General features: G+C 44.3%; 54 protein-coding genes and 1 riboswitch (1 of these 55 running past the window's edge). Of the genes, 22 read left to right on the top strand and 32 right to left on the bottom strand.

Annotation, left to right across the window (positions count from 1 at the left end):
* The 4 genes from phnW to AB4329_RS17720 form a co-directional block, all read left to right on the top strand.
* A protein-coding gene (gene phnW, locus AB4329_RS17735; RefSeq protein ID WP_372138929.1) for a 2-aminoethylphosphonate--pyruvate transaminase crosses the window boundary here: on the top strand, nucleotides 1-265 show its final stretch. Its footprint begins 839 nt before the window's first position; the window shows 265 of its 1104 coding nt (coding positions 840-1104); its start codon lies beyond the left edge, outside the window; the stop codon is at nucleotides 263-265.
* Nucleotides 265-1704: an aspartate aminotransferase family protein gene (locus AB4329_RS17730; protein WP_372138927.1), complete on the top strand. Its 1440-nt coding sequence runs from the start codon at nucleotides 265-267 to the stop codon at nucleotides 1702-1704. The genes phnW and AB4329_RS17730 overlap by 1 nt, the downstream gene beginning before the upstream one ends.
* Before the next feature lie 92 nt (nucleotides 1705-1796).
* Nucleotides 1797-2615 (top strand): phosphonoacetaldehyde hydrolase, encoded by an 819-nt coding sequence (phnX, locus tag AB4329_RS17725; RefSeq protein ID WP_372138925.1) that lies wholly within the window; start codon nucleotides 1797-1799, stop codon nucleotides 2613-2615.
* 447 nt (nucleotides 2616-3062) lie between these two features.
* Complete coding sequence (locus tag AB4329_RS17720; RefSeq protein ID WP_065584561.1) at nucleotides 3063-4133, top strand: OmpA family protein; 1071 nt, start codon at nucleotides 3063-3065, stop codon at nucleotides 4131-4133.
* Between the two features lie 131 nt (nucleotides 4134-4264).
* Here AB4329_RS17720 and AB4329_RS17715 read toward each other — a convergent pair whose 3' ends face one another.
* Nucleotides 4265-4663, bottom strand: a complete 399-nt coding sequence (locus tag AB4329_RS17715; RefSeq protein WP_102321397.1) for an OsmC family protein — start codon at nucleotides 4661-4663, stop codon at nucleotides 4265-4267.
* Between the two features lie 200 nt (nucleotides 4664-4863).
* Here AB4329_RS17715 and msrB point away from each other — a divergent pair, with 200 nt between their 5' ends.
* Entirely contained in the window at nucleotides 4864-6006 is a 1143-nt protein-coding gene (gene msrB / locus AB4329_RS17710; RefSeq protein WP_372138923.1) for a peptide-methionine (R)-S-oxide reductase MsrB, read from the top strand.
* Nucleotides 6007-6104: 98 nt separating this feature from the next.
* On the opposite strand, the gene AB4329_RS17705 is transcribed toward msrB, so the two are convergent.
* Both AB4329_RS17705 and AB4329_RS17700 read right to left on the bottom strand, forming a co-directional pair.
* Nucleotides 6105-7472: a TrkH family potassium uptake protein gene (locus tag AB4329_RS17705; RefSeq protein ID WP_017065604.1), complete on the bottom strand. Its 1368-nt coding sequence runs from the start codon at nucleotides 7470-7472 to the stop codon at nucleotides 6105-6107.
* A gap of 19 nt (nucleotides 7473-7491) precedes the next feature.
* Entirely contained in the window at nucleotides 7492-8148 is a 657-nt protein-coding gene (locus tag AB4329_RS17700; protein WP_102321400.1) for a TrkA family potassium uptake protein, read from the bottom strand.
* A gap of 186 nt (nucleotides 8149-8334) precedes the next feature.
* On the opposite strand from AB4329_RS17700, the gene AB4329_RS17695 reads away from it, so the two are divergent.
* The 3 genes from AB4329_RS17695 to AB4329_RS17685 all read left to right on the top strand — a co-directional run bounded on the left by AB4329_RS17695 (nucleotide 8335) and on the right by AB4329_RS17685 (nucleotide 12566).
* Complete coding sequence (locus AB4329_RS17695; RefSeq protein ID WP_017061743.1) at nucleotides 8335-9504, top strand: mechanosensitive ion channel family protein; 1170 nt, start codon at nucleotides 8335-8337, stop codon at nucleotides 9502-9504.
* An 86-nt stretch (nucleotides 9505-9590) separates the two neighbouring features.
* Nucleotides 9591-11126, top strand: coding sequence for a mannose-1-phosphate guanylyltransferase/mannose-6-phosphate isomerase (locus AB4329_RS17690; protein WP_372138921.1), 1536 nt, complete (start codon nucleotides 9591-9593; stop codon nucleotides 11124-11126).
* Between the two features lie 15 nt (nucleotides 11127-11141).
* Nucleotides 11142-12566: a phosphomannomutase CpsG gene (locus AB4329_RS17685; RefSeq protein WP_372138919.1), complete on the top strand. Its 1425-nt coding sequence runs from the start codon at nucleotides 11142-11144 to the stop codon at nucleotides 12564-12566.
* Nucleotides 12567-12676: 110 nt separating this feature from the next.
* Here the strand turns inward: AB4329_RS17685 and aroG are convergent, their stop codons facing one another.
* From aroG to AB4329_RS17665, 4 genes are all read right to left on the bottom strand, one after another.
* Nucleotides 12677-13729 (bottom strand): 3-deoxy-7-phosphoheptulonate synthase AroG, encoded by a 1053-nt coding sequence (gene aroG, locus AB4329_RS17680; RefSeq protein ID WP_017061746.1) that lies wholly within the window; start codon nucleotides 13727-13729, stop codon nucleotides 12677-12679.
* Between the two features lie 313 nt (nucleotides 13730-14042).
* The gene (locus AB4329_RS17675; RefSeq protein WP_004730103.1) at nucleotides 14043-14258 is read right to left on the bottom strand and encodes a DUF3820 family protein; all 216 of its coding nucleotides are present in this window, start codon (nucleotides 14256-14258) and stop codon (nucleotides 14043-14045) included.
* 13 nt (nucleotides 14259-14271) lie between these two features.
* Nucleotides 14272-14943, bottom strand: a complete 672-nt coding sequence (locus tag AB4329_RS17670) for a DUF3313 domain-containing protein (protein WP_102332021.1) — start codon at nucleotides 14941-14943, stop codon at nucleotides 14272-14274.
* Nucleotides 14944-15043: 100 nt separating this feature from the next.
* Nucleotides 15044-15397: a hypothetical protein gene (locus AB4329_RS17665; protein ID WP_017061749.1), complete on the bottom strand. Its 354-nt coding sequence runs from the start codon at nucleotides 15395-15397 to the stop codon at nucleotides 15044-15046.
* Nucleotides 15398-15720: 323 nt separating this feature from the next.
* Nucleotides 15721-15810, top strand: a riboswitch (cyclic di-GMP riboswitch).
* A gap of 72 nt (nucleotides 15811-15882) precedes the next feature.
* On the opposite strand from AB4329_RS17665, the gene gbpA reads away from it, so the two are divergent.
* Nucleotides 15883-17349: an N-acetylglucosamine-binding protein GbpA gene (gene gbpA, locus AB4329_RS17660; RefSeq protein WP_372138917.1), complete on the top strand. Its 1467-nt coding sequence runs from the start codon at nucleotides 15883-15885 to the stop codon at nucleotides 17347-17349.
* 110 nt (nucleotides 17350-17459) lie between these two features.
* Here gbpA and cyoE read toward each other — a convergent pair whose 3' ends face one another.
* From cyoE to AB4329_RS17640, 4 genes are read right to left on the bottom strand one after another with little or no spacing between them, the layout of a single operon-like run.
* The gene (gene cyoE / locus AB4329_RS17655; protein ID WP_017066082.1) at nucleotides 17460-18434 is read right to left on the bottom strand and encodes a heme o synthase; all 975 of its coding nucleotides are present in this window, start codon (nucleotides 18432-18434) and stop codon (nucleotides 17460-17462) included.
* Entirely contained in the window at nucleotides 18424-19479 is a 1056-nt protein-coding gene (locus tag AB4329_RS17650) for a heme A synthase (RefSeq protein ID WP_136973807.1), read from the bottom strand. Before AB4329_RS17650 ends, cyoE begins: the two co-directional genes overlap by 11 nt.
* Nucleotides 19480-19539: 60 nt before the next feature.
* Nucleotides 19540-20148, bottom strand: a complete 609-nt coding sequence (locus tag AB4329_RS17645) for a hypothetical protein (protein WP_017061753.1) — start codon at nucleotides 20146-20148, stop codon at nucleotides 19540-19542.
* Entirely contained in the window at nucleotides 20141-21088 is a 948-nt protein-coding gene (locus AB4329_RS17640) for an SURF1 family protein (RefSeq protein WP_083190249.1), read from the bottom strand. The genes AB4329_RS17645 and AB4329_RS17640 overlap by 8 nt, the downstream gene beginning before the upstream one ends.
* Here AB4329_RS17640 and AB4329_RS17635 point away from each other — a divergent pair.
* Nucleotides 20976-21206, top strand: coding sequence for a DUF2909 family protein (locus AB4329_RS17635; RefSeq protein WP_017066085.1), 231 nt, complete (start codon nucleotides 20976-20978; stop codon nucleotides 21204-21206). The genes AB4329_RS17640 and AB4329_RS17635 overlap by 113 nt on opposite strands.
* A gap of 19 nt (nucleotides 21207-21225) precedes the next feature.
* On the opposite strand, the gene AB4329_RS17630 is transcribed toward AB4329_RS17635, so the two are convergent.
* Genes AB4329_RS17630 through coxB form a run of 4 tightly spaced genes read right to left on the bottom strand, consistent with a single transcriptional unit; the run spans nucleotide 21226 to nucleotide 25650 of the window.
* Nucleotides 21226-22110, bottom strand: coding sequence for a cytochrome c oxidase subunit 3 (locus AB4329_RS17630; RefSeq protein WP_372138915.1), 885 nt, complete (start codon nucleotides 22108-22110; stop codon nucleotides 21226-21228).
* 38 nt (nucleotides 22111-22148) lie between these two features.
* Entirely contained in the window at nucleotides 22149-22778 is a 630-nt protein-coding gene (locus AB4329_RS17625; protein WP_017064839.1) for a cytochrome c oxidase assembly protein, read from the bottom strand.
* 11 nt (nucleotides 22779-22789) lie between these two features.
* The gene (gene ctaD / locus AB4329_RS17620) at nucleotides 22790-24451 is read right to left on the bottom strand and encodes a cytochrome c oxidase subunit I (RefSeq protein WP_048612910.1); all 1662 of its coding nucleotides are present in this window, start codon (nucleotides 24449-24451) and stop codon (nucleotides 22790-22792) included.
* Nucleotides 24448-25650, bottom strand: coding sequence for a cytochrome c oxidase subunit II (gene coxB / locus AB4329_RS17615; RefSeq protein WP_372138913.1), 1203 nt, complete (start codon nucleotides 25648-25650; stop codon nucleotides 24448-24450). Before coxB ends, ctaD begins: the two co-directional genes overlap by 4 nt.
* A gap of 454 nt (nucleotides 25651-26104) precedes the next feature.
* On the opposite strand from coxB, the gene AB4329_RS17610 reads away from it, so the two are divergent.
* Entirely contained in the window at nucleotides 26105-27811 is a 1707-nt protein-coding gene (locus AB4329_RS17610; RefSeq protein WP_136982406.1) for a phospho-sugar mutase, read from the top strand.
* Nucleotides 27812-27917: 106 nt separating this feature from the next.
* Here AB4329_RS17610 and AB4329_RS17605 read toward each other — a convergent pair whose 3' ends face one another.
* The 4 genes from AB4329_RS17605 to yegD all read right to left on the bottom strand — a co-directional run bounded on the left by AB4329_RS17605 (nucleotide 27918) and on the right by yegD (nucleotide 32505).
* Nucleotides 27918-28550 (bottom strand): LysE family translocator, encoded by a 633-nt coding sequence (locus tag AB4329_RS17605; RefSeq protein WP_017064843.1) that lies wholly within the window; start codon nucleotides 28548-28550, stop codon nucleotides 27918-27920.
* Between the two features lie 150 nt (nucleotides 28551-28700).
* Nucleotides 28701-29333, bottom strand: a complete 633-nt coding sequence (locus tag AB4329_RS17600) for a fumarylacetoacetate hydrolase family protein (protein WP_017061760.1) — start codon at nucleotides 29331-29333, stop codon at nucleotides 28701-28703.
* 290 nt (nucleotides 29334-29623) lie between these two features.
* Complete coding sequence (locus AB4329_RS17595; RefSeq protein ID WP_017061761.1) at nucleotides 29624-30661, bottom strand: porin; 1038 nt, start codon at nucleotides 30659-30661, stop codon at nucleotides 29624-29626.
* A 491-nt stretch (nucleotides 30662-31152) separates the two neighbouring features.
* Nucleotides 31153-32505: a molecular chaperone gene (gene yegD, locus AB4329_RS17590; protein ID WP_017064846.1), complete on the bottom strand. Its 1353-nt coding sequence runs from the start codon at nucleotides 32503-32505 to the stop codon at nucleotides 31153-31155.
* 160 nt (nucleotides 32506-32665) lie between these two features.
* Here yegD and AB4329_RS17585 point away from each other — a divergent pair, with 160 nt between their 5' ends.
* Nucleotides 32666-32974, top strand: a complete 309-nt coding sequence (locus AB4329_RS17585) for a DUF1289 domain-containing protein (RefSeq protein ID WP_080582242.1) — start codon at nucleotides 32666-32668, stop codon at nucleotides 32972-32974.
* A 134-nt stretch (nucleotides 32975-33108) separates the two neighbouring features.
* Here the strand turns inward: AB4329_RS17585 and AB4329_RS17580 are convergent, their stop codons facing one another.
* On the bottom strand, nucleotides 33109-33459 hold the full coding sequence (locus AB4329_RS17580) for a HopJ type III effector protein (RefSeq protein WP_017061764.1): 351 nt from the start codon (nucleotides 33457-33459) through the stop codon (nucleotides 33109-33111).
* Nucleotides 33460-33653: 194 nt separating this feature from the next.
* Here AB4329_RS17580 and AB4329_RS17575 point away from each other — a divergent pair, with 194 nt between their 5' ends.
* Complete coding sequence (locus tag AB4329_RS17575; protein ID WP_017066093.1) at nucleotides 33654-34313, top strand: PilZ domain-containing protein; 660 nt, start codon at nucleotides 33654-33656, stop codon at nucleotides 34311-34313.
* A gap of 59 nt (nucleotides 34314-34372) precedes the next feature.
* Here AB4329_RS17575 and luxQ read toward each other — a convergent pair whose 3' ends face one another.
* The 5 genes from luxQ to AB4329_RS17550 form a co-directional block, all read right to left on the bottom strand.
* Nucleotides 34373-36946: a quorum-sensing autoinducer 2 sensor kinase/phosphatase LuxQ gene (gene luxQ / locus AB4329_RS17570; RefSeq protein ID WP_137001353.1), complete on the bottom strand. Its 2574-nt coding sequence runs from the start codon at nucleotides 36944-36946 to the stop codon at nucleotides 34373-34375.
* The gene (locus AB4329_RS17565) at nucleotides 36946-38040 is read right to left on the bottom strand and encodes an autoinducer 2-binding periplasmic protein LuxP (RefSeq protein WP_029235787.1); all 1095 of its coding nucleotides are present in this window, start codon (nucleotides 38038-38040) and stop codon (nucleotides 36946-36948) included. The genes luxQ and AB4329_RS17565 overlap by 1 nt, the downstream gene beginning before the upstream one ends.
* A gap of 308 nt (nucleotides 38041-38348) precedes the next feature.
* The gene (locus tag AB4329_RS17560; RefSeq protein ID WP_017061768.1) at nucleotides 38349-38663 is read right to left on the bottom strand and encodes a GIY-YIG nuclease family protein; all 315 of its coding nucleotides are present in this window, start codon (nucleotides 38661-38663) and stop codon (nucleotides 38349-38351) included.
* On the bottom strand, nucleotides 38664-39320 hold the full coding sequence (locus tag AB4329_RS17555; protein ID WP_017061769.1) for a YceH family protein: 657 nt from the start codon (nucleotides 39318-39320) through the stop codon (nucleotides 38664-38666).
* A 56-nt stretch (nucleotides 39321-39376) separates the two neighbouring features.
* Entirely contained in the window at nucleotides 39377-39577 is a 201-nt protein-coding gene (locus AB4329_RS17550; RefSeq protein ID WP_017068647.1) for a hypothetical protein, read from the bottom strand.
* A gap of 195 nt (nucleotides 39578-39772) precedes the next feature.
* Here AB4329_RS17550 and AB4329_RS17545 point away from each other — a divergent pair, with 195 nt between their 5' ends.
* From AB4329_RS17545 to AB4329_RS17535, 3 genes are all read left to right on the top strand, one after another.
* A complete protein-coding gene (locus AB4329_RS17545; protein ID WP_004742367.1) occupies nucleotides 39773-40087 on the top strand; it encodes a DUF496 family protein in 315 nt (104 codons plus the stop codon).
* A 196-nt stretch (nucleotides 40088-40283) separates the two neighbouring features.
* The gene (locus AB4329_RS17540; RefSeq protein ID WP_017064850.1) at nucleotides 40284-40910 is read left to right on the top strand and encodes a D-Ala-D-Ala carboxypeptidase family metallohydrolase; all 627 of its coding nucleotides are present in this window, start codon (nucleotides 40284-40286) and stop codon (nucleotides 40908-40910) included.
* A 166-nt stretch (nucleotides 40911-41076) separates the two neighbouring features.
* Nucleotides 41077-41313 (top strand): hypothetical protein, encoded by a 237-nt coding sequence (locus AB4329_RS17535; protein ID WP_017061772.1) that lies wholly within the window; start codon nucleotides 41077-41079, stop codon nucleotides 41311-41313.
* Nucleotides 41314-41344: 31 nt separating this feature from the next.
* On the opposite strand, the gene AB4329_RS17530 is transcribed toward AB4329_RS17535, so the two are convergent.
* Nucleotides 41345-43909: an ATP-binding protein gene (locus AB4329_RS17530; protein ID WP_372138947.1), complete on the bottom strand. Its 2565-nt coding sequence runs from the start codon at nucleotides 43907-43909 to the stop codon at nucleotides 41345-41347.
* 967 nt (nucleotides 43910-44876) lie between these two features.
* Between AB4329_RS17530 and AB4329_RS17525 the strand changes: the two genes are divergently transcribed.
* Entirely contained in the window at nucleotides 44877-46313 is a 1437-nt protein-coding gene (locus AB4329_RS17525; protein ID WP_372138910.1) for a glyceraldehyde-3-phosphate dehydrogenase, read from the top strand.
* 239 nt (nucleotides 46314-46552) lie between these two features.
* Here AB4329_RS17525 and AB4329_RS17520 read toward each other — a convergent pair whose 3' ends face one another.
* Nucleotides 46553-47608, bottom strand: a complete 1056-nt coding sequence (locus AB4329_RS17520; protein ID WP_371720947.1) for a 2Fe-2S iron-sulfur cluster-binding protein — start codon at nucleotides 47606-47608, stop codon at nucleotides 46553-46555.
* Between the two features lie 101 nt (nucleotides 47609-47709).
* Nucleotides 47710-49371, bottom strand: a complete 1662-nt coding sequence (gene hcp, locus AB4329_RS17515) for a hydroxylamine reductase (protein ID WP_017068651.1) — start codon at nucleotides 49369-49371, stop codon at nucleotides 47710-47712.
* Nucleotides 49372-49644: 273 nt separating this feature from the next.
* Between hcp and AB4329_RS17510 the strand changes: the two genes are divergently transcribed.
* Complete coding sequence (locus AB4329_RS17510; RefSeq protein WP_017061777.1) at nucleotides 49645-49875, top strand: hypothetical protein; 231 nt, start codon at nucleotides 49645-49647, stop codon at nucleotides 49873-49875.
* 53 nt (nucleotides 49876-49928) lie between these two features.
* A complete protein-coding gene (locus AB4329_RS17505; protein WP_372138909.1) occupies nucleotides 49929-51092 on the top strand; it encodes an alpha/beta hydrolase in 1164 nt (387 codons plus the stop codon).
* 393 nt (nucleotides 51093-51485) lie between these two features.
* Here the strand turns inward: AB4329_RS17505 and AB4329_RS17500 are convergent, their stop codons facing one another.
* The 3 genes from AB4329_RS17500 to AB4329_RS17490 form a co-directional block, all read right to left on the bottom strand.
* On the bottom strand, nucleotides 51486-52100 hold the full coding sequence (locus AB4329_RS17500; RefSeq protein WP_017061779.1) for a LysE family translocator: 615 nt from the start codon (nucleotides 52098-52100) through the stop codon (nucleotides 51486-51488).
* A gap of 127 nt (nucleotides 52101-52227) precedes the next feature.
* Nucleotides 52228-53148, bottom strand: coding sequence for a LysR family transcriptional regulator (locus AB4329_RS17495; protein WP_017070979.1), 921 nt, complete (start codon nucleotides 53146-53148; stop codon nucleotides 52228-52230).
* Nucleotides 53142-53603 carry an Lrp/AsnC family transcriptional regulator gene (locus AB4329_RS17490; RefSeq protein WP_372138908.1) on the bottom strand — a complete coding sequence of 154 codons (462 nt, stop codon included), beginning with the start codon at nucleotides 53601-53603 and terminating at the stop codon, nucleotides 53142-53144. The genes AB4329_RS17495 and AB4329_RS17490 overlap by 7 nt, the downstream gene beginning before the upstream one ends.
* 254 nt (nucleotides 53604-53857) lie before the next feature.
* Between AB4329_RS17490 and yjeH the strand changes: the two genes are divergently transcribed.
* Nucleotides 53858-55126 carry an L-methionine/branched-chain amino acid transporter gene (gene yjeH, locus AB4329_RS17485; protein ID WP_372138906.1) on the top strand — a complete coding sequence of 423 codons (1269 nt, stop codon included), beginning with the start codon at nucleotides 53858-53860 and terminating at the stop codon, nucleotides 55124-55126.
* Nucleotides 55127-55172: 46 nt separating this feature from the next.
* Here the strand turns inward: yjeH and AB4329_RS17480 are convergent, their stop codons facing one another.
* On the bottom strand, nucleotides 55173-56630 hold the full coding sequence (locus AB4329_RS17480) for a PLP-dependent aminotransferase family protein (protein WP_372138904.1): 1458 nt from the start codon (nucleotides 56628-56630) through the stop codon (nucleotides 55173-55175).
* A gap of 90 nt (nucleotides 56631-56720) precedes the next feature.
* Here AB4329_RS17480 and AB4329_RS17475 point away from each other — a divergent pair, with 90 nt between their 5' ends.
* Nucleotides 56721-57380, top strand: coding sequence for a pyridoxamine 5'-phosphate oxidase family protein (locus AB4329_RS17475; protein WP_102394154.1), 660 nt, complete (start codon nucleotides 56721-56723; stop codon nucleotides 57378-57380).
* An 82-nt stretch (nucleotides 57381-57462) separates the two neighbouring features.
* A partial coding sequence (locus tag AB4329_RS17470; RefSeq protein ID WP_372138902.1) for an urea transporter occupies nucleotides 57463-57671 on the top strand: 209 nt, incomplete at its 3' end.

Raw genomic sequence — 57671 nt, 5'->3', positions numbered from 1 at the left:
TGGCATGCGTTCTCTAGGTTTTGAACCACTGCTTAATGATGACCTTCATTCACCTATCATCACCTCTTTCTACTCTCCAACTCATAGCGATTACCAATTCAAGGAATTCTATGACCGATTGAAAGAGCAAGGGTTTGTGATTTACCCGGGCAAGGTTTCAAACGCAGACTGCTTTCGAATCGGTAACATCGGTGAAGTTTACCCGTCAGACATTGAAGCTCTCATTGGCGCAGTGAAAAACGCTATGTACTGGGACATCAAATAATGACGACGACCAATCCAGAACCAGTTCTGAAGGCGACGCACTTTCGAAGCGAAGGCGATGTGAACACTACACCAGCGCGTGAGAAATGGAACGAGTCGCTAAACGATGATGCAACTCAAGCGATGTTAAAACGTGACTCAGACGTGTTTCTTCATCAAGCGATGTCAACGCCATGCCTAGACACACTTACAGCCGCTGAAGGCATCTACATTCAAGATGCGACGGGCAAGAAGTACATGGACTTTCACGGCAATAATGTTCACCAGCTAGGTTATGGTCACCCACACATCATCAATAAAGTGACTCAGCAAATGGCGTCATTACCGTTTTCACCACGTCGCTTCACCAATGAGACTGCCGTTCAGTGCGCTGAAAAACTCACACAGATCTGCGGTGGTGATTTGAATCGCGTGTTGTTTGCTCCCGGTGGCACATCAGTGATCGGCATGGCGCTAAAACTTGCTCGACATGTCACCAACAATTTCAAAGTAGTGTCTTTGTGGGACTCATTCCATGGCGCGTCACTCGATGCAATTTCAGTAGGTGGCGAAGCGTGTTTCCGCGAAGGCATGGGGCCATTAATGGCTGGCGTAGAGCGCATTCCACCAGCGGTCTCTTATCGTGGTGCTTTCCCGCTTAATGACTCTTTATCGCTTCGCGGGCAAAACTCCGGCGATGCGAACGAGACCACATGTGATGTGCGTTATGCGGATTACCTAGAGTACGTGATTGAAAAAGAAGGCGGTATTGGAGCCTTCATTGCAGAAGCGGTTCGTAACACAGACGTTCAAGTGCCAAGTAAGGCTTATTGGAAGCGCATTCGTGAGATCTGTGACAAACACAACGTCATATTGATCATTGACGACATCCCAAATGGCATGGGTCGTAGCGGCGAATGGTTTACACACCAAGCGTTTGATATCGAACCTGACATTCTTTGTATCGGTAAAGGTTTTGGCGGAGGCTTAGTACCAATCGCAGCCATGGTCACTAAAGACAAATACAACACGGCAGCGCAAGTATCACTTGGTCACTACACCCACGAGAAAAGTCCTATTGGCTGCGCAGCGGCACTGGCTACGATGGAAGTGATTGAGCAAGAAAATCTACTTGAAAAAGTACAAGCGGACAGCGCATTCGTGCGTGAACAACTGCTTCAAATGAAAGAGAAATACCCAGTCATTGGTGACGTTCGCGGCATCGGTCTGCTTTGGGGAGTGGAATTGGTCACTGACCATATCACCAAAAACCGAGCGTTCGATGAAGCAGAAGCAGTACTTTACCAATGTCTGAACGATGGCCTGAGCTTTAAGGTTTCACAAGGTAACGTGATTCAATTGAGCCCACCATTGATCATCAGCCGTAGCGAGCTAGAAGTCGCTCTGTCTGTATTCGAAAAAGCGATAGCCAAAGTCTGCAAAGATTTTGAATACCTTTAATTCTCGAAATCAACATTTAAACCAATAACCTTAAACAACCATTTGTTTCCCAGAACTTTGAACTGGGAGTGACACAAAAATAGGACACTATTATGAACACGACATCACCTATCCAAGCGGTTATCTTTGACTGGGCCGGCACTATCGTTGATTTTGGGTCGTTTGCTCCAACTAGCATCTTCGTTGAAGCATTCAAACAAGGTTTCGACTTTGACATCGACTTAGCTGAAGCTCGTGAACCTATGGGTATCGGTAAATGGGATCACATCCAAGCGGTGGGTCGAATCCCTGCTGTTGACGCTCGTTGGAAAGCTCAGTTCGGACGCTCAATGACAAGTGAAGACGTTGACGCGATCTACGCGGCATTCATGCCTCTTCAAAAAGCGAAAGTAGCCGATCACGCAGCACCTATTTTGAATGCGATAGAAGTGGTCAATAACCTAAAAGAGAAGAACGTGAAGATCGGATCTTGTTCAGGTTACCCACGTGAAGTGATGGATGTGCTAATCCCTGCTGCTGCAGATTACGGTTACCACCCAGACAACATCGTAGCAACCGATGACCTACCTCAAGGCGGTCGCCCTGCTCCATTTATGGCACTTAAAAACGTAATCGATCTAGGTGTAACTAGCGTTGCTGCGTGTGTAAAAGTAGACGACGCAGCACCGGGGATCGATGAGGGTCACAACGCAGGTATGTGGACAGTAGGCCTTGTACTATCAGGTAACGAAGCAGGCTTAACGTATCAAGAATATTTAGATGCAGACGAGACAACACTTGCAGCTGCACGTGAAAAAGCAAGCGTTAAGCTAAACAAATCAAACCCACACTACCTAATCGATACCATTGCAGACCTACCAGGTGTCATTGCAGATATTGAAAAACGTTTGTTAGCTGGTGAGCGTCCGTAAACAAAGTCGAGCTATTACGTGATGTAAAACGTGAAAATACCGCTATAGCTTCAATTCAAATCCCTATCCAATCATGTACTCATTCGAGTTATACATATTGGGTGGGGATTTTTGTTTTATAAGCATGATAAAGCGCAAGTTTTTTACTTATTACCCGTAGCGCCACTGGTAAATAGACGAGGCTAGGCTATAGCTTAAACATAAACATAAACATAAACATTCCAACAAATGATAAAACCAACAATAAAGGCATCTTAAATATATAATATTTAACAATTTCATTGACTCCAATACGCAATCAGATTAACAATATAAGTACTGAGAAAGAAACAGGTTCACCTGAACCAACACCTTGATTTACTTATTATAAGCAGTGTCGTAACCCAATAAGTGATCGTTTTACTGGTAAGTTCAGATAAAAATAAGAGTTAATCCAAGGAAAAAATTATGAAAAAACTGTCAAAAATCATGTGTGCTGTTGTAGCCGCTTCAGGCCTAGCAGCAGCGCCTTCTATTGCTGCAACGACTTACGTGGGTGCAAAAGTGGGCGTGGGCTGGCTAGACAGCGCATGCGTAAGCGGTGAAAAGTGTGATGATGATGCAATTGGTGCAGGCATCTACTCTGGCTACAATTTTAATGACAAGTTTGGTATTGAGCTAAGCTCAGACTTCCTTGGCGACTACAAGACAAGCTTTTCAAAGAACGGCACAACAGCTGCGTTCAGCGATCCACTGATCGCAATCTCGCTAACTCCAATGTACCGCCTAGCAGTACAACAAGAGTTTGACGTATTCTTTAAAGCAGGTCCTGCTTACATTTCACACGGTGGCGAGGATGACGTCGTTCTTTCTGCTGGTATCGGTGTAGAGAAGCAACTATCTTCTGATTGGGCATTACGTGTTGAATACCAATACTTTGATGATTTCGACGACAACTACGTTCAAGACCTGAACTCGAACCTACTATCAGTTGGTGTTAGCTACAACTTCGGTACTGGCAACACAACAGCATCAGCGGCGGCTGCAACAGCTTCTGCAGTAGCAGTGACTCAAGCGCCATCTGAGCCAATCACAGAACCAGCAGTTGTTGTTGAAGAGAAGACAACCGTGGTTGTTACTAAAGCGCAAACTGAGAGCTTCTCTCAAGGTATGTTTGAGACAAACAGTACTGAACTGTCTACAGATGGTAAAATTGCATTAATGCCATTAGTTGAAGTACTTAAAGCTCACCCTCAATCATCAGTTGATGTTGTTGGTCACACCGACTCAACAGGTGCAGCTGAGTATAATCTAATGATCTCTAAGAAACGTGCTGCTGCTGTAGCCGCATACATCGAAGAGCAAGGCATTGAAGCAGACCGTATTACAGCGTCAGGTGAAGGCGAAGAGAATCCAATTGCATCAAACGCTACAGCTGAAGGTCGTGCTCAAAACCGTCGTGTTGACGCAACGATCCCTGGTTTTGAATACCAAGAAGAAGTACAAGTTGAAGAAGTTATCGTAGAAACTGCTGAATAACAGCACTCTACCTTAGCCGAAATAATAAGGGCGGAGCACTCAAAGTGCTCCGCCCTTTTCTGTATCTGTCTTTACTAATAAGCCGTAAGCCGAAAAGTACCGGCCCCAAGCTAGGCTGTACAAACCGAAAACTAAACGATTTCCCAGCTGTGAGTCATTTCTACGCCAGCACCTAACATTAGACATACTGAACAGTATTTTTCTAACGAATCAGCACATACTTTAGCCACTAACTCAGGATCTAGGTTGTCACCAGACACTTCAAAGTGAATGTTAATCACAGTAAAGATTTTTGGCGCTGTTTCACGACGTTTGGTTTCAAGCTTTGCATTGCAACCAGTGATGCTTTGACCCGCAGATTTCAAACCGTCCACTACATCAACAGAGCTACAGCCACCAGCAGCCATTAACACCATTTCCATCGGGCTTGGCGCAGTAGCACCGCCGCTTCCATCCATAACAATAGAATGGCCTGATTGAGATTGACCGAGGAATTTAAAGCCTTCGACCCATTTAACTTCTGCTTGCATGTTGTTCCTTAGATGTACGAAAACGTCATCATTATTTGGTATTTTATATCAATGCCTACACCCTACTACTGGCGGCATTTATGAGCAAGATTTTCTATTTGAGATATTTTTTTCATGAATAGTGTAATTTTTTCCATCTAAAACCTGTCTCTATTCGTACATTCAAAATCGAATGAGAAAAACGTCAAGATGAGGTATCTATGAATAAATTATCTAAAATATTGGTATCACTCGTGGTTACACTACCACTGATTTCGCTGTTTGTAAGCCAGACTGGCACTGCCAATACAATGGATAAAACGGCTAGTTCAGGTAAAACTGAAATCGCGACACTGGCTGGTGGTTGTTTTTGGTGTACAGAATCCGATCTAGAAAAACTGACAGGCGTGACCGACGTTATCTCTGGATACTCTGGTGGTGAACTGGAAAACCCAACCTACAAACAGGTCTCTTCGGGTAAGTCAGGTCACATCGAAGTGATCAACGTGACCTATAACCCTGATGTGGTTAGCTACGAACAGGTTCTTGACCAATTCTTCCGACACATCGACCCAACCGATGACAAAGGTTCTTTTGTAGACCGAGGCCGTCATTATCGACCAGCTATTTTCTATCATAACCAAGCACAAAAAGATGTTGCTCAGAACTTCATGATGGAAATCGACAAAGCTAATATCTTTGGCGAACCACTAAAAACAGAACTGATTGAATTTGAAAAATTCTGGCCAGCGGAAGACTATCACCAAGACTATTACAAGAAGAGTAAAGTTCGTTATAACTACTACCGCTATGCTTCTGGCCGCGATCAGTACCTAGATAAAATCTTCGGTGATGATAGAAAGGACAACCCTAAAACACTACGTCAGATCATCGACAGTAAGAATGCGACAGCCAATGCTAAAACCTACGTTAAGCCGTCTGACGCGGAGATCAAAGCCAAGCTAACGGCACTTCAGTACGATGTAACGCAAGATGACGCTACTGAGCGCCCATTTGACAACAAATACTGGGATAACAAAGAGGAAGGTATTTATGTTGATATCGTTACCGGTGAGCCTTTGTTCTCATCAAAAGACAAATACAAATCAGGTACGGGTTGGCCGAGCTTCACCCAACCAATCAGCGAAGCTTATGTCGTTACAACTACTGACTACAAGCTGCTTTACCCAAGAACAGAGGTTCGAAGTAAGTTTGGCGATTCCCACCTAGGGCATGTATTCAAAGATGGTCCAAAACCAACAGGGTTACGTTACTGCATGAACTCAGCCGCAATGCGCTTTATCCCTGCGGATAAATTAGCAGAAGAAGGCTATGAGGAATACGTTGAGATGTTTGAGGGATAGGCATTCAGCAATTAACGATCAGCCTATGACAACAAAGCCAGCATATCGCTAGCTTTGTTTTTATTTACAGAGCTTTATTTATCAGCCCGTGGACCTAATTAACCCGTTAACACCGTGTCTTCAGGGTATTTCAACAAGGAAGGTTCTGGACGAGCTAGCATATAAGCCAAGGTCAGGGGGCCGATACGTCCAATCACCATAACCACAATCATGATGTATTTACCTGGCTCAGTCAGGTTTGCGGTTAAGCCAGCTGTTAAACCAACCGTTGCAAAGGCAGAAATCACCTCAAACATGACTCGATCAAACGCTGCCTTTTCAGTAAGCATTAACAAAAACATCGCGGTGGTTAATAACGCCCCACTTACCACAATAATGGCCAATGACTTTGTTACCGCTTGCCAAGTCACAGTGCGCTTAAACATCACCACGTGCTTTTTCTGACGGAGGAAGGTCCACGTTGCGACAAAGGCTACTGCAAAGGTCGAAACCTTAATACCACCACCTGTTGAGGTAGAACCTGCACCAATCAACATCAGTACAATCATTACCAGCAACGCAGGCTGTGTGTACTGAGACAAATCCACACTATTAAAGCCAGCAGTACGAGCACTTGCCGACTGAAAAAATGCGGCTAGCCACTGTCCTTGAGTCGATAACCCTTCCATGGTTGCTGAGTTATTTCTTTCTAGCAGCCAGAACAATACCGTACCTACCAACAATAGAGTCGGAGTGGCGGTTAGCATAATCTTGGTGTGTAAATGAAGATGTCGAAAACCTTTACGCCAGTTACTCGATAGGTCGCCGACGACTGTGAAGCCTAGCCCACCGAAAATAAACAAGCCAGCTAAGGTGAAGATCACCAGCGGATCATCAACAAAACTCATCATACTGTCTGAAAACAGTGCAAAACCTGCGTTATTGAATGCAGATATCGCATGAAATAGAGCATAAAAACTGCCCGTTGACCATCCCATCTCAGGTACCCAGCGGAAGCAGAGCAATACAAAACCGATAAATTCAGCCACTAATGCAAAGATGATGATCTTCTTAACCAATTTACGAAGGTTAATCTTACGATCTTGGCCAAGCGCTTCTTTCGCGAGTGCTTGTTGTTTAAGGCTTAACCTAACACCGAACATGTAAAGCAGTACCGCAGATAGAGTCATCTGCCCTAACCCGCCGACTTGCATCAAGAACATCAGTAAGATTTTACCCGCCAAGGTGAAATGCTCACCGGTATCGACAACACCTAATCCTGTCACACTGATCGCCGAGGTTGCTGTAAACAGTGCATCCGTAAAACTTAGGCCTGTCACAGAGAATACAGGCATCGTCAACAATATTGCAGAGGGGATAAGTACGCCTAAGAAGCTCGTAAGGATAATCTTAGGTTCAGAGCCTTTACGTGGCTTTTTATCACTCTTAAGCGTGTAGAAAGTACCTTTTCGTTTTAACGAATTCATACTGTTACCTTATTGCCAATTACCAATTGCGTAGCTTTCTAGATAAGGTCTCTTTCGGCCCAGCGATGATCACCACATCCCCAATTTCTAAACTCACATCCAGTTCTGGAGCTTTAGTTAGGTTCGGTCCTCGCTTGAAGCCAAGTACTTCAACACCATTTTCTTTACACAGCTTAAGGTCGCCAAGTTTCTTACCCAACAAATTAGAACCAATAACAATCTCCGTCATCGCTAAACCGCTGCCAAGATCGATAAACTCAAGAACGCGTCTATCCAGTATCTTACGAGCAACACGAATACCCATATCGCGCTCGGGCATGATGATATGGTCAGCACCAATCTTAGAGAGGATCTTGCCGTGGAACTTATCATTCGCCTTAACCCAGACTGCTTTTGCTCCAGATTCTTTCACCACCAAAGTCGTTAGAATGCTTGAGTTAACGTCAGAGCCTATCGACACCATCACCATATCGTAATCATCGAGTCTTAACTCTTTCACCGTCTCTTCGCTCGTGCAGTTCGCAACAATCGCTTGTGAAACAAAAGCCGCTGCTTCTTTCACTCGCTCTTCATCAATATCGACGGCCAGTACCTGTGCCCCTGAACTTTGTAGCTCTTTGCAAACAGACAGACCAAATCGCCCTAAACCGATAACTGCATATTGTTTGTCGCTCATTTGAAATCCTGTTTAGAAATTTTAATTACACGGGATAGCCAAACCTACATTAGTTTCTATCTCAAAAAAAGTTAGTTCTGCAAGAATAAGGTTATACTATTGTCATAATCGCTTGATTTATAAAGGTAGAGAACAACTCGAGTTTCTGCTAATTTCCAATTCATAATTTCTGCGGCAGCACACACAATGAATGAATTCATAACCCAAGTACAAACCTACATCAACCAGAGCCATAGTGATTGGGCAAACAGCGTCCTATTCATCACTATTGCGAGTTTTCTCGCTTGGGTAGCTTGGCGAATTATCCATAATCGCTTAGAAATTCTGGTTCAGAAAACCCCATTCCACTGGGACGATCTACTGCTAGAAGCACTAAAAACCCCTGTCAGCACATTACTTTGGTGTTGGCCTGCTACAGTCTCTATCGGGCTAATACTTCAAGACCAGTTTGGCAATGAAATCAATTGGTTAAAAACGCTTAAACACATATTGATTATCTGTACATTCGTTTGGTTTACCTTACGAATGATCACTAACACTGAAGCCTATGTCTTAGAGCAAAAAACCAGAGACGAAACCACTGTACAAGCGATAGCGAAAGTCGCTCGCTTGTTCTTTATGGTCATGGGCGGCCTGACAATCATGCAAGCGTTTGGACTCAGCCTATCAGGCTTACTCACCTTTGGTGGTGTTGGTGGCTTGATCGTCGGTTTAGCGGCTAAGGACTTACTGTCGAATTTCTTCGGTGGCATGATGATTTACTTCGACCGCCCTTTTAAAGTCGGTGATTGGATACGTTCTCCCGATCGTCAAATCGAAGGCACTGTCGAACGCATTGGTTGGCGCATGACGATCATCCGCACTTTTGATAAGCGTCCTTTGTACGTGCCAAATTCGGTGTTCAGTAGTATTGTGGTAGAGAATCCATCGAGAATGTTGAATCGTAGAATCAATGAAACCTTTGGTCTTCGTTATCAAGATGCAGACAAATTGGCGCTCATTGTTGATGATGTAAGAACCATGCTCGAGACCCACCCAGATATTGATGCCAAACAGACGTTGATCGTTAACTTTGACAAATTTGGGCCATCAACGCTCAACTTCTTTATCTATACCTTCACAAAAACAGTCAACTGGATCAGGTACCACAAAGTGAAGCAAGACGTTCTGTTACAGGTTCTGGCGATTATTCATAAACACAATGCAGACATCGCGTTCCCAACACAGACACTCAAGATTGACCCTCAAGACTTTTCTAATGTTCAAGATCATAACAGCGTTCAAAGCCTAGGTGATAATCAGAATATTAGCGATCCCAAAGACATGTTGAACTCCCCTACGGAAGGTCATCGATAGTCATATCCTTCTTGGTTATCGATAAGTAATAAGCGTGAAGCGTGGTAATATGATGGCAGTATTCTAATGCACCTAATTACCACGCTATGATTTTACCTGTCATTCTAGCCGGCGGCTCCGGAAGTCGTCTCTGGCCACTGTCTCGCGAGCTTTACCCTAAGCAATTTCTCAATATTGCCGGCGACCAGTCAATGCTTCAGCACACACTTCAACGCCTGCAAGGCCTTGAAGAGCACTTGATGGATAGTAAATGCGATGCCCCATTCATTATCTGTAATGAAGAGCATCGCTTTATTACCGCTGAACAAGCTCGATCAGCTAACATTCAACATAGTGGTATTCTGCTAGAGCCAGTCGGTAGAAATACAGCCCCAGCCATTGCGCTTGCCGCCCTAAAGGCTTTAAGTAAACCACCGCTTAATGAACAAAGCGCATCCGACCCTATCTTGTTAGTGCTGGCTGCTGATCATCACATCGCGAAAACCTCTGAATTCCAACAAGCGATTAGTCGTGGTGTTGATTATGCAAAACAAGGCAAACTGGTGACATTCGGTATAACACCTAGCTCCCCAGAGACTGGCTATGGCTATATCAAGCAGGGAGAGCCTCTTTCCTCCAGTGCTCAAACTGATACTAATGGAACAGAGCAGCCAATCAATCACGCCTTCGCCATAGAATGCTTTGTAGAAAAGCCAGACACAGCAACAGCAGAAGAGTACATCCGCTCAGGACAATACTTATGGAACAGTGGCATGTTCATGTTTAAGGCATCACGCTATGTTGAAGAACTCGCCGAACACCACCCTGAGATAGTAGCGGCTTGTAAACTCGCTCTTGCAACGCAAAATACCGACCTCGACTTTATCCGTATAGACGCTGAAGCATTCAAAAGCAGTCCAAGTGATTCAATCGATTACGCCGTGATGGAAAAGACCTCGCACGCCGCGGTGATCCCGATGGATGTCGGCTGGAACGATATTGGCTCATGGTCCGCGATCTGGGATGTAAGCGAAAAAGATCAGCACAATAACGTCATTGAAGGTGATGTGTTAACCGTCGACTCTCAACACAACTACATCCATGCTGAAAATAAGCTGGTTGCGACGGTAGGTGTCGACAACCTGATTATTGTCGAAACCAAAGACGCTATATTGGTTGCAAATAAAGACAAGGTTCAGGGTGTTAAATCGATTGTCAGTCAACTAAATCAAGCGGGTCGCACAGAACATGTGCATTATCGTGAGGTGTTTAGACCTTGGGGTAAATACGATGTTATCGACCTAGGCAAGCGCGACAAAGTTAAACGTATCACCGTTAAACCCGGTCACAAGTTGTCGTTACAAATGCACCACCATAGAGCGGAACATTGGGTAGTCGTGGCGGGTACTGCGAAAGTGACCAACAATGAGAAAACCTATCTGGTTGAAGAAGATCAATCCACTTACATCCCTTTAGGTCATATTCACAGCCTAGAGAACCCAGGGGATCTCCCACTCGAGATGATTGAAGTACAAACAGGCAGTCATTTAAGTGAAGGCGACATCATTCGATATCAAGACAGTTATAGGCGAGACGTGCGCAAGCAACAAGTCCACTCATCAAAGCACAACCAAACGAAATAAAGCAGCGACAAATCGATGAAACCAACATTAGACCTAAACTGCTTTAAGAACAACGATATCCGCGGCGTCATTGGTAAACAAATCAATGAGCCACTCGCCTACCTGCTCGGTAAGGCATTTGGCGAATACGTCCTATCCGCTAAGCCTGAAACCTCACTCGATGGTTTGGCGCAGGTAGTGATTGGTCGTGATAACCGCAAAACCTCCCTGTCATTACAAGAAGCCATGACCAAAGGCTTAATCGAGTCAGGGATTACCGTCATTGATCTAGGTATGACTGGCACTGAAGAGGTCTACTTTGCGACTCGTTACCTAAAAGCGATTGGCGGAATACAAATCACAGCCAGCCACAACCCAATCAATTACAACGGCATGAAAATGGTCGGTGTAGACGCTAGCCCTATCAGTAAAAACAGTGGTTTAGATGAAATCAAACGACGCATTGAAGAACTTAATCAAGAGCTGAACTGCAATTTACCGTTCGTTCATGCACAACCAAGTAACTCTAGTAGATCGAACAGTATTCTTGCTCCGTACGTCGAGCACCTACTCTCGTACATAACCCCATCAAAGCTGTCACCGATGAAGATTGTGGTTAATGCTGGGAACGGTGTTGCAGGACATATCATTGATGCTTTAGATAATAAATTTAACGAACTCGGTGTCCCTATCACCTTCATCAAAGTTCATCATAACCCTGATGGAAACTTCCCAAATGGTATTCCAAACCCTTTGATTAGAGAGAACCAAGCAGCCACTCGAGATGCCGTTTTAGAGCATTCTGCCAACCTTGGAATTGCTTGGGATGGAGACTTCGACCGATGCTTTTTCTTTGATGAGCAAGGCAATTACATCGAGGGTTATTACATTGTAGGGTTGCTTGCTGAAGCATTCTTGGTCAAACAGCCTAACACGACTGTATTGCACGATATGCGCATGATCTGGAACACAATTGAAATCGCAAAAACGCATGGTGGAAAAGCGATTGGAATTAAAGCAGGACACGCACTGATCAAAGAGAAGATGCGTGAAACGAATGCCGTCTATGGGGGCGAAATGAGCGCACACCATTATTTTCGTGATTTTGGATATTGCGATTCAGGCATGATTCCTTGGCTATTGGTTATCGAGCTGATGTCGAAAACTCAACAATCTCTTCACCAATTAACGAGTACTAGTATAGATAGATTCCCCTCTTCCGGGGAGATCAATCGAAGAGTCTCAGACCCAGAGCAGGTCATGGCTTGCGTGTTATCGCACTACCAAGATAATGCCGTTGAGATCGATCACACAGACGGAATCAGCATGAATATGGGCTCATGGCGCTTCAACTTAAGAAAGTCCAATACCGAGCCATTAATACGCCTTAACGTTGAAACCAAACAAGATAAAGCTTTACTGTCACTTAAAGTCGACGAGTTACTGTCTTTTCTCATTTAAGAATACAGACACTTCCAGTTTTCAACTAAGATCCACAAAAAAGCCCTTATTAGCTGTTGCTAACTAAGGGCTTTGAATTTTCAGTAGCTTAATCGCTGACTGTAATTAGTCTATTTGTTACGACGAGCTTCAACAGCGTCTGCCAGCTGGCGAAGTACTGTTTCAGTGTCTTCCCAACCAATACACGCATCAGTAACAGATTGGCCGTACGTTGCAGCTTTGCCCTCAACCAGGTCTTGGCGACCTTCAACAAGATGAGATTCAATCATCACACCAAAGATAGCTTTGTCGCCACCAGAAATTTGTGCGCTTACGTCATCAGATACGTTCATTTGACGCTTAAACTGCTTAGAGCTGTTTGCGTGGCTGAAATCGATCATCACTTTTTGTGGAAGACCAGAAGCTGCTAGCTCTTCTTTAATCTTACCAACGTGTTCTGCGCTGTAATTTGGCTCTTTGCCACCACGTAGGATGATATGACAATCAGGGTTACCTGCTGTTTCAACGATAGCTGAGTGACCGTACTTAGTTACTGATAAGAAGTGGTGAGAAGCGCTAGCAGAGCGAATAGCATCTGTTGCAATCTTGATGTTGCCATCAGTACCATTCTTAAATCCAACTGGGCAAGATAGGCCAGAAGCCAGTTCGCGGTGAACTTGAGATTCTGTAGTACGTGCGCCGATTGCACCCCAGCTGATTAGGTCAGCAACGTATTGAGGCGTGATCATATCTAGGAATTCGCTTGCCGTTGGCATGCCCATGTCAGTTAGGTCCAGCAGTAGCTTACGTCCTAGACGAAGGCCATCATTTAGCTTGAACGTATCGTTCATGTACGGGTCATTTATTAGACCTTTCCAACCAACAGTTGTACGTGGTTTTTCAAAGTAAACACGCATTACGATTTCAAGGTTATCACCAAGTTCGTCGCGCAACACTTTCAAACGTTTACCGTACTCAAGAGCAGCTTCTGTGTCATGAATAGAACATGGGCCGACAATAACAAGCAAGCGATCATCGCTCTCTTCTAAAATATTGTGGATCGCTTTGCGGCTTTCAAAGGTTGTAGAAGAAGCAACTTCTGTCGCTGGAAACTTTTCTAAAACAGCAACAGGGGGTAATAACTCTTTTACTTTGTTAATTCTTACATCATCAGTCTGGAACATTGCTTACTTCTTCCTTTTTTCTATCCTTGAGCTGAATGTACGTTGTCTCACGTCACTTTCTATCAGCACTAATCTTCTTGTTCCCTGTAACTTAACTAGTAAAAACTCTAGTTTCAATCACTAATTAAAAATAAACGCAATTTTTTTTGTGCTTTATATTTAAAACACCCTGTATACCATTATTTACACGCTATCGATTGCGTATTTTATAGCAAGGTAAGAAGAGCCATTCTTCAAGCTACATCATGCATGTAAAATTGTGTCGAACTCAAAAACAAAAAAGCTCACGTGATCAGCGTGAGCTTTTATTTAATTACATTCTTTTCAATGGCTTGACGACACTATCAAGCCCTTCAATTTTCAGAGCAAGGCACAGTTTCAATAAATCGCCGAGTTCACCAGACGGGAACCCCTTTTTATCAAACCACAGCAAATATTCTTCAGGTAAGTCAATCAGTGTACGACCCGCGTACTTTCCAAATGGCATCTGCATTCGAGCCAACTTAATCAGGTTCTCTTTCTCTAGCATTATTCGGTCTTTACTATGCGTCATCTATGTTGTGTAGAGTATCACCTAAACGTTCAACCCAATAGTTGATCGCGTCTTTGGCATCATCCAGCGAATCAATCATGGTTGAAAAATCTTTGTTACCCGCTTCACGGTCGATGGCTGCAAACAGTGGTGTGCCCTCTTGAGCATCACTGACCAATAACTCTACACTCGCACTCCCAACATTGGTGTGCTCACCAGTCGTGACCTTAGATATGGTTGACATCGCAAGGCCAAACGGCAGAACGCTGCTCGTTACAGCTAAGATCGGATTGGGCGTTTCAACGTTACTCAGAGCGATACTCAAGCGGAGCGTTTTTCCTGTCGGTTCATCGACAATCGTTTTATGAGGCGATATTTTATCTTCCAAGCGCGCAACCATGTGCTCAGTGAGTTCCTGAATCTCTTCCTGATCCAACGAACCTTCTTCTGCTAAAACAAAAATTTGGTCGATCACTACAGAATCGTAGTCATCTAACTTGGATTTCAAACGCTGAGCGTCACGTAGCCCAACCCTTGCCCAAACCAAGTCGACGCCTCCGTCAGGCCCAGCCTGAAAATCTTCGTAGCTGGTAAATTTAGTAGCGGTTCTAATTGGGCCGCCTGCACAACCAAGCAAGAAAATGCTGGTTGCAACAAGCAAAAGGACTTTTAAAGGGTTCATAACGCACTTAGTCAAAATTAAGGAATCTAATTAAGTATGACATACCCTATGTGAAAAGGTTGTAGAAAAAGGGGGTTAAAAATCAGAGCTAACTCTAAAATTAATCATGTTGAACAGTGTGTGCATACTCTACAATTACCTGATTTCCTTCAATATAAGCATTTTGGATCTCACCATCAACACTCATTCTACTTTTCAGGTAGACCACTTTAGGCCCCGATTCATTGCCCTCTTTTAGCGAGGGGAATACATTCCTTGGTTCCAAATGAAGTAAACGACAAAAATGACTAATGAAAGACATGGTTAATGGCGTCTCCCCTCTTAGCACTCTTGAGAAATCAAGCTGGTTCATGCCTAGCTTTTTTGAAAACTCCATCTGCGTAATTCGCATTCTCGATTTTTGTGACATCCACGTTTGATACAACGCGTCTCTGTCTAGTTCTGTGAATTCCATACCGGCTCCTTTATATAATTCATACCAATCAATTGTCCGGTTTTTCATACATGGCGTGTCAGGGTTCGGTTAGTGGAAACCAAAGGTTTGGTTTTGATATGTGCACAATTGTTGTACAGAGCGAAGCGAAACAACCCAAAGTCATTCACTAAAACGATTAGAGCAAATGCTTTCTTTATTTATATCAATAATTTATACGTTAACGAACTAAACATATAGCAAGTTAATTTGTATCAAGAATTAAAAGTTCGAGATTGGCATTCCACATTTCAATCGATTGATTCGCATTTATAAAACTGGTTGGCTACATTTCGATTGCTCAAACGCACTTCTGGCAAACTATTTGAAAGAATAGGACGCAAAGCCACCGGTCTGTCGACAAATATTCTGTCTATGATAGCGGGGCCGCCACTTAATAGAATTTAAGTGTAAATGCATGCCGGGGTGTTCTCTTTTTTGTCGGCCAAATACAGTAAGGACAAATAATGAAACAACTCCAAAAAAAATCACTCATCGCGCTATCGCTTCTTAGCGTAAGCGGTGCAAGCTTCGGTCACGGTTATGTCTCGGCATACAACAATGGCGTAGCTGAGAGCCGTGTTGCCCTATGTAAGTTCCCTGCGAGTGATACGCAAGAGAAAAACACCAACTGTGGTGGTATCCAATACGAACCACAAAGTGTAGAAGGCCCTGAAGGCTTCCCAGAAGTTGGCCCTGCTGATGGGAAAATCGCCAGTGCGCAATCTTCTTTAGCAGCAGCACTAGACGAACAAAAGGCAGACCGCTGGGTTAAACGCCCTATCAAGTCTGGTTCTCAATACTTCGAGTGGACATTCACAGCTAACCACAAGACTCGCGATTGGAAATATTACATTACTCAACCCGACTGGAATCCAAACCAGCCGTTGGCTCGCAGCTCTTTTGACTTAACGCCATTCTGTGTTGTTGAAGGCAATATGGAACAGCCACCGATGCAAGTCAGTCACTTGTGTAATGTGCCAGAGCGTGAAGGTTATCAAGTGATCCTTGCCGTATGGGATGTAGGTGACACTGCAGCGGCTTTCTACAACGTTATCGACGTGAAATTTGATGGTGACGGCCCTATCATTCCTGATTGGGATCAAGGTGGTCAAATCAACCCGACACAAGACCTGAATGTTGGTGACGCTGTTTATACGCGTGTATTCGACCAGTCTGGTGAGAACGCTTCATACAGCACTGAGCTTGTGATTGAAACTTCTGAACAAGGCAAAGCCAATAACTGGTCTTACGCGCTTGCTTCTAAGATCAACCAAGAGCAGACGCAAATCAAAGCAGGTCAATTGAATGACCAAGGCGATTTCGCACCCGTTTACGGCACGAATCCTGTTTATCTAAAAGCAGGCTCTGGCTTTAACAGTGTCGAAATCGGCTACAAGATTGATACTCCAGAACCCGAGCATGATCTTGAAGTCTCGGGCTTAGAATCAGAGTACATTATCGATGAGAGCCAACCTACTCAGCTTGATCTTACGTTAGCGGCAACAGGCGATATCCAAGCTGAGCTTACCGTGTACAACCATCACCGTGAAGCACTTGCATCTCAGAAATCGGATCTAACAGACGGACAAGTTGAAGATGTTCAACTGACTCTTTCTAAGTCTGAAGCTGGCCACCACATGCTTGTGGTTGTGACGAAAGATGACCAAGGTAACTTAGTGGATCAGAACACGCTTGATTTTCATCTAATGGACGAGCAAACGCCGCCACCAGCGGGCGATTACGACTTTGTGTTCCCAGAAAGCATTGAATCTTACACTGCAGGAACAAAGGTTCTGAGCAGCGATGGTGGTGTTTATCAGTGTAAAGAGTTCCCATACTCAGGTTACTGTGTTCAATGGGCTCCAACAGCAACTCAGTACGAACCAGGTGTAGGTTCACACTGGCAAGATGCTTGGAACAAAGTGGACTAATTGTTAGCGAGTTACTTATTTTCAAGTATGTGAGCTTGTGTAATTAGCCAAACAAAAGCGGATGCCCAGAGCATCCGTTTTCTTATTCAGCAACAGCAGAAATGCGGTTATCAAAGTAGATAGTGGTCTGCCAACAGAGCCACAAACAAGATCATGAGATGATAGATGGAGAACTTAAAGGTCTTCATGGCCATATTGGGTTCATCACGATATTTCAGTACCCAAGCGTGATAAACAAACCCGCCGTTGAGCACCAATGAAGCGCTCAGATATATCCAGCTGCTCATGCCAACCAATACAGGCAATATACACACGATGCTAAGCAAAAAGGTATACAGAAGAATAGACGTCTTGGTGTATTCGATTCCGTGAGTCACAGGCAACATGGGGATGTTCACTTTGGCATACTCATCACGACGATGAATTGCCAACGCCCAGAAATGAGGAGGCGTCCAAATAAAGATGATCATCACCAACAACCAAGCATTTGAATGCAGCTCGTTGGTGACTGCCGTCCAGCCCAATAACGGTGGCATTGCGCCAGCTATCCCTGCAATTACGATGTTCTGTGGCGTCGCTCGCTTCAAGTACATGGTATAGATGACCGCATAGCCCAATAAACTTGCAAAGGTTAGCCAAGCCGTGAGTTGATTGACCCACACCACTAACGTAGCGAACCCAAATAAGCCGATACCTGCTGCAAAGCTAAACACACGCACACTACTCAGCTCACCGGATGGTAAAGGGCGTCGATTTGTTCGAGTCATCTGGCCGTCGATCTTTTTATCGATCAAATGGTTAAACGCAGCCGCTGAACCTGCCATTAACCCTATCCCAATCATTCCGAACAGAGTTTGTTGCAAAGGCAATCCATTCGGCACGGCCAAACACATCCCAACCAATGCTGTCAGCAACATCAAAGCCACCACTTTAGGCTTAGTCAGCGTTAAATAAACTTTCCAAGTGGCTTTGTTTTTTTCAGCCTTTTCGTTACTTAAAGTTATGTCATTATTGGCTGTTATCTTATGAGTTAAGGCTGCGTCTTGAGCCACCACTTCATACTGTGTTGACGTTCTACTGACCATGATTACCTCCTTGTAATACACTGTTCTTCACCAAGCTCTCACTCGGTTTGCGTTGCCACACCACAAAATTGGTTACAACCATGCTGATGAGCAACATTGCTGCGACTAGGTTATGCAAAACCGCAACTGAGATTGGCAGGTGAAACCATACATTACTGATCCCAAGGCTGATTTGAGTAAACAACACTATTGCGACAATCATGCTCAGCTTTTGGTGAGGCACTTGGCCAAACTTCCATAACTGGTACACGACCATCAGCACCGTTAATGTCGCCACAATAGCCCCGAACCTGTGCATGACATGTATGGTAAGCCTCGCGGGATACTCCAACACACCAAACTCATAGTTATCGTGTCCGTGTTGAGCAAAATCGAACGCATTTTTGAAATCGAGGTAGCTCATCCAGTTACCTTCACAAATAGGCAATTGGGTACACACCAAAGCGGCATAGTTTGACGATGTCCAACCACCAAGCAGTATCTGCCCAACCACAATGAGTAACCCAAACAACGCCCAAAATTTAAGTGTTGGAGAATAAGAAGCCTCGCCAAAACGGCTTTGGAATTGAGACAAACGGCAGTAGAGCAGACACAACAGTGACAGCAACGTGAACCCCCCCATCAAATGCGCCATAACCACAACGGGCATCAACTTAAGAGTCACCGTCCACATTCCAAGCAAAGCCTGAAAAATCACAGTGGCAGAGATAAGTAATGGAAGACCAACTGGTGTGATGTTCTTTTTAATACACCAAGCTACAACGACAAAGATAAGCAACCCTAATGTTCCTGCAAAGTAGCGATGGATCATCTCTATCCACGCTTTGTCTGCTTCAAGAGCTCGCTCTGGAAATTGCAGATTGGCTTGACTCACCGCTTGGGCATCAGACGGAACGGTGATCTTACCGTAACAACCCGGCCAGTCAGGACAGCCAAGGCCAGCATCAGACAGGCGTGTATAAGCTCCGAGAACAATCACGGTAAGGGTTAACAAGATAGTTAATCTCATCACAAGCATCAGTAAATCAGGGGCTTTATTCTGCATCACTTATCTCCCTATACTTATTCCCTTTCGCTGCTTAAGCTCAAGCATTTGCGCCATCAACTACCCAACTCGTGACAGCTTAAGTAGCTTTCTTAAATCATGAATCATACCTTTGGATTGCCCGACTAACTGCGACGGTTCCGACACGCTTTTGTACTCCATAACCAACTGTCCTAGCGGGTCAATAATGACAATGGAAGCCGGCGAAAACTCGGTGCTTAACTGATCACCACCAGCTAACAAAGATAAATCAGGCTTGTTGAGCGAACCCGACAACGAGTTACCTTCTGAGACGAAAACAACGGCGGTCACTCGCTCTTTGTTTTTCCCTAACGCTAAGTAGCTTTGATTCAAATAATGAAGCTGTTGTTCACACAAGCTTTCGCACTCCATCGGTGCGATATACCCCACAACCCAACCCTCTCCTGCCATGGGTACCGTTACGCCAAAATCCGCTAGTGTAATTCTTGGTTCTACCAATTCGCCTGAGTTAGTGACACCTGACGTATACCAATTCTGATCCAACACAGTTTTGGCGATAATGGCTGGCAAAGCGAAAATTAAAACGAGTCCGATTAATACCAAGCGTCCTTTAGTACGACGGCTTCTGAGCTCAGCCATGTTTGCCTCGGTAATTTCCCTGTTCACTTGTGCTTGAGATTTATCCATCCTTATTCCTCGTGATAGGTGTTGCTTTTAGGTACCGATAGCCAATCAACAACATCAAAAACAAAAGTACCGCAGCCATAACAAACCATTGAAATGAGTAACCAAAATGCTTCTCAGACCTCATCGCCGTTGGACGCCATAACATTTCATAGGGCCATGAATCTAAACTCTGAGGTTGGAAGACAAAGGGCAGCACTTCTTGTCCTGTATACTGTGATAACGCTGCTATGTTTAGGTTTTGGATTCTATTCGGTGTCGTATTTTCTAAACCCAACTCATGACTTAAAGGATTAATTGAGCGTGTATACAAGCGCCCTGACATTTTGGTTGGTACAGTGATACTTCCTAATTGCGGTAGTTCTCTTCTGTCATTACTTGCCGGAACAAACCCAAGATCGATCAACAACTGTTTTTCAGCCACTAAGGACTGGTTTCCATCTTCAAAGCGAACCTCACCCAACATGTAAATCACATACCCTACCGTTCCTTGGCTTATCTGGTTGTCTAACAAGAGCATCAAGCCGCTCGTATTGACTAATTCAACATCAGCCTTTAACCCGTTTAGGGTTTGAGGATTTAATGACTCTTGACCAGATAAATCCAGCTCTCGCAACTCAGAAATAACGACACCTAAAGGTTGTGACGAGAGATGTGCTCTCTCAGCTAATTGCTGTTCATAACGTAATTTCTCGTTACCACGATCGAGTTGCCACAAACCTAACTTGATTAAAGCGCCGACTGAAACCACAGTTAAAACAACCGCTATCCAAAAACCTTTACTGCGGAACTTGTGTTCATCATCAATCAATCGGTTTGGAGTTATCACTATGGCGTCATCTACCTTTGTTCTGTTATTTAAAGTCGTCTTGGTCGCTTTGCTGTTTTTTATCGCTTTCAATTTGATGAAAGGCCTAATCCAAATCGCCTCGGGCAAACACAATGGAAAAAGACTCAGTTACTTCTTGGGGCGTCGTGTCATGTGGTCAGCCGTTGTCGTGCTACTTTTATTACTTGCTCTGGGATCAGGAGTGATAACTCCCAACCCTCGCCCCTATTAATCCCCTATAGGCTCAATCGTTAAAGTACATAAACAAACACAAACAGGCCCAACCAAACCACATCAACAAAGTGCCAATACCAACTGCCCGCTTGGAACGCAAAGTGGTCTTTCGGAGTGAAGTGGTCTTTCGCAACCCTTGCCAGCAACACAATCAAAAAGATCGTCCCTAAACAGACATGTAAGCCATGAAACCCAGTCAGCAAAAAGAAGGTATTACCGTAGATGCCAGACTGAAGTGTCAGCCCCATCTCTTGATAAGCGTGAAGATACTCTTCAACTTGGAAGAACAGGAAGAAGCCAGCCAGAACAATGGTTATCTCCAACCACACGATCAAAGCCATACGCTTATTTTGTTCAAGACTGATATGTGCCATGTGCAGCGTCACAGAGGAAAGCAGCAGAATAATGGTGTTGTTAAGCGGGATACCTTGCCAAGGCATGGCTTGTGTCGTTACGCCATCAGGGGTCGTCGTTAGTGGCCAAATTGATTGGAACATCGGCCACAATACTTCATGGGTCATTTCATTATTGCCCGCACCACCAATCCAAGGCACAGAAATCATTCGAGCATAGAAAAGCGCGCCAAAGAAAGCGCCAAAGAACATGATTTCGGAAAAGATGAACCAACTCATTCCTTGTCTAAAAGAACGAGAAATCTGCTCAGAATAGAGACCACTCAATGATTCTGTGATCACATTGCTAAACCAACCTGCGAGCATGTAAAGCAGCACAGCAAACCCGACTAACAACACCGCTTTGCCAAACACACCACCTGCGGCGTCGGTACCCATGTTTTGCACCGTCAAGCCAGCGCCAACCGCGACCAAAAACAGTGCTACAGCACCCACCAATGGCCAGTGGCTTTGATGTGGAACGAAATAAACTTCCTTTTTAGAACTCATCGCTCAACTCCTTATGTTGATACTGGTTCTGTAAATTCCTAGTTACTTGCGAGTACGTTAGGCTCAGATTTATTGGCCGCAGCACCCACCTCATTCGTGATATTGAATAATGTGTAAGAGAGCGTCAGCGTATGTATCGATTCTGGAATATCTGGCTCAATGTAAAATATCAAACCCATTTCTGCGCTCTTGTGCCCGTCCAATGGCTGCTGATTAAAGCAAAAGCATTCCATCTTATTGAAGTAGGTTGCCCCCATACCTGGAGAAACCGACGGTACAGCTTGGCCAACCAATGAGGCTCCAGAAAGGTTTTTGGCAATGTAGTTAGTTTGAACCACCTCACCAGGATGAACCTCTAACACTCGAACTTCAGGCGAAAACTGCCATGGCATATCTGGCTTGATGTGGGACATGAATTCGACTCGAACCGTACGAGAGTAGTCTGGCTGCATTCCCTGAGGTTGCACCGCTGAAACAGTATTAGTTTTGCCATTGATGCCTAAGGCCTCACACATGACATCGTAGAGCGGCACCAAAGCGAAACCGAAGCAAAACATCGCAACCACGCTCAACACCAAGTAGCCCGTCAGCTTTTTGGTCGATCGCTTATTAGACAGGCGCTTAGGTTGTTTTTTATCTTGATTGGGATCGCTTTGCTTATCACTCATGGTTCTGCCCTCTAATCCACTTTCGGCGGATGGGTAAAGGTGTGGTGAGGCGCAGGGCTTGGTACTGTCCATTCAAGACCTTCAGCTCTATCCCAAGGCTTACTTGGCGCAGGCTCTCCCCCTCTTACGCACTTAATCGCTAGCCATAAGAAAATTAGCTGAGACAACCCAAACGCAAAACCACCAATCGACACGACTTGGTTAACGTCAGCAAACTGAATCGCATAATCAGGAATACGACGCGGCATACCCGCTAACCCTAAAAAGTGCATCGGGAAAAACAGTACATTAACTGAAATCACCGACGTCCAGAAATGCCACAGGCTGAGCTTGTGGTCGTACATATGTCCGGTCCACTTAGGCAGCCAATAATAGGCAGCAGCCATAATCGAGAACACGGCACCGGTTACCAGAACATAATGGAAGTGAGCCACAACAAAATAAGTATCGTGGTATTGGAAATCAGCTGGCACGATAGCGAGCATCAATCCAGATAACCCGCCAATCGTAAACAAAACAATGAAGGCAATCGCAAACAGCATTGGTGTTTCAAAGGTCAAAGCACCCCGCCACATGGTCGCTACCCAGTTGAAGACTTTCACACCGGTCGGCACCGCTATCAACATGGTGCAATACATGAAGAACAGTTCGGCAAATACTGGCATACCCGTGGTGAACATGTGGTGTGCCCAAACCAAGAATGACAACAGTGCGATACTACAGGTCGCATAAACCATCGAGTGATAACCAAACAGGCGCTTACCACTGAATGCAGGGATGATGGCTGAGACAATACCAAAAGATGGCAAGATCATGATGTACACTTCGGGGTGCCCAAAGAACCAGAATATGTGCTGGAACATCACCGGGTCCCCACCACCAGCGGCATCAAAGAAGCTAGTCCCAAAATACTTGTCAGTCAATACCATAGTCACAGCCCCCGCGAGAACGGGCATCACGGCTATCAGCAAGAAAGCGGTAATTAACCATGTCCATACGAACATCGGTAGCTTGAACCAAGTCATACCCGGAGCGCGCATGTTCACTATGGTTACGATGACGTTAATCGCCCCCATGATCGAACTGATCCCCATAATATGAACTGAGAATACGAATAGCGCGGTACTGTCTGGGCCATAAGTTGTCGAGAGTGGCGCGTAGAAGGTCCAACCAAAGCTCGGGCCGCCACCCTCTGTAAACAAAGATCCGATTAAGATTAGAAACGCAAAAGGCAAGATCCAGAAACTGAGGTTGTTCATTCTCGGCAGCGCCATATCTGGTGCACCGATCATCATCGGAATCATCCAGTTAGCCAAACCCGTAAATGCAGGCATTACGGCACCGAATACCATGATTAAACCATGGACTGTAGTCATCTGATTGAAGAAATCTGGCTCAACAAGTTGTAAACCCGGTTGGAACAGCTCCGCACGGATCACCATCGCCATGGCGCCGCCCGTTAAGAACATTGCAAAGCTGAACCACAAATAAAGTGTACCAATGTCTTTATGATTGGTTGAATACAGCCAACGAGCCCAGCCTTTAGGTGCCGCATGTGAATCGTGATCATCAACAGGCAAATCATTATTGCCCAAGGTGCCTTCCACAGAATGGCTCAGTACTTGATCTTCTGCTGGAGCCGATTTCACCGGCTTATTGATTGGTGAACTCATAACTGATCCTTAGCATCATTTTGTGCATCATCCGTTGAGCTTTCAGAACTGCCTTCTTGCTTCGCCTTATAAGCGTTGATATCTGAGGCCTGAACAATATCGCCGGTATCATTACCCCAAGCGTTTCGTTGATAAGTTACTACCGCTGCGATCTCTTTCTCGGTTAACTGATTATCGAATGCTTGCATCGCCGTACCGCCACGACCATAAACAATTGTGTCGATATGAACATCCACATCACCAAGGGCAATAGGACTTCCTTTGATGGCAGGGAATGCTCCAGGAATGCCCTCACCGTTTGCTTGGTGACAAACCGCACATCGAGTTTTGTAAACCTCTTCACCGATGGTATTCAACTCCGCCAAGGAAAGTGACGCATCTAATGCATCTTTTGCGGCTTGTTGTTCGGCTATCGCTAACTCTTTCTGCTCCGCTAGCCATGCGTCAAACTCATCTTCTTCCATGGCATGCACCACGATCGGCATGAAACCATGGGCACGACCACACAACTCTGCACACTGCCCTCGGTAAACACCAGGCTCATCTATCTTAGTCCAAGCCTCATTAATAAAGCCCGGAATGGTATCTTTCTTAACGGCGAATGCTGGCACCCACCATGAGTGAATCACATCATCGGAAGTCATCAAGAAACGGACTTTACGGTCAACAGGCAGTACCAGCGGCTTATCAACTTCTAGCAGGTAATGCGCGCCTTTCACTTCGAGGCCTTCAATCTCTTTGTCACTGGTCGCTAGAAGGCTGAAAAATTCGACGTCTTCACCAAAATAGCTGTAATGCCATTTCCATTGTGACCCGGTGATTTTAACGGTCAGATCTGATTGGGAGGTATCTTCCATCGCTATTAAGGTTTTGGTGGCGGGTATCGCCATAGCGATGAGAATGATGATAGGGATGATGGTCCAAAGAATTTCGACTTTCGTGCTTTCGTGAAAATGGGCAACAACTGCGCCCTTCGATTTCCTGTGCCTCAAAATCGAATAAAACATCACACCAAAAACAACAAAGGCAATCGCACAACAGATGTAGAAGATCAGCATATGAAGTTCATACACCTTACCACTGATCTCAGTGACGCCTTGAGTCATGTTGTAATCACTGCTAGCGTGCACTAAAGGCGATACTAAAAGCACAACAAAACTCTTCAAAAGCCACGCTAGCCTAACCAGTAATCTTTTCAAAAGATCTCTCCTTGTCCTTCCTAATTGGATACTTGCGACCTAAATGTCGTTGCGAACTGGACAACATTCATTGTTATTCCGGCTACACATGAAAAGGCTGAACCTCAATCTACAACTCACATGGAACTAGCCTGTGAGCAGGCTACTGACCTCATATAAACCCAAGAACTAATACGGTTCAAAAGCGTTGGAGGTTTCCATGAAAGATTCAAAAACGGCGAATTTGTTAAATTTTGTTATATTTATGTAAAAGGCTAGTTAGTGATATCCAATTATTCAAGGTAAGTTTACTTACTAAACAGTCAATTATTTGAAGTGGCTTAATCTACGTGCCCTCTTGCCGTTGGAATTTATTTTATATCGAGTTTTACGATTGCCTCCATGGAAATGAGAATCAATATCACTTAAATTAAATCAACGGTAAGTCATACAGACATTAATAGGTTTAGTGATTATGCAAGATGCAATGAATTGGTTAGCGAGAGACCCAGATCCAAGAACTCGTGAAGAACTTCAACACCTCATCGATGAGGGAATGCACGACGAACTTGAAGACCGCTTTACTCAACGATTAGAGTTCGGAACGGCAGGACTTAGAGGCAAAGTTGGATGCGGCCCAAATCGAATGAACCGTTTAGTCATACAGGAAACAGCAACCGGGCTCGGCCACTACTTAATCGAACATATCGCTAATGCGACCATCCGCGGTGTGGTCGTCGGTTATGACGGCCGTTTAGATTCCAAGCAGTTCGCGATTGATACCGCTTCCGTACTCACGGCTTTAGGCATTAAGGTTTATCTAACCTCGAACGTCGCGGCGACCCCTATCGTTGCTTTTGGTATTGAGCACTTCAACGCCGCAGCTGCCGTTGTGGTGACGGCCAGCCACAACCCACCAGAATACAATGGTTTCAAAGTGTACTGGGAGAATGGCGCTCAAATCATTCCTCCTCACGACGCGGGTATTGCCGCTGAAATCGATATCGCATCAACCAAGCCGCTCCCTTTAATGAGCCTAAGTGACGCTGAAACGCAAGGTAAGTTGGTGTGGTTAACTGAAGGCTATTATCAAACGTACCGCGCTGCGATCAATCAGAGCCCATACGTGAGTGACGAGATCGAATCGGCGAACACCACCATCACCTATACCGCAATGCATGGTGTCGGCGCACAAATGGCCGAGGATCTACTTCACGATTCTGGTTTCCATAAGGTGTTCAGCGTCGCCGAGCAAAGAGAGCCCGATGGTAACTTCCCGACCGTCAACTTCCCGAATCCGGAAGAAAAAGGCGCGATGGATCTGGTGGTTAACTTAGCAAAAAGTGTCGATGCCGACATTGCTTGTGCCAACGATCCAGATGCAGACCGATTTGCGGTTGCAGTGAGAACAGATGATGGCTCATACAAAATGCTAACAGGTGACCAAGTCGGCGTGCTATTCGCTCATTATCTACTCTCAAAGCCGCATACCAAAAACCAATTAGTTGGTAACAGTATCGTATCTTCAACATTGCTTGAAAAAGTAGCTCAATCCCACGGGGCGACTTATTTCCAAACGCTGACAGGTTTTAAATGGTTAGCGAATATTGGCATGCAATTGGAAAATGATCAGAACGACTTCTTGTTCGCCTATGAAGAAGCATTAGGCTACACAATTGGTACTCAAGTACGAGACAAAGATGGGCTGTCTGCTATTGTCGTGTTTGCTCAATTGGTTGAGGAGTTAAAGTCTCAAGGTCGAACAGTTTGGGATCTTCTTGCTCAAATTTCATTTGAACATGGGGTTCATACCAACGCTCAGCGAAGTATTGCACTAGACCCAGATTCACCATCGATTGGTTCTAAGCTCCGCTCAGCACAGCCTAAAGCAATCAACGGTGTCGCTATCTCTGTAATTGAAGACCTGCAGTCTTCTTTACGCTTCGTCATTGGAGGCAATACTGAAGCCATTAACCTGCCTGCAAGTGACGTACTCATCTATCATCTCGAAGATGGTTCACGCATTATCGTAAGACCTTCCGGTACTGAGCCAAAAGTTAAGGTCTACTATGAGACGGTGACAAAATTTGAAGGGACAGAAACCTATGAAGACACTCGCCTGCGCGGTGAGAAGTACATGGAGAAACTGATTGAACAGCACCAACAAGAGTTGAATTCATAGCGATTTAGCGCGTTCAACATGTAACGGTTAAACATAAAAATGGACGCTCGAAGCGTCCATTTTTGTCTCAGCGGCTAACCACGAGAAGATGTCTGATTTGATTCGTCTACGAAGTAAAGAAAGAAGACAACATCCAGATAGCTAACACTATGAAAACTCCGCCCATGACTTTCTGTTGATAGGTACGAAACTTCGCGTTTTCTACGAGAGATTTACCAATCGTACCCACTAACGCCACCAGCAAAAAGTTAAACGTTAAGCCGAGAACATTCAGTAATAAACCCAGAACAAGCATCTGCTGACCGGAAGTCGCTTCAATATTCGTCGACACAAACTGAGGCAGAAACATCACGAAAAATACCAAGGCTTTAGGGTTAAGCAGGTTGCTGATCAGCGCTCGTTGATAATAGGCTTTTGCAGCAAAATTATCGTTTAACTCCGGCGCATTACCCTGCTCTGTTCGCAGGCAATCCCAACCCATCTTCAACAAGTACGCGCCGCCTAACAAATGGAGAGCTTTAAGCGCTATTGGGCTCATTGCGATCAACGCTGATACACCCATGGCCGCTAATACTGTCAGAATGATTCCAGAAGTCGCATTACCTAGGCTTGCAAACACGCCGACCTTACGGCCATAGCTCATGCTTGAACTCGCAATCAGTAACATATCAGGGCCAGGTAAAAGAAGAAGTGCAACAACGGCAGTCAGGTAGACAGGTAAAATGGTTAAGTCGATCATGAGGGTCAGCATTGATAAAAACGGAGGCGGATTTTATATCAATTACCAACACCCTTCCAGATGCAATCAGTTGCTCGACGTTTATTTAATCGAATTAAAAACCAACATTAAGCGACAAAGCCAATTTATTAACTAAATAGAAAAGACTAATTAACTTGCTACCCATTCGATCTCAATCAATGTCGTATCGCCACACTTTAGGCGACCAAGGAAGATATCGCCTCGATGTACGGCCCCAACACCTTTTGGCGTACCTGTCATCACAACATCGCCGTCTAGTAAGGTGGTATAAGAAGACAGCTCTTCTAGGATAGTTTTTGGAGAGTAAAGCATCTGCTCAACATGTCCTTTCTGAACACGAACACAGTTAATAAACAACTCTAGGTTTAAGTCTGCAAGGTCTAAGTTATCAATTGGAACAAAGCGACTCAAGACAGCGGAACCATCAAACGCCTTGGCGCGCTCCCAAGGTAGGCCTTTCGCTTTTAAGCTACTTTGTAATTCACGTTTGGTGAGATCTAGTCCTAAACCCACAGCGGAGTACTGGCCATTTTCAACAATAAAACAGATTTCTGCTTCGTAGTGCAGCGCTTCTTGATGAAAAGAAGACAGGGATGACGTAACGCTGGTACTTGGTTTATTGAAAACCACCATAGAGTCTGGGATTGCGTTATTGAGTTCTTCGATGTGATCGACATAGTTACGCCCAACACACAGCACCTTAGTTGGGGTTGCTGTTCGTCTCGAATTCATCAGCTGTTCCTGATCGACAACACTGCTCATAGTTTATCCCTGAACTATTTTTTTTGAGTGGAGAGTTTAACGCATCATAAAATGAGAGTCTTCGACAAGATGGTTACCAATATCTAAATTCTGATCTTTAGCTCAATTCGATGATTTGAAAGCGTTTATACGAAGGTCGCAATAGTGCGAAATCACCATTCAAGACAAAAGCCCAAAACGAAAAAAGCCCTCTCTAACCAAAAGGTTTGAGAGGGCTTAGCATGGTGTCTAGGACAGTATCCTAAAAGGTAAACCTAAGGAGTAAACACTATGCTAAATCAGTCTGCGACTTATAGGTAGTAACGAGCACCAAGTAGCCATTGGTCGTCAGCTTTCTCTTTGTACTCACCAGAACCTTGTAGGTCGAATTGGTAACCAGCGAAGCCTACGAACTGAGATGTGAAGTTGTATTCAGCTTGTAGAGCTGTTGTAGAGAATACTGTTTCGCTCTTCTTATCGTCTTCTACCGCTTCGTAGTTAACGCTTAGGTTAAGGCTGTTAGAAAGCGCGTAAGATGCAAGCAATTCAACTGCAACTGACTCTTCAAGAATCTGGCCGTTACCTGAGTTCATGTAGTTGTTCATTGCGTATACACCAGCAAGGTATAAACCTTCAGCGCCGTATGAACCGTAAGTTGCACTTACTACATGTGAATCAGCAGTTTGTGAACCAGCAAGAGCGTAAGTTACGTCACCTGTGTTGTATGCGTAGTTTGCAGTGAAATCAGCGATCGCGTAGTTCAACGCGATTTGAGCACGGTTGCCGTATTCGTTCGCACCATCAGCTTTGCGACCTTGCCATGCAACAGCTGCGTTTAGAGAACCAGCGTTACCGAAGTCGATAGCGTTGCCGTAGCTAACCATCTCTTCGCCACGACCAGTACCTAGATTACCGTGATCTTCGTAGATGAAGTCATTCGCAAATGCGATTGGCATATCTGCTACACCAGCAACGTTGTAGTAAGGTGCCCATTGAGTACCTACTGCTGCACGACCGTAATCATCGTGAGAAAGGCCAACGTAACCAAGACGAGTTGTGAATGACTGATCACCACCGTCTAGCATGTTTAGCGCCCATTCACCTTTAGCATCAGCAGTAAAGCCGTTACCAAGTTCATGAGTTGCACCGAAGTTGATACGTGGAGAAACAGTTTCTACACCGATGTCGTCGCTGTTAAGGCGGTCATCGCTGTTTACATCACCAACTGCAACTGAAACGTGGCCGCCAACAGAGAATGTTGTGCCGTCTTCGTTGTAAAGTTCTACTGCAACTGCCTGTGTACCAAATACTGCACCAGAAATTGCTAGCGCTAAAAGTTTCTTATTCATTGTCATATCCATTATGTAACTGGGTGAGTTATTCACTAACAACCTCGTGCTTACGGAGAAGTTGTTACCTGCATTTAACAAGTAGGCAAACCCTAATATACGAATGACAAGAAAGTTGCATTAAAATATATAAAATAAAAAAAATCGCACTATAAAAAACAAAAATACCTTTTAAAACAGTTGATTAACACGACAATTGCTGGGATCTCCTTTCATTCTTTGAGATAAATACTTTGATTATTTTTGATTTTATAATCACTAAAAAAGCATTAAAAATCTAAACCCAAGGTAACTCATCAGACCATCGAGAGGCTCGCCTTTGCCTTTGAAACATTTTGTAACACGTAGAGCTCAGCTGAAATATTTAGCTTTGTGAAACAAATCCCAATATGAGCTAGGAAAAATCGTTCAATAGAAAGTTCATTAGAGAAAAACAAAAAAAGGGCAACCAATCAGCGACTGGTTGCCCTTCATAACTCATCATTGAACTCTTATTTGAAGCAAACCTCAGCCCAACGAGCTAAACCTGCAGTTACTGAACCGAAGTAATTACCACTCACAATCGGTACATTCGGCACAGCTTGTTGTACGGCTTCACGAAGTATCGGTGAACGAGCGGAACCACCCGTCATGTAGATTACGTCTGGCTTTTTCTGGCCTTGTTGAATCGCTTCTTTAACCAACTCAATCATCTTAGACTTTGGTGTTTCAATCGCTTCAACCATCTGTTCGACTGAGATATCTACCTCGACCAGTTCAGAGGCAACATTAATCGCAGCACGATATTGAGGGGATTCTGCCAGCGCAATCTTGGCCTCTTCCGCTCTACGCACAATACCGTAACCCAAAGTGTCGTGATAAACCTTCATCAAACGTTCTAGCTTTTGAGGCTCTGACGCTTCTTTACGAAGTAATTTTAATGCCGCTAGGTTTTCTCTTGAATAGAAGTTCTTTTGAGCTTCAACATTATTAATCGCAATTGGGTTCCAGAATTGAGTCAGTGGCATATCAATACCCGAAATGCCTTTGCTGCCCATACCAAAAGGTGACATCAGTTGTTTGAATGCAAGATAGATATCGAGGTCATTCCCCCCTACCCTTTGTCCACTGTGTGCCAACAAGCTCTGGGTACGATCCGCTTTACCAGACCACGTTGGTCCCATTTCTAATAATGAGCAATCGGTGGTACCCCCGCCAATATCAACAACCAATACTGTTTGGTTTTCAGTTAATGTGCTTTCGTAATCAAGGCCTGCGGCTACGGGCTCAAATTGAAAAGCGATATCAAGGAAACCGGCACGCTTAGCTGCGCGAGACAGTATGTCTTCAGCTTGTCTGTTCGCCTCTTCACCACCTCGACCGTGGAAGTTAATTGGTCGGCCGATAACAGCTTGCTTGATCTGCTCTTGAGTCGTGAGTTCGGCTTGATTCTTGATATTTGCCATCATGGCGCACACTAAATCTTCGAAAAAGCTCACCTGCACATCATGCAGTCCACTCGCGCCAAGGAAAGATTTAGGGGACTTAACATAATAAACATCGCGAGGGTCTTCTAAATATAAGTCCAACGCAGCCTGACCAAATGCCATGTCTTCTGGCACTAAGTCGATACTCTCTTCTCTGTTCAGCGCAATCGCACGTCGTAGTACTTGCTCACCGATCGCATCACTCGGCTTGATATTCAAGTGGCGGAATAGATGTTCAGAAACACTCTCACGAGTAGGCGCAAACACGGTTGAGGGAATATAGTGGTTGTTACCTTCTAGCGGTAACAGGCTTGGCTCTCCATTAACCATCGCCGCGACAGAACAGTTCGCTGTTCCATAATCAAATCCAATAAACATAATATCCCCCCACTCAACAAAAGGGGCGAGATGTTACATGAAAAGCCTAAAAATTACGAGGTCATTTCTAAATTTAACTGAGTAATTTCTTAGCTTAACGGCTCTTCAAGAAGAAACAAATATGCTACATTTCAGCCCAAATGAATCACAGGTTAGAGAAATGAAAACACCTTGCCGAGCGGCTTGTAAAAATAATGGCGGAATGTGTAGTGGCTGCTTTCGAACAATGGATGAAATTATAGGTTGGAAAGGCTTATCTGAAGAAGAGCAAACGTCGGTTATGGATAATCTTAGTGGCGCGAGTTCGACTCACCAATGTCCACAGTGTAATGAGCCAGCTCAATGCGATATCAGTGCGGGCAAAGAGACGTGTTGGTGTTTTGAGTTAGAAAAACGAGATACTAGCGATATTCCAAAGGCTGGAGTTTGTATGTGTCGTAAGTGCTTGTCTGCCCTGCCCGTTCAGTAGTTTAGAGCCCATTTAGTAAGTTACTGGATAGCAAGTTACTAGCCAGTTCAACATAGACAAAAAAAGCGAGAGGTTGTTTTCTCGCTTCAAAATACTGAGATTAAATTTCGACCTAATCGTTACCTGGTTAGTGTCTACTTCACTTTTGCAACCAGCGCAGGCTGAGAAAACTGGATACCATTCCAGCCATGAACCATAAAGTTACGAATATTTTGATGGTCGCTGTTCTCAGGAAAACCTAGCACGTCGTTACGATAAAATTGACCAAAACAAGCAAGTGTTTGCTCTGCTGATAGGCCTTGCTCTAAACCAAAAGCAAAAATCTTGCACGAACCATTATTCTGCCCTGCAGCGTTCACTACCTCACCATTGCGAAATTCGCGCTCAGAAAAATCATAGTGAGCTTCGATCACTTGCATTGTATCTTCAAATTGCACGGCCTCTGGGGTTTCAGCCAGAGTATTCAATAAGGTTTCCAGTTCCATTTACTATTTCTCCATCAAGTATATATCTGTCAGCAGTGTATCTTGTTTTACGACAAGAGTAAGCCGTTGTTTACTTGAGATAGCGATTCACTTTTTTGTTGTACGCTGCTATTTACTTCAATGAAACTAATGACATAGTTTTATCAGGGCGTTATATTATTTTATCAAACGATTAACATTGTTCAGTAACGAATATGCATAAAGATAAAAACTTAGAACTGTTCAGATACCTAAAGCCAGGTACAAAAACAGCAGGTGTATTGGAATTTGGCCCAGACGACTCAATCCAGATCAGTACACTTTATATCGGACACAAAGAAGATCAGTACCTCATCCTAGAGCTTACGCAAAAAGCGACAGAAGCACTGACGCTGAGAAAGCTCACAAACGTTGATATTATTGTTCGTGCGATTACCGACACCGAACTTGGGCACATTGTCGCGTTCAAAACCAATGTACTGGCTCATATCACCTCTCCAGCACATCTAATCTTCCTTCGCCCACCCTCAAACTTTGCAACCAAGCCTATTCGTGAACACGAAAGGTATAAAGTACGTCTCAGCTGTGAAGTCACTTTTGATACCTTGTCGCTGGATGCCACACTAGTCGACTTTTCAGCGTCAGGGTGCGGTATCTATCTTACCCAGCAATCAGATATTGATGTCGGCTGGAAGATAAAAGTTAATTCTGACTTAAATGAGTACTTAGATGACGATCTTGTCTACAAGGTGGTAAGTAAGAAAAGGCAAAGACAAGGCTGGCTGCTAGGTATCCAATTCCCTGAACACCTAGATATGAGTGATGAGTTGAAAACGCTGCTATTGGAACAAGCCTTTGTCGCTGGCTCGATATAAAGGCAGAAAATTAGTTACTTCTCTTCAACAGACTCCATTAAAGAGCACTAAGTTAAAGCCTAGTGCTCTGTGTCATTCCAGTATGAGTTTTTGAAATGAACAAACGCTTGGTGGAGCGACTCTTCTTTAATCGGCTTTACAATCACGTAATTCGCCCCTGCGGCCATAAAGCTGTCTCTAGTTGACTCTTGAGCATCAGCGGTACACGCATAAATAGGGGCTGACACACCAATCTCACCTCTTAGCTGCTGAGTGGTTTCAACACCACCGAGATTAGGGAGTTGGTTATCCATCAAGATCAAGTCATAGGTAATCGTCTTAGCCATCTCAATCGCTTCTAAGCCATCTTTTACCCAGGTGACGACCATGCCATATTTCTTACAGAAAGCCTGAGCAATAAAGGCGTTGGTGTGATTGTCTTCCACCAGCAACACATTCAAAGGTCGACTAAACAACGCCTCTGGCTCAACCTCAGCTTGTTGCTTAGCATCGACTAATAGCGGCTTGGCGTGTACGACTACAGGAATTTCTATCGTGAACTCTGAGCCTTGACCTATCACGCTGCGGACTTGAATGTCCCCTTCCAGCATATCGACCAGATTTTTTACAATTGTAAGTCCTAAACCAGTGCCACCATATTCACGAGTGGTGGTCTCTTCGGCTTGAACAAAGGGTTCAAAAACAGCATCAATTTTGCTTTCATCAATACCAATGCCAGAATCTTTCACTCGAACGATCAAGCTGGCGTGATCGGAGTTAAAGATACTCTCGAGCTCAAAGCTGACGGAGATACCGCCTTGATGAGTGAATTTAAAAGCATTACTCAACAGATTAAACATGATCTGATTGAGGCGTACTTGGTCGGTATTGATTTCAATGTCATCAACCAAGTGATTCACAATGGTAAATTCGACGGATTTATCTTCACACAGCGGTCGATAGATGCTGTCTAAGGTATTAACTAACTCCCCTAAACGGAAGTCTTTCTTTTGAATATTAAACTGCCCTTGCTCAATCTTTGAGAAGTCCAAGATATCGTTAAGTACCGCCAGTAAATGTTCCGCACTATTACACAGTACATCCACCTGCTCGCGATTATCTTCATTGTGCATAGAGCGCTTGAGCAGCTGAGACACACCGAGAATACCGTTGAGCGGCGTGCGAATCTCATGACTCATCTTAGCTAAGAAGTCTGCTCGCACATTCGCAAGATGCTCAGCTTCTTCTCTTGCTCGATCAGCCTGTCTTTCCGCCTCGATTAGCTTAGTAATATCTTGCCCTTGTACCACCACTCCTGTGATGCCGTGTTCCACGCGAATAGCAGACATGTTCCAACGAAACACCTTTTCACCAATGGGTACGTTAATACCCGTCAGTTTAGAACCCTGAACCACCATTTGAATATTAGGCAGCATTCGCTGCTCAAACTCTTGGGCAATTGGACCATAATTGTCATCAGCATCGAACAACGCCATGCGAGCGGCGGGGTTCATCTGAATCAAATCGCCTTTTTCAGACCAAACTAAGATAGGCGAATGAGCAAAGTTAAAGAGATCTTGGAATTTTTGATTCTGTTCAGATAAGCGCTCAAAGGTGTCTTCAAGAGTACAACCAATATGATGAAATTCGAAAATGTTAGAGCCATCGAACTTGTTGTACTTTTCGCTAGCACTTGCCGAACGAGTAAAGTCCATTAGCTTATCAAGCTCGGCTGAGACTCTCTTTTGAATCCAAGTTCGAGCAAAAAAAGACATCAATATGATCACCACAATCACCACGATGATCGCACGCTGATAATTCTCTTCTAACGCAATGAAATTATTATTTTTTTGAACAGCTCGAATGATTAAAGGAGTTTCAACAGCATTAATCTTAATGGTTGCGATGGTAACGAAATGACGCGGCAACTGTTCGTACATTTGGTAATTGAGGATGTCAGTAATGGTGTAGCTTTCATCACCACTGAATGTCGATGTCACCGGTGTACCGTGCGCTTCAATCACGATATTTTCGCTATTACTGCCCTGTTGGATTGACTCAGCCAAAGAGAAGTTGTTGTCAAGCACAATGGCGATATAGAGTTGACCAAGGACTTCCCCAGTAGCGTTATCAACAATAGGGGTACGGCGAGCCAACAAGTGACGCTTACCTATATCTGTCCTCAGTTTAATAAAATGCCAATTACTGCTGAACGAAACCTCATCAGAAATATGCTTTAAGTTGGACTCATCCAAACCATAAAATTGACTGTTGCCGTCTTCCCAAGCCAAACCATCGTGGGTTGAGACAAAGCGTAAATCTGGTGCATGATCCGGTTCACGTTGGTCAACACCAAAGAAAAAGTAGCTCAGAGTCTCGTCATTACCCGTATCAAAGTACTCTCTGAGAGTTTCACTGTGTGAGCTACTGTCTTGATGGATTTGCAGCACCGACAAACGATAATCAAACATGTTTTGGATCAGGCTTGAGGTTTGCTGTACCGTTCGATTCGTCTCTTGCTGTACGATATTACTGCTGGTTTCATAATTATGAATAAGCACGCCAAGTGCCATCACGCCTATCACCAAAATAACGATACGCGTAATGAGTCTAGCTAAAGTGTTTCTAGGTGTACTGGCGTAACTTTTCTTCATTAGTGACCTGAGTACCTAAATGCTCGCTGTTTAAGTTCTGAAATACGTTCTGGGGAATCTTCCTTGGTGACAATTTCAAATTCACCAGAGTAAACGGTAGGCACTTCCAAACCGGCTAGATCCCACTTGATCGCCTCTGCCATTGCAATGCCTGTATCGTCGTTCATACGCATGACAGTAACATCTAGGTCGCCCCTTGCAATGGCTTCAAGTTCAGCAGAGCCGCCTCCCCAACCATTCACTAAGATGTCTTGGCCCGATTCACGAATCGCTTCCATTGCACCGAGAGCGACATCCGTTGAACATGCATAGATAAAGTCTAGATCCTTATCGTTCTCTATGCTGATTTTAGCCGCTTGGTAGCCACTGTCTTTGTTTGATTTTGTGTAAAACGAAGACTTAAGGGTAAAGTTGGTAACCGTATTCACTTCATGGATAAAAGTATCTCCACGCGCATCACTGATATAGCCTTGTGAGTAATACAAAACAGAATACTTACTGTCTGGCGGACTTACTTGTTTAAAATAGTCCGCCAGTTTTAAGCTGCCTGTCGCATGGTCAAAACCCACATACATAAATGGCTGTCTATCTGCCCAAGCTCGCACTGGCGTCGTGATATTTTGAAGAATCAGTTTGGTGTCTGTAGAGGTCAACACGTGCTCGATAAACTTGCGGTGGCGCGTGGTATCTAGCGTGAAAATCAAATAATCCGTCTTGTTTTCAATCGCTTCTTGCAACGAAATACTCTGCTGCGCGAGATCGGCATTAATACGGGTAAATACTTGATTTATTTGGTAGCGGATCTTCAGCCTATCGAGACGCTTCTCAAAAGCTTGAATATTACGAACCCAGTAATCCGAGATCTGTTGGCCCGGATACACCACGGAAATCGTAATTGGTTCGTCTTGGATTCTTCTCAGTGGCACAGGGTGATTTTGTACAGCCTCGACCATTTTATCGGTCAATGCTCTTTGTTCTGGAAAAGTGGAAAGATAATCTTGGTATTCCCAGTACCTATTGAGGACATGAGTACCATGGGAAAGAGCGGACGCAGAAAATACGGCAAGTCCAAACAACATCAGTAAACGTTTCATATTTTTCTCGTTTTATATGAGCTACTTTGGCTCATTTTTTAACCTAGCATGACACCATCTCTTTGTATGGCTAATGGATATTATGTAGGACAACGATGATAAATGATAGCGTCTAACACTAATTAGAACGACATTCTAAATGAGCAATATGTTAATTTGGAATGGAGATTAAGAACAACGAGTTAAATTATGATTTCAGCCCATTCACGGTAAGAGTAATTACCATTTAAATTCATAAGCTTAGCTAGAGCCGATATAGCTCCTTACACTATTAAGATTTAATCAATAACAAACATTTTAGCTATGAATTATGAGACTTCGATATATTGAATTTTGTCTTTTTGCCACTCAATAATCAGTTTGAGTGATACCAGTTTTTCTTTGCGGGATTTGGGCAACTGCTTGATCGCGTATTCGGTTTTCAACGCCTCACTTTTTGAGCCAACACCAAAGCTCCAAACTAGCTTAAGTGGGCCTTTACCTTTTAAAGCTTTGGCGCCTTTACCGGTTTGATGTTGTTCAAATCGACGTTCTAGATTGTTCGTCACGCCACAATAAAGGGCATTGTGACGATTGCGGATCAAGTACACGACCCAATCCGCATTTTTATCAGCATCTGACATTTAAAGCAGTGATTCAACCAGAGCCTTAAGCTCTGCCACTTCTGCTCGTAGGCTTGCAACTTCAGACTCAAGCTCTTCAAACTTTTCACTCGTTGCAGAGGGGGCAGCCGCGCTTACTGATGCCATCGCAAACGCTTCAACGTCCACTTCACCGCTCAACAAATGCTGGTAGCGTGATTCACGTTTACCCGCTTCGCGTGGCAGCTTCACAACCAAGGCACCTGCTTCTCTTGCAGCGAGTTTGTCTAATGTTGCTTCTACTTCTTTCACATCACTAAAGTTTGCAAGGCGACCCGTTCGAGTACGAAGTTCACCGGGTGTTTGCGCACCGCGCAGTAACATACAGCAGATGATTGCACGCTCTTGCTCTGTAAATTGCAGATCGCCGAACTCAGTGTTGCAGAAACGATGCTGATACTTATTAACACGGCTATTGAAGCTGCTCTCATCACTCACCATGCGACGTCCGATTAAACCATCAACTGCATCTAAAACATCTGACTCAGAAAGAGAGAGAACAGGTTCACGGTTACTCTTTTGATTGCATGCCGTGGTTAAACTGTTCAGTGTCAGTGGGTAATGATCGGGAGTAGTGACTTCTTTCTCGATCAAACAACCGATAATTCTCGCTTCAATTGGGGAAAGTACTGTGTTCATCGTTTTTCCTTTTTATTATTTTGATAATTCCATCTCAACACCTAACAATGCAGTAACTAGTGTTCAGACAAAATTGGTACTCGTTTCTTTCTGCCCTGTTCATCAATCATTATGATCTTAGAACGGTTTAGCTCTATTTCCACGACTTCCAAATAAGTACGCTCTTGTACATACGCATCACGAAGCTTGTTTTGTTCTGCTGAAGATTCAGTGACATTGTCGTCCAATTCTTCGTTTTCCAATTGTTGTTGATTCATTTCACATTTCGTATCAATGCAGTATCTACATGGGATATTAACTTGAACGGTAAGATAAAAACAATCACACATCAGCGAGAGTGACGAATAATTAAACAACCTTACTTTTGCTTTGATCTAAAGACTGTTACATCATCAATTGATGTGCTTTAATCAGAAGCAGACAACGTATTTGACGAATAGGAAAAGGAATCTATGAGCAGCGTATTTGAAATTGTTAACCAAGCACGACGTAAGAACAAACTTAAGCGTGAACTTTTAGACAACGAAAAGAAAGTTCGTGACAACCGTAAGCGTGTCGACCTTCTTGATAACCTACTTGATTACATCAAGCCAGAGATGACCCACGACGAGATCCTAGGCATTATCAAAAATATGAAAGCTGACTACGAAGACCGTGTTGATGACCACATCATCAAGAGCGCTGAGATTTCTAAAGCTCGCCGTGACATCAGCCGTCGCATTCGTGAACTGACAGAAGAAGACAAGCAAATCCAAGGTAAGAAGTAATCTAACCTCGCTAATTTACTTGTAACAATGTTAGTAACCCACTCTTAGTAGTGGGTTTTTTTACCTAAACTCCAGCGTCTATACTTAAGCATCTAAACCTAACCGTCTAGGCTTAAGCGTACCTAAGCAAAATGAATGAAACTCAACAGCAGTATCAAACTAAATAACGAGTGTACACTAGCGATGGAGAGACTTTATGTACGGAAGTATTCTGATAACCTTGGCGTTATCAACGACACAACCTTACCCTGAAAAATTTGAGAAACTTTATACCGAAGAAACCGAAATCACTTATGACGATCTCGTGGTCGATGTTCATGGCTACAAGGTTCCGACCCGATCAGCATTTCGAGGTTGGATGCTCCTCAATCACGCTCAAGACCAAGTGAGAGCAATCGGACAACAACTCAAGGACAATGGCGTTACTCAGAGCATGCCTCTGCATCTCGTTCTATTGCAAGGGACGGATTGGGCAATGAGTAATACAACCTTGTTTACCCTCCCAAATAAGAAACATGTGCCAAACATGATCAATACCCTGAAGTACATACAACAATATATTGAGCCTGAAATCGGTGTTGTTATACCAGTATCTGGAGAGCGAACCGATATCTACAATCAACAAGCTGGTGGTGCACTGCGAAGTAAGCACTTAGAGTTTTGTGCCTTAGACCTAGTGCCTGCAAATGACATTACTCGCGAAGATCTACACGTGAAACTTAAAAATATTCATTCGGAATTCGGGCAAAAAAATAATGTTGGGCTTGGTTTATATTCAGGTGTTCGATTCCACATCGATACTTGTGGGTTTAGACAATGGTAAAGAAACACGATCGAGTCATAAAGACCTGCAATTCGCACGTGTCACTTAGACTCTAAAAACAAGCGAAATTACATAAGATTATGATTTTAAATGTAAATTAAAACTGGAACGCTAATTGATATTAATAACAAGTATCATAATTATTAATAGCAATTAGGAATTCAATATGAAGACGATGACTCAACGCTTTCAAACTCTGCTTTCTGTTTCAAACTTCAGTCTAGCTATCACAACCTTGCTTATGCTTCTCAGTATTATTGTTGCTTATCCAATGGCCGATCACTTCTCACTGCCAATTCAAATCGTCGCCCACATCAGCACGATCTTAGTCGCAGCCTTGCTGAACATCAGCTATGTCGGTCGTTGCCTTGCACAATACAACCTTGGATTGGAAGTTCGTTAAGTAGCGCCGCGCTAGCCTTGATACGGGAGCCCTAGACAATATCAAGGCTACTGAAAAGATCGTACAGCTGGTGAGATTTATAGGGTTTAGGTAAGTAGGCGTTCATACCGGCTTCAAAACAATCTTTGATGTCTTCTTCTAGAACACTGGCGGTTAAAGCTATGATGGGTAATGGTGTGACTTGTTGATCGGCTTCCCACTGACGTATCGCACGAGTCGCCGTTATGCCATCCATAACAGGCATCATGCAGTCCATTAAGACTGCATCAAACTGAGCACCCTGGGTGATGACATCCACCGCTTCTTGGCCATTACTGGCAATCAAATATTCATAACCCGCTTGCTCAAGGAAGAAGCTCGCTATTTTTTGATTCATCAGATTGTCTTCAACGATCAAAATGCGTCGATTCAGAGAGCGAACTTCTTCATCTTTTGCTTCCACTTGAGGCGTTTGCTCTTCGCCCACATCGAGAGATTGTAAGCTGGTTAAGAAACGTCGGCCCAAGAATGGCAAGGTATGAGTCGAGTGGACCGTTTCTCTGATTAGGTTGGTTTTAAATAGGTGATGCTGACAAACGATGACGCGAGCAAGAGGATATATCACCTTCAACGTCGCAAGATCTTTTTCCATAGAGTGGTGCAAGGTATGACAATAAAGTATGAAGTCACTTTCTTTTACACTTTCACTAAGGGCAGCAATGGATGACACCACATTGGCTCGAACATTCAAACGCTCACACTCTTTAACGAGCTGATCGAGGTAATTGAAAGAGTTCGAGATGATGGTCGCTCGGCTCAGGTTATCGAAAGTTTGAACAGGCGCTTCTACAACATCGACATACAAACAAAAAGTGAATGTAGAGCCCTCTCCTTTCACTGAACGCGCGGTAATGTAACCACCCATCAGATCAACAAGCTGTCGACAAATCGCAAGCCCTAACCCCGTACCGCCAAATTGACGGGTAATGCTGCCATCTTCTTGAGTGAAAGGTTCAAATATGGACTCTAACTTCTCGGGCTCAATCCCAATCCCGGTATCAGACACGCTGCATTCAAGCTTGCCCCTGCCCATAGACATAGGTGTATAAGCAATGTCAGTTGTAATTGTGCCCTTAGACGTAAATTTGATGGCATTAGAAAGCAGATTGGTCAGCACCTGTCTCACGCGGTACTCATCGAAAAACAGTTGTGACGGCGTTTGATAATCGATATTGATGTCGAGCTCAATATCCTTACTTATCGCTTTCGACTGAATCACACTCACAGAGTCATAAACCGCTTCTCGCAAATCAGCATTGTGTGGTGACAACATCAAGTTACCCGACTCGATTTTAGACAGGTCGAGTATGTCATTCAGCAGCACCAGTAAAGAGTGAGAGGACGATTCGATATCCCCCAGTACTTCTTGTTGATTTGGGCTCAGTTGGCTTTGAGATAAGATCTCAGCCATGCCAATGATCCCGTTAAGTGGCGTGCGTATTTCATGTGACATATTTGCTAAGAATGCGCTTTTGGCTTTGTTAGCCGAAATCGCGTCTTCTTTTGCTGTTATCAACTCTTTGTTGTGCAGATAGTTGCGTTCCATCACTCGATTTAGGGTTTCAGTGAACTCGGCAAGCTCATCGTTCCCTTGGATACGAATCACCTTTGGCTGGCCGTAGCTATCAGCGCATTCCGACACACCTTTCAAGATAATCGACAGGTTTCTGTTTAAGCGCAGAGATGTCGCAACCCCAAGCCACATCAAAACACCAGAAGCGATGAGTATAAGCAACGTCATGACCAAGGTTTGCCTTTTCTGCAACGCGATATTCTTGGTCAGTTCAAACTGTATTTGATTGGTGTAAGCGCCAATCGCGTTTGAAATAGCCCGTTTTTTAACCTCTAAGCTTTTCAAGTGTTGATATATTTCGGGTGATGAAAAGTCCCCTTTGAGGATTCGAGATATAAATTTGTCTTGAAAATCATCTTTGGCGACCGCGTTTAGCAGTTGCCTAATTTCAGGTGAACGAGTATCAGAGCGGAAAAATGTATCAAGCAACTGTTGCTGCCTCTCTAGCGCACCTACATAGCTCAATAAATATTGATTTCTTAGCTCGGGCGAGCGATACAAACTGAAGCTTAACCACGCTTCTCTCTGAGTCCAAAACACATAATGCGTAAGATTGATAAACATCGCTTCCGCTTGACCAATATTGGCATCGACTAAAGCCATGCGATATTCGGACAGCTCCATCAGCACGTCTTTTAACAAGTCGAAAGCGCGCTCTGTCAATTTTCTGCTGTCTGTCGTTTCAGGTGTACTAGCTAGGATCATCAACAACTTTTTCAATTCAGCTAACTGAGGGTCAATACTCCAATTGCTGTCGAACCGTTGAAGTCGCATTCCATACTGAGTCAGTCTATCCAGTTCTGATTGCAGTGTTAAAAGCAACTGACCTTTCTCAGGGGAATCATTAGACAGCACCAACCATCGATAAGCATCACTTGAAACCGTATTAAAAAATTGAAGCGCTTCGACCTTAATACGCGTTGTTTCAAGGTGATTCATCTTCTCATCGTTCTTAAGCACTTCATTCACTGTAAACCCGAACATAATGAGTACAGAAACCGTGGAAAGAAAAATAAGACGCCATCTAATTGACATATTTATCATTTTTATAACGACTCCCTTCCCGAAAGTAATTTACCTAGCCCAAATTAAGAATAGGACATTAACAGGGGGTTATTGATCAAATTGGATATGAACAAATGATACTCTGAGCCCAGAACGAAAAATTAGAATCAACAGGCATCCAAAACAGGGCTTTAAAGCGGAGGAGTCTGCTTTACTAAGTGAGATTGAGACAAGCCGATTTTAGACAAGTGAACGTTACGTGAGAGAGGTCTACTCGAGGAGGTTTCTACAAATGAGATGTAAGCAAGCGAGGTTTTAGTGAGCAAAATGTAAACAAAAGACGTTTTATCCAGTTATTATCACCGGCATAACAAGTACACATCCACATTCTGCGGCTCAACTAGACTGTGAATAATGACTCTGCGTGCTAACAAAGTGGATAGTTAGGTTAAAATTGTGACATCCAATCGTTTGCGTGATGCACTTTTCACACTCAAGCTAGGCTTATTCAAAGGTCAAACATCAATACTCGTTAATTCCCTTATTTATCGTTTACTGTTTACGTGTAACTTGAGCTAACGATCACACCTTTAATGAACACTATGACTTTTATTACATATAATATTTTGATTTGAGTATTTTTTGGCGAAAAATAAGTGCTACAGATTGTTAAAGTCAATAGTCTTTATCGACACTAAAAACTTGATTTATGGCTAATATAAAGCCAACTTACAGATAATTTGTCTGCATTTATTTTTCCTAGCAGAATAACCCGTCGTACCTTACAATCCTGCCACATAAAAATTACAAGTTGCACACAAGGCATATCAAGCACATTTAAGTGGCAATATAGACCACAGCCTGATGCCTCAAATCCCCTATGCTGATTGGCTTCCCTACAACCGCCATGAATGCAGAAACTTAACGTGAAAGGTCCCGAGTAAAGATGAGTCCCGAAAAGCACCTCCTAGACTGGCAAACTAGTCAAACTATTGCTGAATCCATCGCTCCAACTTTAGGTCAGTTATACCGTCAAAAAGGCGTAGAAGTTATCCTCTTTGGTAAGACCCTGGTTAACGCGACAACTATCGACATCATCAAAGCTCACCGTATCGCAAAACGTTACACTGGTTCTCCTCTTACAGCAGAACAGACTCAACCAATCATTCAACACCTTCTCTCTATGGACTTGTCTCCATGTCGTATTGATGTTGGTCGCCTTGCCCATGCATTCTGGCAAGATCGCGAAGACACTCACGGGTTGGATGATTTCCTACAAACTGCACTTGTAGAATCGCTTCAAGGCGATGCAATGACAGAACCTCGTGACGTTGTATTGTACGGTTTTGGTCGTATTGGCCGACTGCTAACTCGTCTGTTGATCGAGAAAAGTGGCCCGGGGTACCCACTGCGTTTACGTGCAATCGTTGTACGCGGCGGCAAAGATGGCGACCTAGAAAAACGTGCAAGCCTGCTTCGTCGTGACTCTGTACACGGCCAATTCAACGGCAGCATTGTTGTAGACCAAGAACGCAAAGCGATCATCGTTAACGGTAACTTCATCCAAGTTATCTACGCAAACAAACCAGAAGAAGTGGATTACACGGCTTACGGTGTTGAAAATGCACTTGTGGTTGATAACACAGGCGTATGGCGTGACGCGGAAGGCCTGAGCCAACACGTTGCGTGTAACGGTGCGAAGAAAGTGCTACTGACTGCACCTGGTAAAGGCGACATCAAGAACGTGGTATTTGGTGTGAATGAAAATGTTATTCAGCCAGAAGACACCATCATCTCTGCAGCAAGCTGTACTACTAACGCAATCACGCCAGTATTGAAAGCGGTTCACGACAAGTTTGGCGTGCTGTCTGGTCACATCGAAACGGTGCACTCATTTACCAATGATCAAAACCTAATCGATAACTTCCACTCGGGTGATCGTCGTGGTCGTGCTGCATCATTGAACATGGTACTGACATCGACTGGCGCTGCTAAAGCAGTATCAAAAGCGATGCCGGAAATGGAAGGTAAGCTAACAGGTAATGCGATTCGCGTTCCTACGCCAAACGTTTCAATGGCAGTTGCGAACCTAAACCTTGAGAAAGGCACAAACAAAGAAGAGTTGAACGAGTACCTGCGTAAAATGGCGCTGTCTTCTGCTTTGTCTGCACAAATTGATTACACAGACTCGACTGAGATTGTATCTACCGACTTGGTTGGCTCTCGTCACCCAGGTGTGGTTGACGGTGTGGCGACTATCGCACAAGACAACCGTGCCGTGCTGTACATTTGGTACGATAACGAGTTTGGCTACAGCTGCCAAGTTGTTCACTGTATGGAACAGATGATGGGTGTACGCTACAAGACATACCCAGAAGTTTAATTAACTTCGCTCTTGTAGATACGTCCATCGCAACAAGCTCCACAACATAATAACTATATCTGCGAAGTCTGTATGGACTTCGCAACCCCTTTTGTTTTACTCCCCCGTATAAACAAGAGGGTTGCCACTTAGATCTGCTCTCTCTAACTGATCTAGGTGGCCTTTTTACATCTAGCGCCCTAACTTTTATCGCTATAATAAGATCTTGTCTTCATCACTCTTGCACAGCTTTACGTCTGTTATAACTCAACCTCAACATCTGACTGAATCGAGCTTGAACATGCAAGCACGTAGCCCTGTTCAATCTGCTCTGGCGTCAATGTTTCTTGGCTGCTTGATTCCACAGATCCTTTGGTCACTTTGCATTTACACGAACCACAAATCCCACTACGACAAGCGATAATAATTGGAACGCCTGCTTTTTCTAATGAATCCGCCAATGGTGTGCCAGTTTCCGCTTCAACTTCAGCGCCGAACGCAGGCACAAATACCTTAACAGCACTATTCGTATCGTCAGCAATTTCGGCGTTTGACGCTTCTGATTGAGCATCCTGAGTAGCAGGAGTAAAGCTCTCTTGATAGAAGTTATCCATGTTGAACTCAAGCTCTTTCAGATAACTCTCAATATCTTGCATGAAGCCGACAGGCCCACACAGGTAAACCGTTCTATCTAAGATATCTGGGCTCAGTTTCACCAACCAGTTTTTATCTAAACGACCTTGAGGGGCGGTTGTTCCTTCGTTGTCTTTTAACAGCAGTTTTAAGTTGAAATTCGCATGTGATTCATCGAGCTGATGAAGTTCTTGAAAGTAGATAGTCTCAAGCTTGTTGCGTGCCATGTGGACGAAATCAATCTCAATGTCACTGTCTTGAGACAGCCAATATTTTACCATCGCCATTACGGGTGTAATGCCACAGCCCGCACTCACTAGCGTTACTTTCTTTGTTGCCGTTGGCATGCAATCAATACAGTTAAACGAACCTGCCGGCTTCAACACAGAAACCTCGTCACCTTCATCAAGCTCATCAACAATAAAGTTCGAAACCAAGCCACCTTCCACACGCTTGACCGTCAACTTCAGGCGGTTATCTTCGGGGCAAGAAGCCACGGAATAAGCACGGTAATCCGTTTTCGTCGGCATATCTAAACCCAAGGTGATGAACTGACCGGGCTTAAAATTGAAATGTAAATCTTGTGGAATACTGCCAAGCTCAAAGCTGACCGTATCTGGCGTCTCGTGCCATTTCTTTAAACACACTAAATTGATTGAATCGCTATCCGACCATGCATACATAGTTCACACACCTCACTGATACTAAAGAATTAAATCTAAAAAGCCCCGCCGCTGCACGTTCCTAGAGAACAGCAACAACGGGGCTTGGGAGTGGGCTTAGATTAAGCCGCTAAGATTGTTTTAAGATCTTGCTCTGGCGTTGAGATAGAACGCATATCGAATTCGTCTTGAATAATCTTTAGTAGGTTTTCAGTTAGGAATGCAGGCGCTGTTGGGCCTGTGTAGATACCTTTCACACCCAGTGCGAACAGAGTAAGCAGGATAACGATCGCTTTTTGCTCGAACCAAGAAAGAACAAGTGTTAGTGGTAGTTCGTTGATGCCACAATCAAACTCTTGAGACAGCGCAAGAGCAAGCTGAATCGCTGAGTATGCATCGTTACATTGGCCAACATCGAGCAGACGTGGAATACCGTTAATGTCGCCGAATTGGTTTTTGTTGAAACGGAATTTACCACATGCCAATGTCAGGATTACTGAATCTTCTGGCGCTTGAGCTGTGAAATCTGTGTAGTAGCTACGTTCAGATTTGTCGCCGTCACAACCACCCACTAGGAAGAAGTGTTTGATGTTGCCTTCTTTCACTTGTTCAACAACCGCAGGCGCTGCTTCCATCAAGGCGTTACGACCAAAACCGACAGTGATCATTTGCTCGATCTCGTCATGCTTAAAGCCTTCTTGCGCAAGAGCACAATCGATCACTGCACTGAAATCGTCACCTTCAAGGTGAGCAACACCCGGCCAGCCTACGATGCTACGCGTAAATAGGCGGTCAGCGTACGAGCCCACATCTGGGTTAAGCAGACAGTTAGATGTCATTACGATCGCACCTGGGAAGTTCGCAAATTCTTTTTGCTGGTTCTGCCAAGCGCTGCCGTAGTTACCCGCAAGGTGTGGGTACTTGTTTAGTTCAGGGTAGCCGTGTGCAGGTAGCATCTCACCGTTGGTGTAAACGTTAATGCCCTTGCCTTCCGTTTGTTGAAGGATCTTTTCTAGATCATGCAGGTCGTGACCAGAAACAAGGATACAGTGACCTCGCTTCGTCTTCACATTCACGGTTGTTGGTTGAGGGTGACCGAAGGTATCTGTCTCGCCTTTATCCAACATTTCCATGACCTTGTAGTTCATTAAGCCGATCTGCATAGACGTATCTAACAGTTGTTTTAGGTCTGATGGATCTGTACCTAGGAACGCCATGATTTCATGGTATTCAGCGAAAATAGCATTATCAGTTTGACCAAGAACACGTGCGTGCTCCATGTAAGCTGCTGCACCTTTTAGACCGTATAGGCAAAGAAGGCGAAGACCAATCACATCTTCGTGTTGAGAGTCGTGACCACGGTTTACCGCCGCTTGAGGGGCAAGCGCCAATAGCTCTGAAGAGTCCGTTGGAAGGTCGAATTGAGCAGCAGCAGAAAGCGCTGGGATCTCAAAACCAATCAATGTCGCTGCCGCGCGAACCTGTTGCTCTAAACGCTGCTTGAATTCATGGGACTGTTGTGCGAATTCGATGATACGAGCAGGGTCGAAGTTAACGTTGGTTAGTGTTGCGAAAAACGCTTTTGGCGCCCACTCGTCGATTTCAGTATCAATAACATCACACGCACGGCCCAAATTGGCCCAAAAAGAAACACCTTGAAGAGAATGCACCAACACGTCTTGAAGGTCGGATACTTCCGAAGTTTTACCACACATACCTTGTGCGAAAGAACAGCCTTTTACGGTTGGGGTTTGAATTGTTTGTTCACATTGAATACAGAACATATAAGGGCTCCAGTAATTTTTATTAACTGTAAGTACTTTGCTTACAGTGACTTATTCCAACCCCTATAGAGCATCAAGCGTGCCAACTTTTAACATATTGATTTTATTAAACTTAGTTTTATTCCATGTTTTTAGTGCGTGATTATGACTACATATAAACTCCCTAACAGCACACATCCGTGTCATAGTGACTCTCAGAGATTTATTAACGGCGTTCATGTTTCGTTCAGAATAGAAGCGATAAAGTAACAACATAGAAAAAGAGGAATGAATATGAAAAATATATTAGTTACGATTGTTGCATTGTTTACTGGCCTTTTGGCGTTATTCACAAGCTTGATCCTTGCTATTCCTTTAGCTATTGCAGCTTTAATTACTGGCAAGCGCATTCAGAATCAAATGAAGAAACAAGGTTTCGCAGCTCATATGAACACTCGTCAGTCATCAACCAATGATGCCGGTGTTATTGAAGGTGAATACGAAGACCTTTCAAGCAAAAAGTAACCTAAACTTTAGTTTCAGACATAGTGAAAGCACAACAGAGACAAGATTACATAATGCAAAGAAAGCCCCTCCTAGCATTGCTGGCCTTAACGACTTTAAGTCTCGTTGGTTGTTCCAACGAGACACCGATACCCGCTTACGAAACATCTCCAGACTTGCCTAGCTATCAGCAAGACAGCTTTGATGCCTACGTCAATGACACACAAGATTGGTTATTGAAAAACCGCGTGTTCATGACGGAAGACAAGCAACTCGAGATCCAACTCAATTCACCAACCGAGTATCAACCAACCTCGCCAAACGGCAAGGCGGTATTATTGGTTCATGGATTAGGCGACTCACCTTACTCATTTAAAGACATCGCTACCCATTTGGCAGAGCAAGGTTACTTAGTGAGAACCGTATTACTTCCGGGTCACGGCAGTCGCGTGGGTGATTTAATGCAGCCGAGCCTAGAAGATTGGCAAGGTGTGGTGGCTCATCATACGAAGTTACTTGAGCAAGAGTATGATTCTGTTTGGCTAGGCGGCTATTCAACCGGCGCGAACCTCGTGACTTCACAGGCGATGAACGATCCAAAGATCTCTGGGTTACTGCTGTTCTCACCTGCGTTTCAACCGAGCTCGTCTGCCGTTCAATACGCGGGACTAGCAAGCTACTTTGTCACTTGGGCGGATCAAGATCCTGAAGACAATGTGTTGCGTTACAACTCGTTGCCAATGAATGGTGCATCGGTTTACTACGAGACATCAGAAGTCGTACGTGGTGACTTACAAGATAAACACTTCGATAAACCAGTTTTTATTATGATGAGTGAAGGCGACAGCGTGATTGACACCAGTTTCGTTCAACAAGCGTTTACTGAATCGATGCCCAACCCAAACAATGTGTTGATCTGGCAAGGAGAGACGACTCTCGAGGATCCTCGCGCTGTTCAGTACAGCATGAAGATCCCAGAGCAACGCATCTCGAACGGCTCTCACATGGGCTTACTGTTCTCACCAAACAACCCTTATTACGGAATCAATGGTAGCGAGAAGATTTGCTCCAATGGTCAGGCAGAAGGGTTTGAAGAACAATGCAATGCAACCAGTGAGGTTTGGTACTCAGCTTGGGGCTATCGTGAAGAAGGGAAGAACCATGCGCGTTTGACCTACAACCCCTACTTCTCAGACTCGATGGCGAAGCTAGATGCCGTACTGAACTCTGAAGGCTAATAAGCTCAAGTCTTCCAAAAGCTAATCCAGAGAAATCAAAAAGGCTCACTAGATAACGTCTAGTGAGCCTTTTTTAATGAGTGTCGTTTCTGGTGAACGTCTAGGGTCTGTTGACCTTTAGAGCTGATTTTTGCAGCACTTTGTGGGAAATTTCTACAAGGCAGAGGCTTTGAAGTGTAGCTAGCCTATATGAGAAGCCGATAACGCAGTAGAAATGAACCACAAAGGCTGCCCGAAGGGTTCGGCTAGAATCGTTTTATGCTTTGTTAAGAAGTATTAACTTAGAATGACTAGGCTACATACTCCTTGCCGCGCCTAAAACGATTCTATCTCGAACAAAATTTAACCACTAAAAGTTAACAGACCCTAGTTACTTATTCTTATCACGCACTGCTATATCGTCCACACCACGCGAACAGCAAGCAAGATCAACACCACGCCAGATAGTCGATCAATCAACTGAGCTTTCGAGCGAATACGTTCAACAATCAACGGGCTAGACAGTACCAAGGTGATAAAGGTGTACCAAAGACCGTCGACAATCAGCGGTGTTGAGACAATGATAACCTGATTGGTCAGTTCATTACCTAGCGCAACAAATTGGCTAAACAGAGCGATGAAGAACAACGCGATCTTTGGGCTCAAGATAGAGATCAAGAAAGCCTCACGAGCAGACTGCATGTAACTCATCTTCTCACCTGCTTCTAATTTCGCGGCAACACCACCTTTCGAACGCAACGCGTTTACGCCGAGATAAAGCAGATAAGCAGCACCCGCTAAACTAATACCTTTAAACAACATTGGGGATTGCTCAAGCACAACAGCTAAACCAACAATGGTTGCGAACGCATAAATACCGATGCCAGCAGCGTGTGACCAAGCTGCGATAAGCCCGTTCATACGTCCACCAGCCAAACTGTGTTTAGCGATCATCGCCAAGCTTGGGCCCGGAGACATTGCACCCAACAAGCAAATCGCTAATAAAGAAAACCAAATTGTTACTGTCATCATTCCATTCCTAATAAAATAAAGCGTTCCAGCTGCACGCTCTACGCTTAATACTCAATACTTGGCACTTACCATAATTCGCAGGAGGTATTATTTGAAATCAAAGATTATCATCACACCTATGATTTCAAGTCATACTGATATTGTAACTCGACTTTTGCATGGCTTGGAATGCTTTTTCTCGCGCCCATTTGTGGGCAGAGTCGTTGTCATATTTAGGGTGCCACATTAACCAATAGGTATGCATTTCCGTATCAAATGGCAACGAAAAGTAGGTAGTATCGAGGTGTCGACCTAGGTTATAGGCGATATGTTCTGGCACGATCATCAAGTAGTCGTCTTGCATTAACACAGTACCTGCGGATGAAAAGAACGGGACCTGCAAAGCTACTCTTCGCTTCAGCCCTTGCTTCTTCAATGCTATGTCCGCGTAGCTGTCTTTATCTCCACCACCCGTCACTTTGATGTGAGAGTAGTGAACAATATCTTCTGCACTTAAAACCGCTTGCTGAGCCAATGGGTGCGACTTGCGCATCAAACACACCGACTTATCTTCGCCAAGTTTGATGCTTGAAACATGTTCAGGCTTTGTGGGAAACATACTGGAAGCCAAGTGAATACCCGACTCGTTCAGTGCTTCAAGGTAGTTTGGCTGCCACAGGCGATAAGCCAAATTGATGTTCGGCGCTTCAGCAGACACCTCTGCCACAATCACAGGAAGAATATACTGAGCGACATAATCACTCGAGGACAACACCAATTCACCTTGCCAGTCTTGCGGCTCGAAGGGTTTATCATCTAACAGGTGGTCAAACTCGCCAAGCAGGTCGTCGAGTTTGCCTTTAAGCAGAAGTGCGCGGTTGGTCGGCACCAGTTTGTTGCCATCACGGACCAGTAAAGGGTCACCACACAAATCTCGTAACTGGCTGAGCTGACGGCTCACCGCGGATTGTGTGATATGCAAACGTTGGGCGGCACGGCTCACATGACACTCTTCAAGAAGTACATGCAGTGAACGCAGTAGGTTTAAGTTGATATTGCCTAACATGAATGCACCGTCGCATTCTGTTTGTTGAAAAACTCGGTCAAAACCGTATGAGTCATTAAGTGGCGAAGATCCGGGTAACTTTGCAGCTGATCGCGAACTAGGTTCAAGCTCTCCATGCTTTCCACTTCCACGTACAACATCATATCTGTCTCACCGCTAATAGAGTGGCACCATTGCACCTCATCAATACTCTGGATTTGTTTCGCGTAAGACTCACAACTATGGTCACTACTCGACATGTCGAATTTCAGCAAAATATAAGCGCACACATTCTTCGTTTGGTTGGGTTCTGCCACTTGAGCGCAGTAGCCCGTAATCACTTTGTCGCTTTCCAGTTTCTTGATTCTGGCGTTCACCGCTGAGCGCGAGAGGCTGACATCTCGGGCGATATCGCTCACTGAGCATCGTGCATTGGTTTTGAGAATATCCAAAATCTGGCGATCAAATTTATCCATGCTTCTGATTCTTTTCATTTATTGTTCTATTTATAACGCCTAATTTGACACAACTTTCCTACTTATAACAGCCATTCTGACAGCCGACACTTTCACACTGAATCGGATTAATACCGTTAAAATGACGGTGTCTTACGACGTTTCGCTAGCTGTATTATTGATGTCAACAATGTATGCTCTCAATCATAACTTCTCACACACCAGAAGAAAGTTACTGGAAGACCGTGACCAGAATCAAATAGCTAGGAGAGCGAATGACACAACTCAAACAAGAAATCACGCTTATTTCAGGAATCGGACAACTCTCGACGACCTTGCTAGGCACTGGATTATTTATGATCCCTGCGATCGCAGCAGGCATTGCAGGACAGTTGTCTCTTCTCGCTTGGTTAATCCTGTTTATCGCTATTTGCCCGATTGCACTGACCTTCGCATCATTAGGAAAACGCTACCCGAATGCAGGTGGTACTGCCTATTTTGTGCGCCAGGCGTTTAGCGAGCGATTAGAAACAAGCGTGGCGTGGTTGTTTGTGAGTGTTATTCCTGTCGGTATTCCAGCGGCCATTGCACTGGCTGGCGGCTTTGCTCAACAACTATTTCCTTCTCCACTCGACACACCGCTTGGTGCTCAGTCCTTTACCGTAGCCCTGCTGATTGCCGTCAACTTGATGGGCAGTAAATCTTCTGGCCGCCTACAAACCGTAATCGCGTTGTCGATTTTCGCCTTAGTTAGCACTTTTGTTTGGAAAGCCGATATCACGATAGCCGATGTTGCTCTTCCTGCTATCTCGTCCGATTCGATGTGGTCTATCGGCGCAGCTTTGGCTGTTATGTTTTGGTGCTTTGTCGGAATAGAAGCTTTTGCTCACATGGGAGAGGAGTTCAAAAATCCACAACGTGACTTCCCAATCGCCATCATTGCAGGCTGTTTTATTGCGGGGTTAGTGTACTGGGCTTGTTCCGTGGTGATTCTTAAACTGGGGGCTTACGGCTCACCTGAATTTGATGCCGCATCCATCCCGTGGGTAACAGAACAACTGTTTGGCAATGGCTTCAAAACGATCATCAGTGTACTTGGTTTCTTTGCTTGTTTTGCTAGCCTAAACCTTTACACACAAAGCCTATCACGAATGATCTGGGCTCAAGCTCGACAACACACTCCGACAAGTAGAATGGCTCAATTGAACAGCCGCGGCGTACCACTTTACCCAACATTAGCAATTGGCTTTATCGCGCTTGTCTCGTGTGTGATTGGTGAGTTGTCTAACTTGGACCTCGAGTTCTTTCTCAAGCTCGCCAACGGTATTTTTGTTCTGGTTTATCTGCTCGCGATGTTAGCCGCTTGCCGATTACTGACTGGCGCATCTAGATACACCGCCATGCTCTCACTGGTCATCTGTACCTTGGTGTTTATTTGTTTAAGCTGGTCGATGCTCTATGCTGTCACTATTTTTGTGACATTGTCACTCCCTTGGCGTAAGTGGCTAGGTAAAGGTAAAACCGTTTCTGTCGACAAGTTATAACTCGATTAATGATGAATCGACAAACTGTAAGCAAGCCCTACCAATATTACTGATAAAAAAGCCGAGCGATCTGTTTGATCTTCGGCTTTATGTCAGCCAAACGGATATTTCCAAACCCCAAAACCGCACCACTCCAATCACGAACATCACTTGATCCATATTCATAAAAGTCAAAAGGACGAATGATGATATTTTCAAGCTCTGCTCTACGGCTCCACTCATGTTCAGATATTCCGTTGTACCACTTCACCGTTACATGTAGTCCTGCCGCCTGACTGATCACTTCAAGATCACCGTTAAACTCGCTTTCAATCGCTTCTATCATCGCTTCATACTTGAGTTTGTATGACCGACGCATCTTTCTAATATGACGCAGCAAGTCGCCTTCTCGAACAAAATCCGCCAAAGCTTCTTGTGTATGAGACGCCGTGTCTCCAGTGAGCGCATCTTTAATCTCAAGACACTTCACCACCAGACTTTCTGGCACCACTAAGTAGCCTAAACGAAGTCCGTTGAACATGACTTTGCTCAGCGAACCAACATAAATGATTCGGTCATCAAACCCGAGTTTACCCGCTAAGCCTTGCATACTGGTGTAAGGGCGATGTGCAAACTGAAACTCACTGTCGTAGTCATCTTCAATAATCCAAGACTGATTTTTGTTGGCCCAATCGATTAGCTTGAGGCGTTGCTCGGTATTAAGTGTTGTGCCCATTGGGTATTGATTGCTTGGAGTGACATACAGAGCCTTAGCATTACTGGAGAGCACTTTTTCAATATCAATACCGACCTTTTCACGGACACTTACGCCATCTAACTCTAACCTCAACAGATCGATAATTTTATGCACTTGTCGATAGCCGGGCTCTTCCACAAGGATTTTGTCGCCCATCGCTAACGTCGCCATCAAACCGATTGAGATAGCTTGCTGAGCACCTGCGGTTATGATGATTCTGTCAGCACTACAGTGAACCGAGCGACTGCTTGCAAGATACCCACTCAACGCTCCCCTCAAGGCTGAGCTTCCCTGAACCTCTTGATTGCCCGCAATGTTCTGACGTGTAGAGTGACGTTGCAGCAACCTCTGCCATTTCGCAAAAGGGAACGCATCTAAGTCAGGAACTCCGGGGGCAAAGCTACGGTTAATGTCGTTCGGTGTCGCTATGTTTGCACTCGGTTTACTGACTGTTTGTTTGACCTTCGGATCCTGAATACTGTTTGGCTTAGACAAACTTAGAAAGTGTTCTGGTTGTTCAACCGAGACATAAAACCCTGAGCCTTGCTTACTCTCGATATAGCCTTCCGTGACCAGTTGTTCGTACGCGTAAATCACCGTATTTCGACTCACTGATAACTCGACGGCCAACTTACGTGTTGAAGGTAACTTACTGCCCTTGCTCCATAAATCTTGAACGATTTTCTCTCTTATCGCGTGGAACAAGGCGGTTTGACGCGTGTCGTGTTGTTCGTCTAACTGTAGGTCACCGACATCGATAGGCTGCATAACTGGATCCAAATAGTGTTTAAAAGTGGCTCTATTTAATAGACCAGTTAATCGCTACATTAATCAAAAGGCAATGATTAAGGAGCGATTATGTTATCTAACACGAAAAGAACCACGATTAAAAAAGGGGCTCACAAAGCCGTATTTGAACAAGAGAAACTGCACCAAATTATTGATGAGAGCTTAATCGCACACATTGCATTGCAAGGCGAACAAGGCCCAATGGTTATCCCGATGCTCGCGTGGCGAGTGGATGATATGGTCTACATTCATGGGGCTAAAAACAGTCGCCTACTAAAAGGGCTAAAAAAGGGAGAACCAACCTGTTTAACGTTCACCTTATTCGATGGTTGGGTGTTGGCTCGTTCGGCATTTCATCATAGTGCGCATTATCGTTCTGCTGTGGTATTGGGGTCATTTTCAGTCATCGATGACAATCAAGAAAAGGATCGCTTGTTGAATATCTTTATTGAGCAAATCGCGCCGGGCAGAACCGATGAAGTCAGGCTCAGTAATGAAAAAGAACTCACCGCGACCGAGTTGTTAGCTATACCTTTAACAGAAGCTTCCGTGAAGATTGGTAAACATGGAGTGAATGATGATAAAGCCGATATGGACATTCCAGTATGGGCTGGCGTATTACCTTATCGAACGGTTGTTGGGCCATTAGAAACCGTTCCAGAACAAGAAGGCATCATTGAAACACCAGATTACCAACAAGCTTATGGTGAACGCTGGTATCAGAATTAACACTCGAAGATGGTGAACTTGATAAAATTGTATACAATCTGACTTACAAAAATTTAACATGACTCAATAATGTAATCAGACGATGAAAACGAACAAGGATATTTTGCCATTTCAAGGCTTGCTCAATGGCATTGGGCAAGTCTATTTCACACCGTCTGTTATGACGTCGACTTTGCTGTTGCTTGCCATTTCTATTGAGTCACTTGCACTGGCTTTTCTTACTTTGCTTGGCGCCAGTTGCAGCTTTGCATTGGCCTTCTATGGTTATATGTACACCAACACCAACACCAA

This window comes from Vibrio sp. 10N.261.54.A5, assembly GCF_041471145.1.
GTDB classification, from domain to species: domain Bacteria; phylum Pseudomonadota; class Gammaproteobacteria; order Enterobacterales; family Vibrionaceae; genus Vibrio; species Vibrio crassostreae_C.
This window is presented reverse-complemented; position numbering and strand designations above follow the sequence as displayed.

Excerpts from the sequence above, each read along its gene's own strand:
- AB4329_RS17585 (WP_080582242.1), top strand. The coding sequence starts at position 32,666 with ATGAAAACACCTTGCCGAGCGGCTTGTAAAAATAATGGCGGAATGTGT.
- AB4329_RS17610 (WP_136982406.1), top strand. The coding sequence starts at position 26,105 with ATGCAAGATGCAATGAATTGGTTAGCGAGAGACCCAGATCCAAGAACT.
- AB4329_RS17495 (WP_017070979.1), bottom strand. The coding sequence starts at position 53,148 with ATGTTAGGCAATATCAACTTAAACCTACTGCGTTCACTGCATGTACTT.
- msrB (WP_372138923.1), top strand. The coding sequence starts at position 4,864 with ATGAATAAATTATCTAAAATATTGGTATCACTCGTGGTTACACTACCA.
- AB4329_RS17535 (WP_017061772.1), top strand. The coding sequence starts at position 41,077 with ATGAAGACGATGACTCAACGCTTTCAAACTCTGCTTTCTGTTTCAAAC.
- AB4329_RS17670 (WP_102332021.1), bottom strand. The coding sequence starts at position 14,943 with ATGAACCCTTTAAAAGTCCTTTTGCTTGTTGCAACCAGCATTTTCTTG.
- AB4329_RS17500 (WP_017061779.1), bottom strand. The coding sequence starts at position 52,100 with ATGACAGTAACAATTTGGTTTTCTTTATTAGCGATTTGCTTGTTGGGT.
- AB4329_RS17510 (WP_017061777.1), top strand. The coding sequence starts at position 49,645 with ATGAAAAATATATTAGTTACGATTGTTGCATTGTTTACTGGCCTTTTG.
- AB4329_RS17730 (WP_372138927.1), top strand. The coding sequence starts at position 265 with ATGACGACGACCAATCCAGAACCAGTTCTGAAGGCGACGCACTTTCGA.
- AB4329_RS17690 (WP_372138921.1), top strand. The coding sequence starts at position 9,591 with ATGATTTTACCTGTCATTCTAGCCGGCGGCTCCGGAAGTCGTCTCTGG.
- AB4329_RS17550 (WP_017068647.1), bottom strand. The coding sequence starts at position 39,577 with ATGAATCAACAACAATTGGAAAACGAAGAATTGGACGACAATGTCACT.
- AB4329_RS17675 (WP_004730103.1), bottom strand. The coding sequence starts at position 14,258 with ATGCTAGAGAAAGAGAACCTGATTAAGTTGGCTCGAATGCAGATGCCA.
- AB4329_RS17720 (WP_065584561.1), top strand. The coding sequence starts at position 3,063 with ATGAAAAAACTGTCAAAAATCATGTGTGCTGTTGTAGCCGCTTCAGGC.
- AB4329_RS17605 (WP_017064843.1), bottom strand. The coding sequence starts at position 28,550 with ATGATCGACTTAACCATTTTACCTGTCTACCTGACTGCCGTTGTTGCA.
- yjeH (WP_372138906.1), top strand. The coding sequence starts at position 53,858 with ATGACACAACTCAAACAAGAAATCACGCTTATTTCAGGAATCGGACAA.
- yegD (WP_017064846.1), bottom strand. The coding sequence starts at position 32,505 with ATGTTTATTGGATTTGATTATGGAACAGCGAACTGTTCTGTCGCGGCG.
- AB4329_RS17700 (WP_102321400.1), bottom strand. The coding sequence starts at position 8,148 with ATGAGCGACAAACAATATGCAGTTATCGGTTTAGGGCGATTTGGTCTG.
- AB4329_RS17635 (WP_017066085.1), top strand. The coding sequence starts at position 20,976 with ATGGCGTCATCTACCTTTGTTCTGTTATTTAAAGTCGTCTTGGTCGCT.
- AB4329_RS17715 (WP_102321397.1), bottom strand. The coding sequence starts at position 4,663 with ATGCAAGCAGAAGTTAAATGGGTCGAAGGCTTTAAATTCCTCGGTCAA.
- luxQ (WP_137001353.1), bottom strand. The coding sequence starts at position 36,946 with ATGAAGAAAAGTTACGCCAGTACACCTAGAAACACTTTAGCTAGACTC.
- AB4329_RS17540 (WP_017064850.1), top strand. The coding sequence starts at position 40,284 with ATGTACGGAAGTATTCTGATAACCTTGGCGTTATCAACGACACAACCT.
- AB4329_RS17555 (WP_017061769.1), bottom strand. The coding sequence starts at position 39,320 with ATGAACACAGTACTTTCCCCAATTGAAGCGAGAATTATCGGTTGTTTG.
- AB4329_RS17645 (WP_017061753.1), bottom strand. The coding sequence starts at position 20,148 with ATGGATAAATCTCAAGCACAAGTGAACAGGGAAATTACCGAGGCAAAC.
- AB4329_RS17630 (WP_372138915.1), bottom strand. The coding sequence starts at position 22,110 with ATGAGTTCTAAAAAGGAAGTTTATTTCGTTCCACATCAAAGCCACTGG.
- AB4329_RS17650 (WP_136973807.1), bottom strand. The coding sequence starts at position 19,479 with ATGCAGAATAAAGCCCCTGATTTACTGATGCTTGTGATGAGATTAACT.
- AB4329_RS17475 (WP_102394154.1), top strand. The coding sequence starts at position 56,721 with ATGTTATCTAACACGAAAAGAACCACGATTAAAAAAGGGGCTCACAAA.
- AB4329_RS17520 (WP_371720947.1), bottom strand. The coding sequence starts at position 47,608 with ATGTATGCATGGTCGGATAGCGATTCAATCAATTTAGTGTGTTTAAAG.
- AB4329_RS17580 (WP_017061764.1), bottom strand. The coding sequence starts at position 33,459 with ATGGAACTGGAAACCTTATTGAATACTCTGGCTGAAACCCCAGAGGCC.
- AB4329_RS17575 (WP_017066093.1), top strand. The coding sequence starts at position 33,654 with ATGCATAAAGATAAAAACTTAGAACTGTTCAGATACCTAAAGCCAGGT.
- AB4329_RS17665 (WP_017061749.1), bottom strand. The coding sequence starts at position 15,397 with ATGGAATTCACAGAACTAGACAGAGACGCGTTGTATCAAACGTGGATG.
- AB4329_RS17595 (WP_017061761.1), bottom strand. The coding sequence starts at position 30,661 with ATGAATAAGAAACTTTTAGCGCTAGCAATTTCTGGTGCAGTATTTGGT.
- AB4329_RS17530 (WP_372138947.1), bottom strand. The coding sequence starts at position 43,909 with ATGTTCGGGTTTACAGTGAATGAAGTGCTTAAGAACGATGAGAAGATG.
- aroG (WP_017061746.1), bottom strand. The coding sequence starts at position 13,729 with ATGTTCCAGACTGATGATGTAAGAATTAACAAAGTAAAAGAGTTATTA.
- hcp (WP_017068651.1), bottom strand. The coding sequence starts at position 49,371 with ATGTTCTGTATTCAATGTGAACAAACAATTCAAACCCCAACCGTAAAA.
- AB4329_RS17480 (WP_372138904.1), bottom strand. The coding sequence starts at position 56,630 with ATGCAGCCTATCGATGTCGGTGACCTACAGTTAGACGAACAACACGAC.
- phnX (WP_372138925.1), top strand. The coding sequence starts at position 1,797 with ATGAACACGACATCACCTATCCAAGCGGTTATCTTTGACTGGGCCGGC.
- AB4329_RS17625 (WP_017064839.1), bottom strand. The coding sequence starts at position 22,778 with ATGAGTGATAAGCAAAGCGATCCCAATCAAGATAAAAAACAACCTAAG.
- AB4329_RS17545 (WP_004742367.1), top strand. The coding sequence starts at position 39,773 with ATGAGCAGCGTATTTGAAATTGTTAACCAAGCACGACGTAAGAACAAA.
- AB4329_RS17600 (WP_017061760.1), bottom strand. The coding sequence starts at position 29,333 with ATGAGCAGTGTTGTCGATCAGGAACAGCTGATGAATTCGAGACGAACA.
- AB4329_RS17490 (WP_372138908.1), bottom strand. The coding sequence starts at position 53,603 with ATGGATAAATTTGATCGCCAGATTTTGGATATTCTCAAAACCAATGCA.
- AB4329_RS17685 (WP_372138919.1), top strand. The coding sequence starts at position 11,142 with ATGAAACCAACATTAGACCTAAACTGCTTTAAGAACAACGATATCCGC.
- AB4329_RS17525 (WP_372138910.1), top strand. The coding sequence starts at position 44,877 with ATGAGTCCCGAAAAGCACCTCCTAGACTGGCAAACTAGTCAAACTATT.
- gbpA (WP_372138917.1), top strand. The coding sequence starts at position 15,883 with ATGAAACAACTCCAAAAAAAATCACTCATCGCGCTATCGCTTCTTAGC.
- AB4329_RS17505 (WP_372138909.1), top strand. The coding sequence starts at position 49,929 with ATGCAAAGAAAGCCCCTCCTAGCATTGCTGGCCTTAACGACTTTAAGT.
- AB4329_RS17705 (WP_017065604.1), bottom strand. The coding sequence starts at position 7,472 with ATGAATTCGTTAAAACGAAAAGGTACTTTCTACACGCTTAAGAGTGAT.
- cyoE (WP_017066082.1), bottom strand. The coding sequence starts at position 18,434 with ATGGTCAGTAGAACGTCAACACAGTATGAAGTGGTGGCTCAAGACGCA.
- AB4329_RS17695 (WP_017061743.1), top strand. The coding sequence starts at position 8,335 with ATGAATGAATTCATAACCCAAGTACAAACCTACATCAACCAGAGCCAT.
- ctaD (WP_048612910.1), bottom strand. The coding sequence starts at position 24,451 with ATGAGTTCACCAATCAATAAGCCGGTGAAATCGGCTCCAGCAGAAGAT.
- AB4329_RS17565 (WP_029235787.1), bottom strand. The coding sequence starts at position 38,040 with ATGAAACGTTTACTGATGTTGTTTGGACTTGCCGTATTTTCTGCGTCC.
- AB4329_RS17560 (WP_017061768.1), bottom strand. The coding sequence starts at position 38,663 with ATGTCAGATGCTGATAAAAATGCGGATTGGGTCGTGTACTTGATCCGC.